We start from the raw sequence: 40595 nt of genomic DNA on the forward strand, positions 1-40595 counted from the left end.
GGTATCTATGTGGCCCCGGCATCTTTGTCAAACACTTTTTGAAAAAAAAGGGAATTGGGTCTCCTGAACCCTACACATCCCCGCACCCAAAAGCCTCCCGACAGAATCCATCCGACGGGAGGCTTGGTTCTCAACATCGCTAACGGCATTTACCCCGTGACCAGCTCTCTTTCCAGCCACTCTCTCACCTCCGGAGTGACGCCATATACTCCCTTATGGTTACTGATCTGGTGCATAAAAGACCTTTCCAGCCGCTCGGGAAGCTCAAAGGAAGCCAGCTCTTCGGCTCCGTCGGAATTGCGCTTGATCAGATAACCTCTGGGCTTGTCCTCCCAGGTGTTGATGACGAAATAATAAGAGACGTCTGCCTTGCTCCTGACACGGTTCTCATAACTCCCGCCGTATCCTGTATTTCCCCATTCGAGATACAAAGCCACGGCATCTTCAGGGGTCATGTTCCAATCAATATCAATATCCTTAAACCTTGCGAACTGTCCCATAGTAACCTCCTTTCATGAATGTTTGATTGTTTAATAATAACCATTACTGACAATGTCAACAAACAATATGCGTTTGTTCAAACAGGAGGGTCGTTGAAAAGTACCGTGGGCACACTGAAAAAAAGGGCGGGGAGTAGATCAAATGCGGATATTGGGACAGGGTGCTCCGCTAGACATGCGATGCCGCCGGTACACCTGGGCCGCATCGACAAAACGGTTGGCCCATTGGGGGTGACTGAAGGCGTGCATATGGGTATACCCGGCAAGGGTATTGTTGGAGAGGAGCATATCGTAATGGGTACACACCCCCTGACCACGTTCCAGATCAAGGCAGGGAACAAGACATTGGGAGTCGACCGCCTCGGAGCGTGAATAATGGAATTCGTGGCCAACCAGAGACGTTCCGACGGGATAAAAGGGATTTTGGGCTATAACTCGCCCCTGGACATAGCCTAGCCCCTGGGGCCTGGGGCAAAACCTCGTAGAGACGGGGAGGATCCCGGCCATGGGATACACCCCCCCCTGATACCCGAGATCACGGCACAGGTACATGAATCCCCCGCACTCGGCATATATGGGCAGACCGGAGCGTGATAGCTCAGCCACTCTTTTCAGCTTCACCGTATTGCCGGAGAGCCCGTTGGCAAAGGTTTCGGGAAAACCGCCCCCAAGATACAGGCCGTGCAAATCCGGCCAAGGGGTATCATCAAGCAAGGAAAGAGAGACAAGCTCTGCTCCCGAAGCCTCGAGAGCTTGGAGATTCTCCTGGTAGTAGAACCAAAGTGAGGCATCCCGGACATAGCCGATGGTCACGGATCCGGTATCCGCCACGGCAGGAGGGTACAAACGTTGGGAAGAAGCAGGGGCGGGATCTGCTGTATCAGCAACCGAAAAAAGAGCGGGCAGGTCGAGATGGTCGCTGACAAATGAGGAAAGACGTGCAAATGCGTGGTCGGCCTGGGTGAATTCCTGATCGGAAATAAGCCCCATGTGACGTTCGGGAATGGGGTTGTCCGCCATCTTGGGCAGGGCACCAAACACCTTTAGATCGGTGTACCGCTCAATGGACGACCGAACAATGGATTCGTGGCGGCTCCCGGCGATACGGTTGAGAATGACCCCCCTGAGGTCCAGCTCAGGCTCGAACACCCGACATCCCATGACAATGGCTGCCATGGTCCGCGTTGTCTTGGTGCAGTCAATAACAATGACTACCGGTGCCTTGAGTACCCTGGCCAATTCCGCAGTGGAACAAGAGCCATCAACGTCTTTGCCGTCAAAAAGCCCACGGTTCCCCTCGATGATGGCCAAGTCATGCCCCAGCATTCTGGCGTGGAACAGGTCCTGAACACGACTCGCCGGAAACAAAAAAGGATCCAGATTGGATACCGATGCCTTGGCGGCCAAAGCCAGCCAATGCGCATCGATATAATCCGGACCCTTCTTGAATGGGCGAACGCGTATTCCAGCATCTACTGCAGCACGACAGAGACCAAGCGAAACAATGGTCTTACCCGACCCGCCACTGAGTCCTGCAAGGACCAGCCTTGGGCAAGGGGTGGTGGATTCCATGCAAAATTTCTCGCGCTCTACCGACCCTTGCGCCGAATTAGATCGGACAAACAGGTCACAAATGCTAAGCTAATAATTATTCACCCTCGGAAGCATGCTGCTTGCCGGCACCTTTGAGACCGTACATGGTCGTGCTACCGCTGGACCAGTATTCAAGGATTTCATCACTGACCATCTTGTTGATAATCTTCTTGGCAGAACGGGGTTTTTCCTCGGGAAAAAGAGCTGCGAGATCCTTGAAATAGAATTTGCTCTTGTTCTTTGATTTCGACTGCATGAAATCAACAACTTTCTGTGCATTCTCGTCCATGAGACCCTCTCATTGTTTGCAAAACATGGGGCGGGAAATACCCGCCCCATTGATGGATACAGCTATTTCTTGAGGTTGGCGAAATCTTCGACACCGTGTGTCCACTTGAAGTTCGTGGTCTGACGCCAGGTATAGTAGGCGGGATCACGGAAATCATCGATGACATGCTCGGTAAAAGGAATATCGCAGACTTCAAAGAATTTTTCCCAACCAATCCGTTCGGCCCAGTCACCAAGACGCTCATACTTATTGGCGTTCTCGGCGTATGCGTCGACGATCTTGCGGATGGTCTTGGTCATTGTAGGCCAGCGGGGGGGCTCATTGGGAATGAAGGCAATAACGACCTTGGAGAACTTCGGTGCGGAGATACGGTTGGAGATCTTTCCACCAACCATGATGGCGATACCGTCACCTTCCTGGTCTGCCAGAGGCAGGGAGGGACACATGGTGTAACAGTTACCACAGAACATGCAACGTTCGTTTTTGATGGCAACGGTCTTGACGGTCTTCTTTTCGCCGGCTTCCGTCTCGATCTCAGCCTTGGAAGGACGGATGGCTGCAACAGGACAGGAAGCAACAGCCAGAGGAATCTCACACATGTTGTCGATGTACTCATGGTCAATCATCGGCGGCTTTCTGTGGATACCGAGGATAGCCAAGTCCGAACAATGAACAGCACCACACATATTCAAACAGCAGGCCATGGAAATACGCAGGATGGCGGGCAGTTTCATGTTGGTGAACTCATCGAAGAGTTCGTCCATGGTGGATTTCACGGTACCGGAAGCATCGGTAGCCGGGGTGTGACAATGGATCCATCCCTGGGTGTGCACGATATTGGTGATACAGGCACCGGTTCCACCGACGGGGAACTTGAAGTCACCACCGGGGCCTTTGCGGCTCAGGAGGTCATCCTTCAAAGGTGCGACCTTGTCCTTGCTGTCAACCATGAATTCGATGTTGTTACGGGTGGTGAAGCGCAGGTAACCATCGCAATGCTGGTCAGCAATTTCAATAATCTCACGGATGTGCTCGGTGCTCATCAAACGGCAGCCACCACAGCGGACGGTGTATACTTCATCGCCGCTCTCGGCCTTGTGCATGAGGACTCCGGGCTCCAGAATGTCATGGTATTCCCATTTGCCAAAATTATTCTTAATGACAGGAGGCAGGAACTCATTGAAATCACGAGGACCAATATCGGTGATCCTGTTTTCCATGGGTTTATCGGGATTATATCCGGATGAAATAAATGCCATTTTGTAACCCCCTTATCTTGCGTGATGTTTTCTGAACTCGTTGATGTCGCGTTCCCAGCCGCCTTCGACCTCTTCCTCTCTCCACAGGATGTAGGGATTGGAACGGGGTTCCTGGATGTGCTGGGGTACAGCCTTGATATTGGTCACTTCCAGAAGTCTCTGGAAGCCCTGGCGTTTGATCAATTCACCAAGCCGTTCGCGGTTCTTACCTTCTTCCATCCACCAGTCCCAGATATTTTCGATAACCTCCTGGATCTCATCGTAGTTGTCTTCTACCTTGATGAAGGGGATGAGCAGGGAACCCATCTGGGCACCGTCAAGAATGGGGGATTTAGCGCCGCAAAGCATAGAACAACCACGATCGTTACCAATCTTCAGAGCGCGGGGCATAACATTGATACAATGCATGCAGCGGGTACATTCCTTGTTGTCGATGACCAGCTTACCATCTTCAAGGCTCATGCACTGTGAGGGACACAGGTCGATGACTTCCTTCTGGATGTCGAATGGGCCCCAGTCGCGACCGGCAAAAGCACCGGCGTTAGGCTGGATTTCACCGCCAACGTATCCGGCGACGGCTTCCTGATCGATGCGGATTTCATCGCGCCAGGTACCGAGGAAAGAGAGGTCGGAACGAGCGATGGCGGCCACACAACCATTGGGACAACCGTCAAATTTAAACTTGAACTTATAGGGGAACGCGGGACGATGGAGTTCGTCCTGATATTCCTGGGTGAGATGGGTACACAGGGCCTGAGTGTCATAGCAGGCAAATTCACAACGGGACTGGCCAAGACAGGTGGCCGGAGTTCTCAGGTTGGAGCCTGATCCGCCGAGATCCTGATCGAACTTGTGGGTCAGTTCAAAAAAGATTTCTTCGAGCTGCTCGGTTGTTGTACCGATAAAGACGATATCACCGGTGGCACCGTGCATGTTGGTCAGACCACTACCACGGAAATCCCAAAGATCACAGAGGTCTTTGAGGTACTTGGTTGTGTAGTACTTACCGGAAGGCTGGTTGACACGCATGGTATGGAAATGGGCAACACCGGGGAAGTTTTCGGGCTGATCGCAATAACGACCGATAACGCCACCGCCGTATCCAAAAACACCGACAATGCCGCCATGTTTCCAATGAGTCGTTCCATCTACATAGGAGAGTTCGAGAACGCCCAGCAGGTCGTCGCAAACATCCACAGGGATCTGATACTCAAGGCTTCTTTCGTTTTTGTGCCTTGATTCTGCTGCCCGTTTGATATCGGACACAAAACTTGGCCATGGACCTGATTCAAGCTGGTCCAGCAATGGAGTCTCACGTTTAGCCATCGCATTTCCTCCTTTAGGGTTTACACCTGATTCAAAAAAACCGCATAACAAGCTTCACGTTTGTTAACCGGACAACATCCCTCAACTTCAATGGAAACAAGCTATTAAACTTTGTGATTTTTCTTACAAACCGAAGAGTTTGTCAACCTGAAAAATAGGGGTCCGCCTGATTCCGTCGCCAGTTCAATGGGTTGTTGTTGGATTCCCGTGGCAACGTACCACGCAACGTCTTCCGTTCACAACCCAAAACGCAAAAACTGTATCTCAATATTATTTGAGCGTCCAGGCACAATTTGATTTTTTTTACATAAATCCCTGTGCAGACCGGCACCCAACCCATCCTATTCCTTGGCCTCTTCAAGAAGCTGTTCAGGAACATCATACCCCGACTCAAGCGCTTTATCAAAGGCATCCCTGGCCTTCCCCTTGTCGCCGCGTTCAAGGTGGACCAAACCAATATTGTTCCAGGCCGGTCCAAAATGGGGCTCCTCCTGCACGACCTTGGAGCACTCTTCCAGGCAGCCCGTGGCATCACCCTGCATCAAATACGCGGCCCCAAGAGAGGTCCGGGCTTGCAAAAAGCCCGGATCAAAAGAGATGGCCCGACGCAATGCGCCAATAGCCTTGTCTATCTCCTGCCTCTGGAGATGTACAAAGCCGATATTTCCATGTGGGACCGCAAAACGGGGGCGCAGTTCTGTGGCCATTTTGTTATAACTCAAACAGCTATCCAGGTCCCCTCTGTACATGGCGATACCGCCCAGTTGGACGTAGGCCTCGGCAAGCTCGGGCTCTTCCTGAATAGCCAAACGGAGTTCCTTTTCTGCGGTCTCGAAATCGCGTTCACCCAGATAGGTCATGGCCAGATTGTAGTGCCCGGTACCGCTATCCGGGGTGGCCCTCATATCTTCTTTAAACTCTTCTACGATCTGCTGTTTGTCCTTTTCGCTCATGTTCGCTCCTCATGGTTCCTGACACAGCGTTTTTACTCATTTGTCTTCACGTCAACTCACCATCAAAGTCACGCCCCTGCTTGGTAAGCATGGCATTGTACCACAGCGAGAATTCATACATGGCCTTGATCTTTTCGTCATGTTTGGTGACCCCAAGGGCCATGGCCTCAATCCCTTCCTTGTAAGCGACCCCCACATCCATGGTCCTCTTGGACTTCATGAACTCGGATACGAGCTGTTGCGCGGTCATGCGTGCAGGTCCCATGCGTATATCGATGGGATCGTTGGGCTCGGCAAACGGATCCCATGCATCATACCCGATCCGCTCGATAAATTTACGCCGTCTCCGTCCCATGTGCTCGTACATGTGCCGCTTTTGCTCTTCCTGTTTTGGAGTTAGAATCTTTGTCATCGTTGTGTACCCATCCTGGACGTTTGGGGGGTCTGCAGTGGCATGGCCGGGCTCAGCTCCGGACCGACCACTGGGCCTTCTTGGCCTTCTTTATTTCCCGGTCAACGCCGAGATAATCCTCGTCATAAACAGTCAACACTGCCGAGGAAACGGGGACAAAGACTGCAGCCAGCTTGTCGTATTTGGAGTTAAATCCCTTGACTACAGCATTGCTCAACAGAACCAGGGAATCCTGGAGGCGCTCAACCTTGACCGTAGGATACGGGGTACCGGGGGTGAACCCTGAGAGACCGCATACATGGGCCTGGCCGCCGATTTCATGGGGCACGCCATAGAGTCGGCATGTAATCGGCCGATGTTCGTACATTTCGCACCGGTCATCATCGCCCAAAAACGGACACCTGATCTTTTCCTGACCGACCATTCTGAGCACGTCTTCTCGGGATTCGCCCTTTTCTTGCATCCTATAGGCCTTTTTCTTGGCCCGGGCCATCTTCCTGTCGGCCTTGTCCGCTCGAAGATAGACGCGGTTCTTGATGTCCTGGGGAAGCTGTTTGAAATGGTGATTGAGATACATCGCCTCGATGAGGGTCAGATCAAAAAGGGCATAGCAGCAGTCACAACATCCCTGTTTGCAGGTCACCTTATCGGGACAGGCCTGCACAATCTGGGCGAAGGCATTGTCGGCACCGGCGACGAGCTTTTTGTATTCATCGAAATACTTGGTAAAATCGAGAGACATGGGAACAACCTCATAACGCAAGGGTCCGCATTCTCGACCATAGTCGGTCGGAGCTAGCGGAGCCACTCGGGGTTTTCGTGATAAAATGTACCAGCGGTCGGACTACCGGAGGAGCGGACCGACCGAATTGCCGAAAAAAGGCTTAAATGTTTCGGGGAAAGAGTGCAAGGGAAGGAGGGGGAGAAAAAGAAGGCCCCCTAGGGAAGGGGGCCTGTGCGTCAATTACGCTTCTTCAACGGTGATGGCGTCGTGCTCGCAGACTTCGATACAGGATTCACATCCGAGACACTCTTCCTCGTTGACAGGAACGGATTTTTCATTCTGCAATTCGTACACTTCCACGGGGCAGACATCGACACATTCGCCGCAACCAACACACTTCTCGGCGTCGACAGTTACGTTATAAGACATAACATACCTCCAAAAAAGTTGATTAGGTAAGATCACTTACCGGAGTGGCGTATGACCTCTCTCCAAAAGTTAAATGAGGTCATAGACGCGAAGATTCCGGGACGCAAGTCTTTTTAACACCTTTTTTCGGGTTGATCCGCGTTTTGAAACGAGCGGAATCCTTGGGCAAAAAAATTCAGAAAAACAGGATATTGAAAAAAGAGCGCACAGTCTTGCCTCTTCCGGACTGTGCGCTCAGAGGTTGCGCTTACTCGCCGATCTCGATCTTAACCCCGACGGCTATCTTGGTCAGCAGGGTCAAGATAAAGAACCCGGCAGCATAGATCCCGAGCGAAACCCCGAGTTCGAGCTGGGTCGGAACATATTCGGTGATTTCCATAAGCGGGTTGGGTACAAAACCACCACCGATCATGCCGAGTCCCTTGTCGATCCAGGCCCCGATGAAAACGAGCAGACAGCCGGCAATGAGCATATTGTCGTTTTCCCGGTTACTTGGAACGATCAGGACAACAACTCCAAGAACACACATGGTCATGGACGTCCACATCCAGGGTACCAGCACCCCGTCACCAAAAAAGAGATAATGCCAGTGGTGCAGATGACCGGGGATGTTGCTGTAATTGACGGTGAAGACTTCACATAGGACCAGGAAGAGATTCACGGACATGGCATAGGCAATGGTCTTGCCGAGGGCCTTGAAGGACTCCTTGCCCGGATCGAACTTGGTGGTCGCTCGGACGATGTACAGCAGGATGATCAGGAAAGCGGGACCGGCAGCAAATGCCGATGCCAAAAACCGAGAAGCCAGAACGGCATCCATCCAGTATCCACGGCCGGGAAGGCCGCAGTACAAGAACGCGGTAACGGTGTGGATACTCACTGCCCAGGGGATGGACAAGTAGATGAAAAACTTGATCCACTTGGGTGGTGCTACTTCCTTGCGGTGGGCCTGCAGGGTGATCCACCCAACGAAAATATTGATGAACAGATAGCCGTTCAGGACGATCATATCCCAGAAAAGCATGGAGTTCGGTGTGGGATGGAGGATGATGTTCATCAGCCGCTGCGGAGAGCCGAGGTCGGCGATGATAAACATGAGACAGAGGCAAACCATGGCCACGGCGTTGAACTCACCAAAGATGAGTACCCGGCCGTACGTCTTATAATCGTGTAGATATTTGGGAATGACCATCATCACGGCCGATGCAGCGACACCGACCAGAAATGTGAACTGGGCAATATAAAATCCCCAAGACACGTCCCGACTCATCCCCGTTATGGTCAAACCATTGACAAGCTGCATGCCGTAGCACACAGCACCGACGGTCATAAGTGCCAGCAGGATAGCCAACCAGCCCCAATAAACCTTATTTCCTTTGAGAACTTTCTCGAGCATAGCTACCCACCTCTTATATTAAGTAGTAGACGCCTGGTTCTGTGCCAAGCTCGGGTTTTCTACGAATGGAATACCGCGAAGCAAGAACCTTGCGCACCTCGGACTCGGGATCTTCCAGGTCACCGAAAACCAACGCTCCTTCCGAGACCTCCACACAGTAGGGAAGCTTTCCTTCAGCCAATCTCTCGGTGCAGAACTCACATTTCTCGACAACCCCCTTGGTCCTGGTGGGGAATTCCGGAGTGACATCCTTGATGTGCGGCCTCGGGTCCATGAAGTTGAAACTCCGGGAACCATAGGGGCAGGCTGCCATGCAGTAGCGGCATCCAATACACCTATGGAAATCCATCATCACGATACCGTCTTCCCGCTGGAACGTGGCCTTGGTCGGACAAACCCGTACACACGGGGGATGGGCACAATGGTTACAAAGGGCCAGCGTCGTCCTCTCCGTTCCGCCGGGAACATACTCATGTGCCTGTTCCGGGAAGACATTGTGCATGCCTGCGGACCAGATCCATTTAACATCCTGTTTGGAATCGATGGTCGGGACATTGTGGTTCTTATGGCAGGCCTCGACACATTTCTTCTCGATGGCCGGAGTCAGCTTCTTGGTATCGATAACCATGGCCCAACGTCCTGCATGGAGGCCCTCACCATGCTCCGGGGCTCCATGCTTGGATGCCATAAACAATCCTTCAGCCCCGTGGGAACCATGGCCCCCAGCCAGAAGCCGGGAAGCCGGTCTGACACTCCACCCAAGGGCGGCCAACCCTGCGATCCCGAGGAATTTTCTTCGTGTACTCTTCATTACTTGGCCTCCTTAGGAGCTACGTGACAATCCCAGCAGTAAGGAGATACGTCCATGGTGTTATGGCAACGGTCACAAAACTTTTCCTTGCTCTCGTGGCACTTCATACACGTCTTAACCAAACTCTTGTGGTAATGCTTGCCATTGAGAGTACTCGTATACACGTGCATTCCCTCCCGGACGACATTGTCCCGCCAGTCGTTGAGCAACTGCATATGCTCGGCACGCATCCACTCCTTGGACTCGACACAATATTTGCTGTTCTTGGGAAGCTCGGGCTGGGGCTGCTTGTAGGCCGCCGATCCGGTATTGTACCAGAAGGGAAACGAAAAAAAGACTACAAAAACAGCCAGGCCGGCGATCACCGTACCTTTATCGTACATTATTCTTCCTCCTTACCAGGCAGAGGTTCGCCTCGCAGATCGGTCTCTCTCTCCTTCTCATTCGGGAAAACAAGAGCGTTGGCCACAAGTTCGTGGATGCCTGTCACCTCGACGCCGGGCACCCAGTAATCCATGAGATCCGGAAAAACCGCCCTGTCGATGGCGCAGATGCACCCCAGGGTATTCACGCCGTACTTGTCGTGGACAAATTTAACGGCATTGGCCCTGGGCAGCCCACCCATCATACGCAATTCGTCATCCTCACCGGCATTGAGACCGGAACCGCCACCGCAGCAGAAGGTCTGTTCACGGATGGTGTTCTCGGGCATCTCGTAAAAATGGTTACAGACGTTGTCGATGACATAGCGCGGCTCATCGAGCAGTCCCATACCCCGGGCGGGGTTGCAGGAATCATGATAGGTGAGTTTCACGTTGTCGTTTCTGGACTTGTCCAGATTCAACTTGCCGTGTTTGATGAGATCGGCGGTGAATTCACAAATATGGACCATCTTTGTGGATGTGGCGTATTCGAAAACAGTGCCGGTAATGGGATTGACCGGTGTTTCCATGTGTGATTTCTGGTACTCGGGCCCGTTCATGGTATCCATGTATTGGTTGATGACGCGCCACATATGACCGCACTCACCGCCGAGGATCCATTTGGCACCCAGCCGCTCAGCCTCCATGTACATCTTGGAATTGAGACGCTTCATGGTCTCATGGGAGGTGAAGAAACCGAAGTTTCCACCCTCCGAGGCATAGGTCGACCAGGTCACCTTCAGACCGTATTCCCTCTTGAGATACTCGAAGAGCATCAAGTATCCCATGCAGGTATAGGTGCCGGGATCTGCAAAATAGTCACCCGAGGGGGTGATGAACAGGATGTCCGCGCCTTTTTCATTAAACGAAGGCTCGGGAAGAATGCCGGTGACTTCCTCGATATCTTCACAGAAAAAGTCGAGCATGTCCCTCATGGCGTGGGGCTGGATACCGAGATGGTTACCGGTACGGTAGCAATTGGCAACCGGAGTGGCGATCCAGTCGATATTCAATCCGACCAGGTTCAGCAATTCACGCCCCATGATCGTGATTTCCGCGGTATCGATCCCGTAGGGACAGAACACGGAACACCTACGGCACTCACTGCATTGGAAAAAATAGTACCACCATTCCTTGAGCACCGAGAGCGTCAGCTTGCGGCCACCGGCGAACCGGCCCAAAATCTTCCCGGCCTTGGTGAACTCGCCACGGTATACGGAACGCAGCAGCTCCGCCCTGAGGACGGGCATATTCCGGGGATCGCCGGAGCCGATAAAGAAATGGCATTTGTCCGCACAGGCCCCACAGCGCACACACACATCCATGAAAACCTTGAAGGTCCGGAAACGGTCGAGACGCTCGCGCATCCCGTTGAGGATAATCTCCTGCCAGTTCTCCGGAAGCTTCCAGTCATCGTCGAGGGGATTCCAGCTCCTGGCGTTGGGCAGACCCACATACTCGACGCTCTTGGCGTTGGAGGCATAACAATACCTTCCGTCCTTGATCTCCAGGGGAAGGTCCATCCAGTCCCCCTTGGGGGGCATGTAATCGATCTTGTTGGCTAGTTCATTCGCTTTTGGAAGATTAGACATTCTCCGCTCCTTCCTGCTTGTCCACCGGCAGACCAGCCTCAACCATCTTCTCTCTGAACTCGTCCTCATACTCGGCGTAAGTGTGGACGGGAACAGGGTAGTTCCAGGGATTGATGTGTCTGACAGCTCTGTTGTTGGAGGCCATATTTCTTGTTGGGCTCATGAAAACACCGCCCATGTGCATCAGTTTGCTCAAGGGGAAATACACCAGCAGGGTACACACCAGGAAGAGGTGAACATAAAAAATGACGCCGATTCCCTCAGGAATGACCGGGTGCAACTGAACCAGATTCATGGTCAGCTCCTTGATGGCGACCACGTCGGTCTTGATGAAGTAGCGCATAGCTATTCCGGTGCCGCCGATGCTCAAAATCAGCAGCAGAGGAAAAAAGTCGGCCACCAGAGAGATGAAACGCATGTGAGGAACGACCAGTCGTCGGATGAGCAGGTAGACGATGGCCAGCATGAAGATGGCATCCGTGAGATAGAAGGTGGGGGCACCGAGCTGGAGCACACCGTCAACCGCATCGAACACAGAAACGAGACCCGGCACGGGTTCGGTAAAAAACCGCATATGCCTGATAACAATGATCAAAAAGGAGTAGTGGAACGCAAGGGCGCCCAACCACAACCATTTGCTCGAACTGAAGGCCAGCCTGGGACCGGATCTCAGGTCGATCTTCGTGTTCCGAAACAGTGAACGGAAACACAGAACCTCAAGAAGCATCCTACCGACCACTCCGGACGTCGTGGAAGGATTTTCGAGTTTTGAATGTTTAACCCATGGCAACGATTTCTGCTGACCACAAGTGGTCGGAATCCTGAAGGGCACCGGAGATTTCGCCCAATCCACGACTCGCATACAAAAACCGATGACGAACAACAAGAAGGCCGCGTACGGAATGACGGTCCCAAAAAGGGACTGCCACCCCATTGCTCCCGCTCCGAGTACGGAGACCACGACGAGAGCAAATACCAGAAACAGGGAATAAAGTGCTTTCATCTACCTCTACCTCGTTTAGATTTGCACCACAAAAAAAATAAACAGACCTCAGTCTGTGACCTCCTTAATAAGGTTGGACTTCTCCAAGAGTTTGTTGGTCCGGTTGTACAAGTGGTTTGCCTTGTGCTTCCAGATTTTTTCCCGGCAGGCCATGTACAAGTCAAAGGCGACACATGTCATGGTGTCGATGCGGGACTCAATGACCCCCCACTCACGGATCCCCTCGGGAGTCGCCAGATCCGCCCGAACCTCGTCCTTGAGAATCTTCTTGATGCTGAAAACGAAATCAACCGCAGCCGATGGCCTGAATCCCTGGACCGCACGGATCCTGACCACGCCGTCGACGAGTTGCTCCAGTCCTTCCTCATGACCATCCTGGAGCAGGTAGTCCAGCATGCCGTCAAGGCAGGTCCGGAATGTGGTCCCGACCGGATTGGCAAACTCATTGCCCGTTTCCTTGAAAAACTTGGCCCCCTGGGACTTATAGGATTCCAGGAAGGCATCCAGCCACGTGGCGACAATTTTTTTCTTCCGCCCGTACAATCCGTCTTGAAGACTCATGGTTTCTCTGTTCTCTAAAAGTTTCAGCTCATTGGCACGTCGGATGGGGACCTTGCAGTGCAGCCCCAAACGCATAGATGCAGGGTTCTTAAATCACAGGCAATTTGTCGTCAAGACAAATTGAGAAAAATTTAACAAGCATATACCCATTTTTACCCTTTTATTACAACATTTTAGACAGAATTTTTTCATATTGACAAGCCACCCGACCTAATTCCATACGAGCACCTGATCTATCGTTACGCCCCACCTGCCGAGGGTTTTTCGGTCTACAGCGGAAAAGCGATCCCCTGAAACCGGCCGAACAAATAGAACACGCCGACTCCGTGAGCTGCCCGGGTTTTTTTCCTATGCTTTTGGATGCGCATGTGCTAGTCGGTGCAGCTCTCGATTATACTGTAGTCCATGTAACATACCCAATAACCACCTACCGTATCATGCCTTCAATACCATTATATACCTCGCTACGATCTCTCCTCCTCGTCTTCCTCTTTCTCTGTTGCCTTCCCATAAACACCTTGGGTGCAACAAATACCGGTACGGATGTTGCCTGGAACCTCCAGGCCGATTCCGTCCAAACCCTGGGTGGGGGCGAAATAACAGAGGCAAGGGGCAATGTTTTCCTGTTTCAGGACGACAACTACCTTCAGGCCGATTACGCCAAGTACTACAAATCCACCCAGTGGCTCTACCTTGAGGGCAGCATAAAGGCCAAATGGGACGGTGATTTTCTGCGAGCCGACACGGCCGAATTCGATCTGAACAATCGTGTGGGCTGGCTGACCAACGGTCAGGTGTTCATCGAGGCCAACCATGTGTATGTCAAAGGGAAAAAAATCCACAAGACCGGGGACAACACCTACACCTTCGACCAGGCAACCGTGACCTCGTGCGACGGCACCCGGCCCGCATGGTCTCTAAAAACCAGTTCAGGCGAAGTCACAATAGAGGGGTATGCCCGCCTCTGGAACCCCAGACTCCAGGTCAAGGGCCGCCCGGTTCTCTATTCGCCCTACCTGGTTGTTCCCGTAAAAACCAAACGCCAGAGCGGCTTCCTCCTTCCGGATCTGGAAATAAGCAAGCAGCTCGGCACGCACATCAATCTGCCCTACTACCAGGTCATTGACGAAGAAACCGATCTGACCCTGTACGAAAATTTCATGAGCAAACGTGGTCTTATGCAGGGAGTTGAATTCCGTACCACCCCGGACCTGGACACCAAGACCCTGGTTCGCTTTGACTGGCTCAGGGATCATCAGGACTATAGAGACGGAGAGTACACCTCGAATGATTGGCAGCGCCCTCATGACGACCGGTACTGGCTGCGGGGCAAATTCGACGGCTATCTCTTCTCAACCCTGTGGCCGACCAAGATCGATCTGGATATCGTCTCCGACTACCAGTATCTCCGCGAGTTCAACGACGGATTGAGCGGCTTCGAACAGAGCAGGACCGATTTCACGGAAGAATTCGGCCGGGACATTGAGGACGATGACGATTCCCTGCGGGAAAACATCCTTTCGGTCCGTCGGAATTGGGCCAGCATGGGGGTGGAATTCCGTCTCGAATACACCCAGAACCTGGCCTATTTCAACGACAACTCGGATAAGGATCCGGCCCTGAACCCGACCCTTCAGCAGCTTCCGGAAATCAATTTCAACGTGTACAAACACCAGCTGGCTTCCACCATGTTCGAATGGGAAGCCACCTCCCAGTACACGTATTTCTGGCGGGAATACGGCACCAAGGGATCCAGGCTGGACGTCCATCCCAAAATCAGCCTGCCGCTGCGATCCGGATTCGGGACAGTCATCCCGAAAATCGGCTGGCGGGAAACCCTGTACGCGGTGGACCGGTTTGAAAACGTGCCGGACTCGGTGGACACGGGCGACAAATACCCCCTGCGGGGCATCCCGGACGCCTCTGTAGAGATGACGACCACCTTATTCAGGATATACGACTTCCAGCCCCTGCCGGCTCCGGACAAGGACAGCCTGGGCAGTTCCGCCTGGACCAAAATCAAACATACCCTTACTCCGGATATCGAATATGCCTGGATTCCGAATACCTTGAAGGACCAGCAGAAAAATCCCCGGTTCGACAGCGATGACACCATCTATCCCGAGAGCAACCTAACCTATTCGTTGACCAATCTCCTGACCCGCAAGCGGATGACAGTGATCAACGATCCGGCAACCCAGGGCAATTCAACGACTGCCCGGGCGGACTACCTGGATTTTTTCCGCATCAAACTAGAACAGAGTTATGACTTCCGTGAAGCCGAGCGGACCGAGGACGCGGATGTCTATCCCACCCGCCCCTTTTCCGACATCGAGGCGGAGCTGACCATCTACCCCAAAAAATATCTCAGTCTGACCTCCTCCTCCTGGTATTCTCCCTACCTCAACCGCATCACCGAGCACGAGCACACGGCCCGGGTCTTTCTCGACGACCTGGCCAGCGCGTATTGCGGGTTGGATTTCGTGGACCGGGAACAGGAATACAAATACAAGACAAACTACCTGGGTGCAGGCGACCGCTCCCGCATCCTGACCCTTGGCGGCGATGTGGCCCTGCCCAAGGATTGGTTCCTGGCCGTGGACTACAAGGCCGATCTCGAGGACGGTAAAGACCTCGATCGCAAAATGACCCTGACCTACAAACACCAATGCTTCACCTTTGAATGTTTCTTGTCCAAAACCGACACCGACGAAAAAATTGCCTTCATGATCACCCTGTACAATCTGGGATCCATGGGAGGATGACCATGCACCCGACAATCCGCGTTCTTCCCCCGGAACTCCAGAGCCAGATCGCGGCCGGGGAAGTTTTGGAGCGACCGGCCAGCGCCATCAAGGAACTTGTGGAGAACAGTCTAGACGCCGGTGCTAGCAACATAACCATTGAGATCGACGGGGGTGGGCAGGAACGGATCATGGTCCAGGACAATGGTCGGGGCATCCCGGAAGACGAAATCCCCTTGGCCCTTACCCGCCACGCGACGAGCAAGATATCCCGCATGGACGACCTGCAGTCCATATCCAGCTTCGGATTCAGGGGCGAAGCCCTGGCCAGCATCGCTTCGGTCTCCCATACCCTACTGACCTCCGTGGTTCCAGGAGCGGACCAGGGGACCCAGACCGAGGTCACCCATGGCCGGATTTTAGAAACCCGGCCGGCCGCCATGGGCCAGGGAACACGCATCGAGGTCAGGGATCTCTTCGCCAATGTTCCGGTCCGGCTCAAATTCCTCAAGAAAACCGTCACCGAGGCCAGAAGGTGCCAGGAGGTTGTGGCCCAGCTTGCACTGGCCCATCCGGACGTATCCTTCTCTCTGGCACACAATGGGCGGACTATCTACGCATTCCTCGCCGGGGAAAACCTGGTGGATCGACTCGACCGTATCTGGCCCCCCAGCCTTATGCACGGGCTTGCCGGCATCGATTACTCCCGGAAGGGGATGACCGTTCGGGGGGTCATTGGATCCCCCCAGCAGGCCCAAGGGCGTGGGGACCGGATCATCATCTACGTCAACGACCGCCCGGTTAAGGACAAGCTCTTGCTACGGGCCCTGAGGCAGGGCTACAAAGGGACATTGCTGTCCAAGGAATATCCGCAGGCGGTCCTCTTCCTGTCCATCCCGGCAAAAGAGGTGGACATCAATGTACACCCCGCCAAGACCGAGGTACGGTTCCTGGACGAACGGACGGTCTTCTCCATTGTCCAAGGGGCGGTACAACAGGGGCTCGAAGTGTTCCGAGAGCTCCAGGGACCGGGAAACAGCCCCTCTGCCGCCAGTCCCCAAGAGACCCACCTCGGTCTGCCCAATCAGGAGGACATGCAGCCCGCCGGTTCCAGGCCGGGGCCAAAGGACAGCGAACTGCCCAAATTTTCATCCATCCATGAAGCCCAGCGACTCTTCGGATCCCGGGAAAATACCCAGGCCCAGCCAGAGAGGGACCCCTCTCCCCGGATCGAAGCGGATCCGGCGCCGGTCCACAACGGCACTCCATCTCCGTCCAACGACCACCAAACTCGGCCATGCGTCCCCCCCCCGGCTCCCCCGGCGCACGGATGGACCTATTTGGGACAATTCAACCGGACCTATCTCATCCTAAACGCCAATGACGATACCCTGATCCTCATGGACCAACACGCGGCCCATGAACGGATCTTGTACCAGGCGTTCTCATCGGCCGGCAACCGAGGTGAACACCAGCGGCTGGCCATTCCTCTGGAGATGTCCCTGCATTCGGCTGAAATAGAGGTACTTGACAGATTATGGGGGGACCTCGGCAGACTCGGCTTCACTCTGGAACGTTCCGCCCCCCGGACCCTGCTCATCAGGTCCATCCCCGTGAATCTGGAGACAAGTGGGGCCACGGCCTATCTGAGAACGGTTCTTGGGGAGCAATCCAAAGATATGGACGCCCTGTGGACGACCCTTGCGTGTAAGAGTGCCATCAAGGCCGGGCATGTGCTCACCTATGACGAGGCCATGCATCTCATTGAAACATGGTCGCAATGTTCCAACAACCGTTACTGTCCCCACGGCAGACCGATCCTTGTCCAGTGGACCGTTTCCCAACTCGAAAAACTATTCAAAAGAAAACCTTGAAGCAGCAGACAGGCGAACGTAGGAGTGTCCGTTCCGACTCCTCCCGGTACCGGAACCCCGTTCTGTGGGGCGGTGGAGCGAACCCATCCGGACCTGTCCGTACCCCAGGAGAATCCCCATGAATATTCTACTTGTAGGATCAGGTGGCAGAGAACATGCCTTGGCGTGGAAAATCAATCAAAGCCAGCTGTTGACAAAATTATATATAGCCCCCGGAAACGGCGGGACCGCCTTGGAAGGGGAAAACGTGGCCATTGGAGCGGACGACATCCCCGCTTTGGTCAGCTTTGCCCAGGAAAAATCCATCGATCTGGTGGTTGCCGGTCCGGAACTTCCCCTGGTCCTGGGACTCAAAAACGCGCTCGAGGAGAAAAACATCCCCTGCTTCGGTCCCGGTGCCTATGGAGCGCAACTCGAAGGATCCAAAGGATTTGCCAAGTCCGTGATGGAGGAAGCCGAGGTGCCCACGGCCGATTTCGCGGTATTTGACGACCCCTCCATGGCCAGAGAATATTTGGCAAGGCAGACCATGCCCGTGGTCATCAAGGCGGACGGGCTCGCTGCCGGTAAGGGCGTTGTCATTGTCGACAATGTGCAGGAAGGACTGGACACCCTTGAAGAGATGATGGGGGCCAAGATATTCGGTAGTGCCGGGAGTCGTGTGGTCATCGAAGAGGCATTGCAGGGCGAGGAGGCTTCCTTTCTGGCCTTTTGTGACGGCCGCACGGTCGTTCCCCTGCCCTCGTCACAGGACCACAAACGGATCGGCGAGGGGGACACCGGTCCAAACACCGGAGGCATGGGCGCGTACAGCCCGGCTCCCATTCTGCCCCGCAAGGACTATCAGGCAACCAGTGATCTGGTCCTCAAGCCGATCATTCAGCACCTCGACGCCATGGACCACTCTTTCAAGGGGGTCCTTTACGCGGGACTCATGTACACGGACAAGGGGCCCTATGTTCTGGAATACAACGTCCGGTTCGGGGATCCCGAATGCCAGCCCCTTTTGGCCCGTTTGGACACGGACATCGTCGAGATCATGCTCGCCTGTATCGAGGGCCGACTGGACAAGATGCGCATCTCCGTCAAACCGGAACACAGCCTGTGCGTTGTCCTTGCGGCCGACGGCTACCCGGGCAGTTATGGCAAAGGGATGGAGATCACCGGGATTGAGGATGCCGAAACCATCCCAGGGGTCAAGGTTTTCCAGGCCGGAACCCGACTCGAAAACGGCAGGACCCTGTGCAACGGCGGACGGGTTCTCGGCGTGACAGCCCTGGGCCGGGATCTCGAAGAAGCCCAGGCCAGGGCCTACCGGGCCGTGGACAAAATCAACTTTGACGGCAAATGCTATCGCGGGGATATCGGCGACAAGGGATTGTCCCGGGAATAAAAAAATCCCTTGCAAAAGATCCATACCGGATGGATCACCATCCAAGGAGAAACCATGCCCAAAGTAGCCATTTTCATGGGAAGCATCTCGGATGAGGACAAGGTCCGTCCCTGCGCGGACATTCTGGAAAAACTCGGTATCGACCACCTCCTGACCGTGACTTCGGCCCACAGGACTCCGGACCGGACAGCACGCCTGGTCAAAGAACTGGAGAACCAAGGGTGTCAGGTGTTTATCTGTGCCGCAGGACTGGCCGCCCACCTGGCCGGGGCCGTGGCCGCCAAGACGAGCAAACCCGTTCTGGGAATACCCATCACCGGTTCTCCCCTCGGGGGCTGGGACGCCCTGCTGGCGACCGTCCAAATGCCCCCGGGATTCCCCGTGGGTACCCTGGCCCTGGACAAGGTCGGAGCGAAAAACGCGGCCTGGCTGGCCGCCCAGATCATTGGCCTGAGCGACCCGGAGGTGGCCCAAAAAATCGAACAGGAGCGCGAGGCCATGCGCGGAGACGTTGAAAAAGCGGCCCAAAGCCTGCAATGACGACAAAAAATCCCCCCTGGACAATGTGTCCAGGGGGGATTTTTCTTTTTTCCAGGCATGATAGGACCGATTGCTCAAAGCATCCGTTCTATATCCCTGGTCTGTCGCTATTTCTCATATCCCTGCAGAAACTCCAGGAATTCGTTTTCCGGAGTCATGATCAGCCGGGTATTCTTGGACAACCCCCTCTTGTACGCCTCCAGACTCTTGACGAACTTATAGAATTCCGGATCCTGCCCAAGTGAGGCGGCATATATCTCGGTGGCCCGGGCATCGCCCTCACCCTTGAGAACTTCGGCCTTCTTCTCTGCCTGGGCGAGCATGATGGTCCGTTCCTTGTCCGCTCCGGTGCTGATCTTCACTCCCTGCTCGCGCCCCTCGGAACGGTACTGCTTGGCCTGGCGCTCACGCTCGGCCCGCATGCGTCCAAAAATGGCCTTCTGGTTTTCCGGGGGAAGATCGGTCCGTTTGATGCGTACGTCGAGGACCAGGATACCATAGTCCTTGAGCAGGGAGTTGGCCTTGTCAGTGACCTGGGTCATAATCTCGGCCCGGTCGCTGGAAACTATTTCCGTCAGGGTGAACCGGCCAAGAGAGACCCTGAGCTCTGCATAGATGATGTCATCGAGCCGGGAACGACCGCCCTCGATATTGTGCACGGTCCGGTAGAAGAGCAGGGGATCGCTGATCCGCCACCTGGAATAGTTGTCCACAACGAGATTCTTCTTGTCCTTGGTCAGAATCTCCGCAGGCGGGGCATCGTATTCCAGGATACGGTGATCGAAAAAAATCACGTTCTGGACAAAGGGCATCTTGAAATGCAGCCCGGGTCCGTTCTCGTCGCCTACGGGTTTACCGAGTTGGAGGACAATGGCTCTTTGGGTCTGATCGACGATATAAACCGACTGGAACAAACCAAGGAGCAAGGCCACGGCAATAATCACGAATATCATTGGTAGTTTTCTTTCAGCCATGGTCTACTTACCTCCCTTGTTCCCACGTGTAACGTTCTTCGTACCCAGCATTCTGCCCGCCTGGGACTGTTCCCCTATCCTGTCCAGTGGGAGATATGGAACGGCCCGACCCATGGCCTCGCTGGAAATGATCATCTTCTGGACGTTGGGCTGGGACAGAATGGTCTGCATGGTTTCCAGGTACATCCGTTTCTTGGTGATGTCCTTGGCCTTGTCGTACTCACGCAGAACAGCCAGGAACCTGGAACTGTCACCCTCGGCCTTGTTTATCACGGACTCCTTGTAGGCCTCTGCCTTGTTCACGATGGAGGCCACTTCACCACGGGTCTTGGGGATCAGGTCATTGCGATAGGCCTCGGACTCGTTGATGAACCGGCTCTTGTCCTCCTTGGCGCTGGCCACATCCTTGAAGGCGTCGATAACCTGCTTGGGCGGATGAACATCCTGGAGCTGAACGGCTACGATACTGATCCCACTGGTATAGTGGTTCAGTATGGACTGCAGGAGACGCTTGGTCTCGTTCTGGATGGCGAACTTGCCCGTGGTCAGGGCGTTGTCGATTTTATTGTGTCCGATGACCTTGCGCATGGCCGCTTCGGCGGCATCCTTGACCGTTTTTTGGGGCTGACTGATGTTGAACAGAAAATTCTGGGCGTTCTTGATCTGGTATTGGACGATGAATTGCACACTGACAATGTTCTCGTCACCGGTAAGCATAAGGGCTTCTTCGGGGAAGACCCTATTCTGCCCAACGTTATACCCCCGCGTTGCGCCGGACCTGAAACCGACTTCGATACGGCGCACCTGCGAGACCTTGGGCGTCTGCACGGTTTCAAAAGGTATGGGCAGATGAAAATGGGGGCCGGCCTGAGTGGTCCTGTTGTAGGCACCAAACCGTTGGACAACCCCGACCTCGTCCGGTTCGACAATATAGACCCCGCTTGCCATCCAAAGGACAACGATGACGAGGATGACCAACTTTCCACCCGGCAACTTCATCTGCCGGATCTGCTTGATCTTATCATCCAGATTTCCCAGATCCGGTGCTTTCCCGGGCTGGTGCCTCTGCTTCTGCTCTTGCAATTTTTCCCAATCCCAACTCATAGATTTCTCCGAATAAAAAGGTGTGTGTCCCGGAAAAGACCCCTCCGTGGCCACCGGACTCTGGAACAGGGGCAACGCACATGCCCCCTCCACGTTCCCGCCCAATGGGTAGCAGGACCCATTTCCTTCCTGTCAGGCAACGTTCACAAAATATGCATCAAATGGAGAGCTGACAACCCCTTCAGCCCATTTGTTTTTTTGACTTTTACCTCTGGGACGTCTACTCCTTCCCAGAATTGCTCACGGCAACCATGGGTCAACGACAATCGCCCACACAAATGTGGACACGGGAAAGCAGTGGGGTACGGATCGTGCATTCGTACAACCGATCCCTACCGCAGCCCCCCCCTCCTGCGGGGTTCTGCTCCATCGGACCAACCTTTCCAAAATAACATACAGGATACCCTAATGAAACCGATCAATCAATCAATTTTCAGAGCCTACGATATTCGGGGCATCGTAGACACCGATTTCGATGAGGAATGGGTGCAAACCCTGGGCCGCGCCTGTGGGACCTTCTTCAGGAACAAGGGGCACAAAAGAGCGGTTGTCGCCCACGACTGCCGACATTCCTCACCAGGGTACCAATCCGGCATGGTCCAGGGACTCATGGAATCCGGGATCCATGTGACCTTTATCAATATGGTGGCCACCCCCCTTTTCTATTATGCGGTCAAAAAAATGGGGCTCCATGCCGGAGTGATGATCACCGCCAGCCATAACCCAAAGGAATTCAACGGATTCAAGGTCTGGGAGGGGGAAAGCACTGTGCATACCGACGACATCCAGACCATTTATTCCATCATGGCCTCTGGTGACTTTGTCCAGGGCGAGGGAATGGCCACGGAAGTGGACATCGTCCCGGCCTATCTTGAAGAACTTTCCTCACAGACAAAACTCGAGCGGCCCGTCAAGGTCGTTGTCGACGGGGGTAACGGGAGCGCCGGACTGGTCTGCGTCCAGCTTCTGGAACAGATCGGGGCTACGGTCATTCCTCTGTACTGCGAACCGGACGGCACCTTTCCCAACCACCACCCCGACCCGACCGTTCCGGACAATGTTCGGGATCTCAAAGCAGCGGTCCTCGAGCATGGGGCCGAACTCGGGGTCGGGTTGGACGGAGACGGCGACCGCATCGGGGTGGTCGATGAAAAGGGGGACATCCTCTACGGGGACAAACTCCTGGCCATCTATGCCCGGGAGGTCTTGGAAGACCATCCCGGGGCCACGGTAATCGGTGAGGTCAAATGTTCCCACTTACTCTACGAGGACATAGCCGCCCATGGGGGGAGCCCTTTGATGTGGAAGACCGGGCACTCCCTGATCAAGGCCAAGATGCAGGAGACGCAGGCACTTCTGGCCGGCGAAATGAGTGGACACATGTTTTTTGCCGACCGGTTCTACGGATTTGACGATGCACTCTATGCGGCCCAGCGGCTGGTCGAAATCCTGGCGGGAAAAAAACAGGCCCCATTGAGCGGGTTTCTCTCATCCTGGCCCGTCACCCACAACACCCCGGAAATCCGTATGGAGTGCCCAGAAGGGATCAAATTCAATATTGTCCGCAAGGCACAGGAATACTTCAGTAACGGATTCGAGATGAATGACGTGGACGGTGTGCGGCTGACATTTAAGGATGGATGGGCCCTACTCCGGGCGTCCAATACGCAACCGGTCCTGGTTCTGCGTTTCGAGGCGGAATCCGAGAAACGGCTGGAGGAAATCAGGGAAACCATCGAACATCCCCTGCAGGATTGGATCAGGGAATTTTCCAAGAAGTGAGGCCAATACCCCGTGTTTATCCCCAAGATTTCAAACCGCCCCGAGGATACGCCGATACGTCGATTTTTGCGTTTCATGGGACTTATCGGGGTGTTTGTCCTTGTCGGAGTCCTCTACTGGCATTATTATGAAGACTCTTTTGACAAAATCCAGGCCAAACAATCAATCTGGGACCAGACCAAGACACTGACCACAGACCAGAAACAGGCCATCCAGTCCTTTGGAAGAATGCTCAAGTCCCGCTACGGAGTGGATCTTAAGCTCAAAATCACCAAAGAATCCGTGATCGTGCCGACGCTCAATCCCAGGACCCTGTTCATCGGCATCTGTCCTGAAAGAAAGGAGGTCACGGTCATATTTCCCCCGCTCGTGCGATCGGCCCTGGGAAATCGGTTCGAGGACTTTCTGGCCCAGGAACATTTCACCTCCTATTGGAAGAAGGGCAACTGGCCCCAGGGACTGGGTTCGGCTCTGACCCTTCTCGGAGAGAGACTCGAACGGTTGGACAAGAATGGATAAAGCAAATGAACTCCCCCACGTAAATGCGTATACGGATGGCTCAGCCCTTGGAAACCCCGGCCCCGGGGGGTGGGGTACTGTTCTCAAGCACGCGAAAAAAAACAAGGAACTTTCCGGCGGATTTTCCCGGACAACCAATAACCGGATGGAACTCCTCGCAGCCATCAAGGCTCTCGAAACACTGACCCAAAAGGCGAACGTGGACCTGTACACAGATTCCAAATACCTCTGTGATGCGGTGAACAAACACTGGATCAGGGGATGGGTGAAAAACGGCTGGAAAACATCCGCCAAGAAACCGGTCAAGAACCAGGATCTATGGACCCGCCTCATTCCACTACTGGACAAACACGAGGTCCACTTCCATTGGGTCAAGGGACACAGCGGCCATCCTGAAAACGAGCGGTGCGATGCCCTGGCCAAAGAAGCGGCGTCAGGATCGGATCTGGCGGTTGATAAGGGGTATGAGGGGTAAGGACCAAGGATATACGCTAGAGGATATAGGATGTACTTACACACAATCTCGTAGGGGCGATTCATAAAGCGCCCGTTTTTGCAGCCCCTCGGGAGGGGCTGCAAAAACATTCTTTGGCATCCTGCATGGATAACGGTTATTTTTGCGACGGGGCGTATCACCCATTCCGGAAAATTCCAGGCATCGAGGTTGCTTCCCGCCTTTCGTCAGCTATTGAACAAACACCAATTGTACACAAAGTGGATGACAACCGGGGCCAGAATATTCCTATATCGTTCCCAGGCCCAACCGAAGATCAGGGAGGGGATGAACACGGCTGCGGCCCACAGGGGCGGATGATGGACGAAATGGACGCCCGTAAACACAGCTGATGTCAGAATGTTGGCCCAGGTTATTCCCGGGATCACAACCTGCCTGCCCCAGGCAAAGCCCCTTAACCATCCCTGGAAGCCGTACCTGAACACACATTCCTCGAAAGCCGCCTTGCCCAGCAGAACCGACCATCCCATGGCAACCCGCTGTTCGGGCAGCAACCAGGCCAGCATGCCCGCAGCAGCTACCAGGTAAAACAGGGAATCCCGTGTAAAAAACCATCCCCCGGCAAAAGGGTTCAGTCCTTCAGGGGATGCGTGGGACATCTTTTTCAAACCTGCGATCCTTCTGAGGTAAGCCCGAATGGCACAGTTCGCCTCCACACAACGAGAAAGATCAGCCAAGCAACTTGACCATGGGCTTCCCCAATGATCCGCTCAAACTCACCTTGTAGGTGGTTCCCGGGCGCATAACCAGAGAAGCCGCAGGAAATTGTTCCGCCACGGCACCATCGGGAGTGAGTGAAACGATCAGTTTCAGCCCGCTGCGTGCAAGAGGATGGCGGAGGAGAATATTCCCCGAGACCGTTCCCCTCATGCCCTTGCACGAAAACGCGCAGCTAACGATTTCTACCCGTCCCTTTTCCATGCGGACCACCACATCACCCTCACCATTGGCGACCGTGATCTTCCCGGACAGGGGCGTCTCCAGGCCAAACGCGACCCTGTCCACCCCAACCGTGGCATTGCCCGTACCCCGGGCGATCCGGCCCAAGGAGCCGCGAAACACGATCCCACCGGACGTTTCCCCGGAAGCACCTTCCAAAATTCCCATACAGCCCAGCACTCCCTGCAGCCCGACACCGTCGAAGGACAGACGACCATCGAATGTATCGGGCCGGTTCATGGGGGAAAGACGCCCCTCTCCATCCAGCGTCCCGCCAAAAACCCGTCCTTGCCAGGATGCATCCCAGGCCTTGCGCACAAACGACAAAGGCGAGATCCGGCATCCGAGTTCCTCGATCCCCACGGTCGGAAGACCGGGAACCCTCAAACATATAAGATCGACATCCTGCACCTCGAGCCCCAGAGGCAACAGCGGTTCGGCCTGCCCCACCCGTACCCGGACCGGGGGTGACTCCATCTTTGCCAACCGGGCATTGACATAGGCGGTGTACGGAAAACCGAGCCATAGACAGATAAGGGCAATAAGCACGGCGAACGAGATGTAGCCGAATATCCGTTTCATCCAGCCAACGATCATTGCCTGCCTCCAAGGCCCGCAATTGAACGATCGTCACGGGGAACGAACGAAAATTTCTTCCAAACCGGGTATATCATCTTTGAATATCCTTGTGGATTCACGACAAGGCCGACAGCACCAGATCCACGTCCAGCAGATTCCGGTTGCGCTGCTTGGACCGGATGGTCAACCGTTTCACCCGGACCTGCTCGGGTGCCGTTTCAATGTGGAAAAGATAGGGCACCAGGATCTCCAGATCCACGCCCGTGAGCCGCATCTCCACCAATTCTTCGGTGCGTTCCTCGGAAAGGGTCTTCTGGGCCGGTCGCATGAACACGATGTGCTTGCGCAGCCCGTCCTTGGCGGCCAGGGATTCCACAAACGAAAACAGGGTGAATTTTTCGGGACGCTTGAGTGCGGCCTTGCCCATGCGCTCCAAGGTCTTGTTCTGGCGCTCATACTGATCCCCAAGAACCATGAGTTCCTGAAGATACTCCCTGGACCGCTCGATCTTGACCCCGGCCCGGGCCCTCTTGGCCTGCAGGGGCACGATCCCCCACTGATACACGGCCATTCCCCCCACAACGATGAGAGCCACGGCCAGCAATATTTTTCTGGTTTTCGGATTCAGATTTTCGAGCATGATTGTCTCGTAGTCATAAAAAAATGTGGGTGCGCAGAACACAGCGTGCAGTCAAAAAACCGCATCGCGAGTCATAAGGGAAAATGAACCCGTTTCCCGTCTCCAATCTCCCGTCTCAAGTCTCCCGTCTCCCGTCTCCCTATATCATACATTCCTTTCCTGCGCACTGCGTACTGTACACTGCGCACTCCTACCCCCTGTCCAGCTCAAGGGTGAATTGCACCGTCCCATCCTTGGCCACACTTTTGGCACCCTTGATGACCGCTTGCGTAAAAAGCGGCGAAGATTGCAAACGTTGTTTCATGCGTTCTACGGTGGCAAAGCCGTCGGCCGATCCGGACATACGGACCTTTTTCCCATCGAGGGTGAGCATATCCAGGGTGACGTCGAAGGAGGTGTTCACCAGGGTACTGACGGCCTGCAGAATCTCGGTGGCCGAGCCACGGGGACCTTCATCATCGATGTCGCCCGCCTGAAAAACAGCCAGCCTGTCCTTGAGAATACTCACATACTGGGAGGGCCGCATGCCCTTGCGGACATCGGGCAAAATCTCCGCGACCTGAGTGCCTATCTGTCTGTTAAACATGTCCAGTTGTTCGTTCCTGTGCCGCAGATCACTCACGAGCGTGAACAGATAGACCCCGAGCAACAAAAAAACGCACACAGCCAGATGCACGATACGCTTACGGCGGTCCCTAAAAGTGGTCTGCGGAGCGAATGCACCGGTGCGGAAATTGAATCCCATATCCTGGGATCTGGCGCGCAGGGCAAGGCCGGCCGCATTGTGCATGAGCGAGCATTGCGGACCAGCGTTCTGGACCCCCCTGAAAAATTCCTTTTTGAGATCCACCAAGGTCTGTAGGGGAATATGCAGAGCGAGTTCCAGTGCCGGCCCAAGGGGCTGGACCAGACTTCCCCCTCCACACAGAACGATCTGCTCGGGCTTGGCACCACGGGCTTGCGGGGCCGTGCCCGCCCATCTCATCAGGACCTGGTTGACCATCGCCCCGATCTTTTCGGCCCATTTGGCACTATCATCTTCCGTCAATCCCGGTTCCATAGTGCCGGATGGATCCCCCCCGCGGCCATTGTCCCCATCTGTCAAAAAAGATCCAATGCCCGTGGCCATGAATCTGTGTTCCACGATGGTGCCCTGACTGACCAGAAACACCTCTGTCCCGGACCACCCGGCATCAACGACAACCAACGGATCGGGCACCGGGCCGGACTCTTCCTCGAGAAGGGCGAGCAGGCCGTGTCGGGAAAGATCGATCACCTCGATATTCAGCCCCACTCCTCGGAAGGCCTGAACCATGGAGGCAAGTTCCTCCCGGCTCATGGAACCGGTCAGAACCTTCTGGTCCCCTGTCCCGGTTTTGCCCTGTTTGGTGAACACGGAGACCAGATCCCCTACGGGCAGGGGGAGCATACCTTCAAGCTCGAAATCAAGAACCTGGGAAATTTTGGAGGAGCTGGTGAACGGAAAGGTGAGATGGCGGACAAAGACCTGCCGCGACGAGACACCCAGGACAATCCTGTCGCTTTCAAGCCCATTTTCAGCCACGGCCTGTGCGATAGTCCGGGCCGGCAGCTCATGGGTGCTGCGCTGCTCCAAACCGTTTTCTCCGGACGCTGCATTGCCGGTCGGTTCTGGTTCTGCCATGGAATCTCTGGGAATAATCGCGGTTCCCTTGACCACAGCCCCCTGCATGGACCGTTCGATCCGGACCAGTTTGATCAGGGAAGAGCCCACGTCAATACCGAGAATTGTTTCTGCCATATCCTTCACGCCCTTATGGTGTCGATTTCAGGGAAAAACACCCTTCATGCTGCGCTTGCACTCGTTGCCGTCAGCCCGACGCAGGACGGGATCTTGATGGCCGGGGACGTGTCCAAACCGTCAACGCAACGCCCCAATCAGAAAGATCCCGGATCAAGTCCGGGATGACGCCAGATTCCGACGTTCGCACTGCGCACTGCCTACTTCGCACTGCCTACTGCCTACTGCCTACTGCGCACTTGCTCATACCCTTCAAAACTTCACCCGATCCACCCGGACATTCTCGGGAATGGATTTCGCGGTATCCGGGTTCTCTTCCCGTTGAAGAGTCGCCATCCCCGTCTTGCTTATGGCACCGACCGTGCCCGTTGCCCGCACAGTAAACCAGGAACTTGTGGTCACTGCACCCGAAAAGGTGACAAAAGAGGAACCTTCCACGGCCAGCTCCCTGTACCAGTCCGATCGGGCCAGCTGGTCCTTGTTCCAGGCATCCCGTCGATACTCGTCCATGGCTTGGGCCAGAGGCAGGGCAACGTCTTTCTCCACATCCCGGGCAATGGCCTGGAGCACCAGGGGATGCGCGGTATTTATGTTCACCCCTCCGGTATATGCAACTGAAAGCAAATCCTTGAGCCCGGGAATCTCGGCCCCGTTGCCTTCATACAAAAAATCGACCAGATCTGCTGAAATCCCGAGTCGCTCGAGCACCAGACGAATCTCGTTCACATCAGTCAGGGGAGCATTGCGGCAGTCTTCCAATTCCTCCACATCCACAAGCTGCCCGTCCTGGAATTCCACGGGGATGGCGGTCTGCGTATCCCTGTCCATCCAGTCTTTAAGCCCCCAGACCACATATCTGGCAGCCTCCAGGGATTCTTCCTCGCCGATACCTGCCTCTCGAAGCATGGTCGAAACGATCCCCCCAAGGGTTTTGGCAACATCCTCTCCGCCGGTTCCAGCCTCAACAAGACGATTGACGGGATACTTGCCCTGCTCATCGATGATCTCAAGGCCAATTTCTCCGCTCAGGATCTCGGGAATCACGAAATCCCGGGTACGGGGAAACACGGCCCAGTCCTCGAGCAGGGTATCCACAATCTGCTCTTCTTCCTTGTCGGCGAGCAGGTCCTGATACAGCATGGCCTGGGCCAGGCGAATGCCGGAGATGGCCAACCGTTCGGCCTGAATCCCGTTACGAAACATGGTCGCCCCGGCCGTGGCCACCTGCATGGTTCGCATCCCATGGATCACGACAACGGCAAGCACGGAAAGAATGATCAGGGTCAACAAAAGCACTGTACCCTGTTGGGTGCCGGATGATGACTTTTTCATGACCCACCCGCCTCGGAGACCAGGGGACGAACCGTGATCTCGTAAGCAGTCGGAAACCCGTCCTGATCCACGGTCAGGGTCCAGCTGACCAGTCTGGGAACCACAAGCTGTTTCTCCTGTTTGCGGGCGGCTCCATCCCACGCATCGACCACTTCCCCATCCTCGGCCAGGTAGTGCGGCCCCCCCTCTTCACCCCAGACGAGTCCGTCGGCCAGTTCGATCTCCTGCACCTCCATTTCCGGATACAATCCGGCAAAGGGAAGCTCCCGGCGGAGCAGGATAAAGTTGCCCGATTCCCCGGCCTCATCTTCAGGCACGAGCACATAGGCAACCAGATTGATCCTCTGCAATCCCTCATCAGCCTCGAATCCCAGCGAGGACCGTGTGGGGAAGGACATGACCACGGTCCCGTCCTCATCGTCGGGCGGCATGGCCATCTCGATTCCGGTGAACAGGGGCAGATCGTCTGCAGTCCCATTGTCCTCGGTTCCGGTGATCGCTGCCGTGGCGTTATTCTCCAGAGTAGCGTTTTCCTCGTCGCGGTAGGCCCGTAGATCCGCAACGGTCATCGGGGCATAGGATCTGATATCGTTGGAGATCCGGGACACCACCATGCGCATCATCTGGTCCGTGCGGGATGAAGACTCTATCTCCTGGGCCACATCCAAACAGGATGCATAGACGCCGAAAAGCACGCTCATGACCGTGGCCGTGATGGTCAGGGCGACCAGGATTTCAAGCAAAGTGAACCCTGGCTGCTCGCCCCCTTGCGCGCGCCCCATCTCAACGCCCCTTTTGGAAGAAAAGTTCTTCGAGCACCAGCACCCGCGTCTGGTCAGAAGCAAGCCGGATGGTCAATATCCCCTTTTCCATGGTTTCCACATCCGTGGCCAGAATCTCGAATTCCCAGGCATACCGGTCGTGCGGAGGATCGAACGTCCCCTGCCACTCGCTCCACTCATCCAGGCCCACGGCCCCGACTTCCTCCATGAGATTCTGCCCGAGCATGCCGACATCGGTCATCTCCCGGGAGGCGATAAGGGCATCCTGATTTTCACCGCTCCCCTTGAGAACCGCCAAAAGCCCCACCGAAAGAATGATCAGGGCGACCAGAACTTCCATGAGGGTAAGGGCCGTTTGCGGGGAGCCGGGGGAGTGGGGAGTGGACATAGTGGACGCAGTGGACGATCCTTGATCGCGTGAAGTGGGGAGTGGGGGTTGCTTACCCCTTGTACCTTAAATCTTAAACCTTGGACCTTAACCCTGCCCCTTACCCATTAAAACCGTCTTCAAGCCCTTTGTCGCCTGAAACGACCACGGGACGTGGGTTGAAAGACTTCAGATAAATGGTCTGAATGCGCCCATCCTCGGCCAGGCAGTGGATCAGGGCGGGTTCGGCCAGGCCGTTGGGCAGGAAGGCCAGGGCTGCCATTTCTCCTTCGATGACTCCACCGGTCCGAAACAGGACTACGTCCCGAAAACGGGTTCCCTCGTCGGGCCGAAGGACGATGGTTCTTTCTTCCCTATCCAGGGCGGTTTCTTCGTCGGGCTCCATGGTCTGAGACGTATCGATGACCAGCAACCAGGGTTCCCGGTCGAGCATGGCCTGACTTCTGGCCTGGTCGACCCCGCTCAGCACCCGGTTCACGGTGGTGCGCAGGGAATCGCCGGCAAAGATCTTGTCCATGCCGGGCAAAACCAGTCCCAGGGTCAGCCCGATAATGAACAGGACCATGGTCAGTTCGATGAGGGTGAAACCCCTATTCGAGATCCCAACTCCTGATATCCGCGTTGACATCTTCTCCACCTTCCTCACCATCGGCGCCATAGGATATGATCTCCACATCCTCGTACTCACCGGGTGATATATACACATACTCGTTGCCCCACGGGTCCTTGGGAACCTTGGTGATGTAGCCCTTGTCCGGATAATTGTTGGGAACCTTACCCACGGTGGGTTTTTCCACCAGGGCAGCCAGCCCCTGTTCGGTGGACGGATAATCCCCGGCATCGAGCTTGTACTTTTTGACCGCGGTGAGCAGGCTCTCGATCTGCATCTTGGCCTTGACCATTCGGGCCTTGTCCGGCTCATCCATGAGCCTGGGAACGATAAGCCCGGCCAGAATACCGAGAATGACAATGACCACCATGATCTCGATGAGGGTGAACCCGTATCGTGAACGTGATCTTCCCTCGCGTTGATACTGCGTATTCATATGCATGACTCCCTGGTACCAGCAAACAATGTATATAGTATCGTTGATTCCGCTTTGCGCTCCACCATTCCAATCTCCCGTAGGGGCAGGCACGGGGGCCCGCCCCTACGGGTACGTTATGTACGATCTTGTACACAGTATCCTATATCATATATCCCAAATCATCTCCCCCCATGAACACGGTTCTCGAACATCCTTCCGCCCATGGAAAGGCGTATGCTGTCCTTCAAGATAACCTCGACCGTATACCCATCGCCCACGGATGCACCCTGCTTGACAATACGCTCGTTGACAACGGCCAGTCTGAACCGGGGGATGGGGTCCCAGACGATAGCGTCGACAACGATCCCCGGGGCCGGGGACAACACAAAATCCCCGGTTGCGGATTCCTGTCCGGTCGACTCGTTTGCTGCCGGCTGAGATTTTTCAGGCTGTACCGCCGGAGCCGTCTCTGCCTGTTTCTTAGCGGCAGCAGTTTTTTTGGCTCTCCTTTTGTGAACCGGCTTGATCTGAGCGCCCTGCTCTGGTTGAAAAGCGGTCGTCGCATCAGGGGTATCCGGGGGTATCTCGGCAGGGGATTCGGATTTCTCATGTGCATCGGCCGCCCCAGATCCTGCCTCTCTGGTCGCCAAAAGTTCTAGGATCTTTTCCAGTTTCTCTTCCACCTTGGTACGGGTTCCATTGCCCTGATTGCCGGCGGATTCCGACAAGGCAATGGTTGCGGTCTCGACAACGGTCGAAGCATTTGAGCCCGAAGCATTGGTCGGCAGCGGTTTCCGGGGGGGAACTGTCCCGTCTATCGATGTCTTATTCGCCGCCCCAACTATTCCAATCGGCTCGTTTTTTTCTCTGGTCTCGAGTACAACCGGTTCATCAACAACGACGGTAGGGTTGGCCGGATTCTTCCGGGGTACGGCGAATTCAGGGATATCGACCACACCGGGCGGATGGTCATGACCCAGGGTGCCTGCCCCCACGACAAGCCCGAACGTTAAAACCGTTCCCACGAGCACAGGCCCCCATAGTTTTGCCCCCGCATTGTTCGTATCCGGAAAAAGAATCGGAACGAAGACCGGATTTTTACACAGCAGAGTCACATCCCTGGAAAGGACCTTGTCGACCCGCCTCTCGTACATCCTTTCCAGAAGACGTTCGCAAACAAGGTTGATCAACCGCGGGTTCCCCCGGGTCACCTTCCAAATTTTAGATACCGCCCCGGGAGTAAACAATTCCTTGCCCGATCCGCCCGCCTGATCCAAACGGAAACGGATGTAGTCGGCAAGATCGTCCCTGCCCAGATCAGCAACCACGATCCGATTTCCCAGACGCTGGTTGAGAGAAGAAAATCGTGGTTGACGCAGGGTTTCCTGAAATTCGTTCTGACCGGCAAGGACCATCTGCAGAAGATGTCTGCCGTGATGCTGGATATTGGTCACGATGAGCAAAAACTCCAGCACATCCGGACTCAACAGATGGGCCTCGTCCAGAAAGAGGACGACCACCTTGCCCTGCCGATCCTGTTCCCGCAAAAATCCCGTCAGAACACGAACGATATCCCCGGAACCGGTAACATCCCCGCAAAGGCCGAACTCCAACAGAATCTGCCGCCCGAACTCCTGAACATCCAAAAAGGGATTGCCCAGATACCCGATGAAAAATTCTTCCCGATACCGGGTCTGGACATACCGGCACACAGTGGTCTTGCCCTGCCCGATCTCACCCATCACAAGAATGAGCCCGGCCCGTTCCCGAATGGCATGCACCACCCGATCAACGGCCCGGAGATGCAATCCGGAAGCAAAAAAATAGTCCGGATCAGGAGCGGTTCTGAAGGGACTCTGTTTGAGTCCGAAATAGGAAATATACATGGACGGCTGTAACTACAGTTTTAAGTGTTAAGTGTTAAGGGTAAGTAACCACTGCGCATAACTATCTATAGCAACACGACCCAAAACCCGTAGGGGGCGATTGATAAATCGCCCGTTTTTGCAGCCCCCCGGGAGGGGCTGCAAAAACAATCTTTGGCATCCGGGAGGGTTAACAGTCATTGTTGCGACGACCTTATTAAGGGGTACATTCCCCCCAAAAAAAGAAGGTGCTCTCAGAAGTCGCGGAAGACACAAGACTCGACAGCCGTCATCCCGGACTTGATCCGGGATCTCTATGGGTTTGGCTATACCTCCGACCTTTTGGATGCCTTCATGTCGTTTACGATCCCTGCCTACGCCGGGATGACGCCAATAGGCGACAGTTCACCTCCAGAAGCGACACACTGCTGCAATAACCACTGCAACCCCGACACCCCCACGCCTTGCCTTACCCCTTAACCCTTAAACCTTCCGCCTTCCCCCTAACCACCTAAAACGTAAAACCGCCCCTACCCTATCGTATCAGATGACTCATCTCAAAAATCGGCAACAGCACCGCCAGCACCACAAACCCCACAACCACCCCGAGCCCGAGGATCATGACCGGTTCGAGCAGGGACGTGGCCACGCCCAGGCGGGTTGAGACCTCCATTTCCGAGGTCTCGGCAACTTTGAAAAGCATGGCGTCCAGATGCCCGCTCTGCTCACCGGCAGCGATCATCTGGATGACGGTTTCCGGAAAAATTCCCTTGCGCGACAGGGGTGCAGCAATGCTCTCCCCCTCGCTGATCTCCTTACGGCTCGCATCGATGGCGGCGGCCATGACATCGTTGTCCACCACGTTGCGGACCACGTTCATGGCCGTGAGCAGAGAGACATCGTTCTTGAGCAGGGTGGCAAAAGTCCTTGCGAACCTGGAGATGGCCGCATGGTGCAGGATGGGTCCGACCACCGGAACCTTGAGCACAAAGGCGTGGAACCGGGCCCTGCCTCTGGAGGTCCGCACATACAACCGGAGCAGCAGCGTGATGATCAGAACGCCCCCAAACAGAACCGGCCAGTACTGCTGCAAAAAGGAACTGATGGCCATGAGAATGATTGTGGGCCGGGGCAGAAGCTGGCCGTAGTCGAGAAATATCTGGGTCACCTTGGGGATAACATAGGTCAGCAGGAAAAACACCACGGCAAGACCGGTGACGAGCATGAGCACGGGATAGGCCAGGCTGGTCTGGATCTTCCTGGTCAGGGCAAGTTTTCGTTCCTCGAAATCCGCCAGCTGTTCCATGACCAGTTCAAGGGTCCCGGATGTCTCGCCGGCCCTGACCAGAGCGGAAAACGTCGGGGGAAAGACCGAGCCGTGCTCCTCCAGGGCGTCGGCCAGACTGCTCCCTTCGTTCACCCGTTCCTTGATCTGGGTCAACACCAGGCGCAAGGGCCCGGGCTTCATCTGTTTGACCACCCCGTTGATGGAGGTGACCAGGGGAAGACCCGCCCCCAGAAGCGTGGACATCTGCCTGATGGCCGAAGCGAGCTGAACCCTTGAGATCCGGGACAGGGAGAACCGCGAGCCCCGGGAACCTCCGCCCCCTTTGCGCCGCGCACTCTTCACCTGCTTGATGACGGAAGGATACAATCCCTGACCACGCAATTTCTGCCCGGCCAGCCGCACGCTGTCCGCGTCAACGATCCCCTTGAGGGCCCGCCCCTTGCCGTCGATGGCCTTGTATTCGAAAACCGCCATAAGAACCCAAGATTAAAAATCCAATAACAAGCAAAGAATTCCGAGAAGGTAATAATCGCTCGAATATATGGCCATCCCGTAGGGGCGATTCACGGATCGCCCTTGTGGCAACTGGAAAGATTGATGCCGATGCACGTATTGGCCGGCGTTTGCGGACACGGGTCGTTCCCCACAATTGTTTTCCCTCGCCTCCCGGGGCTCGGTCAAACGGGCGGGTCCATATATGAATCGCCCCTACAACAAAACGCAATCCATTTGGTAACTATTCAGCACCATAACTCGGCATGAGGCAGTGGCTTTTCCTGGGAACGCCGAGCGTCTGCTCGGCCTTTCGGACACTGCCTAGTGGTATATCGTCATCGTTGATCCGACGGTACCATTCTCCCTGTTTTCTGCCGGTTTGTACACGCATTGCCGAGCAGACGCTCGGCGTTCCCGGAAGGGACAAAACAGGATCGGGCTATTGGTGGCTGAATAGTTACTCCATTTGAACATTCTCGGTGCATAACATCCTGCATCCTCTATCTTGCATCCTCTATCCCGTCTCTGTCCTGCAAACTGCGCCCTGCCTCCTGCGCACTGCGCACTCCCTAAACCTGCGTCACCCGCAATATCTCGCTCACCGTGGTCTCCCCTCTGGCCACCAATTCCATCCCGCTCTGACGCAAACTGCTCATCCCCCTGGCCACGGCGGCCGAGCGGATCTGGTTGGCGTCCGAGGTCTGCAGGATCAGTGAGGCGAGCTCCTCGTCCAGGTGCAGAAATTCATAAATACCTGTCCGGCCTTTGTACCCTGTTTCCAGGCACTTGGGACATCCCCCGGCCTTGTAGAGCGTCGTACCGTCAGGCATTTTCCCCAGCCCCCACTCTTCCAGCTGTTCCCGTGTAGGCTCGTAGGGTCTGCGACACTCGGGACAGACCTTGCGCACCAGCCGCTGGGCAATGATGGCCCGGACCGAAGAGGAGACCAGAAAGGGTTCGATGCCCATGTCGATGAGCCGGGTCACGGCCGAGGCCGCGTCATTGGTGTGCAGGGTGGAAAAGACCAGATGCCCGGTCAATGCCGCCTGGATGGCGATCTCCGCGGTTTCCAGATCACGGATCTCCCCGACCAGGATAACGTCCGGATCCTGCCTGACCATGGCCCGGAGTCCCCGTGCAAAAGTCAGGTCGATTTTGGAGGCAACCTGCATCTGGCCGATCCCGTCGAGCTGGTATTCGATGGGGTCCTCAATGGTCAGGATGTTCTTGTCCGGGGAATTGATATGGTTCAGGGCTGCGTACAGGGTGGTCGTTTTCCCGCTTCCCGTGGGGCCGGTGACCAGAACGATCCCGTGGGACAGGGTGATCAGCCGGTACATCTCCTGAAGCAACCGGTCCGGGAGACCGATCTCCTCCAGGGTCAGCAGCCGGATCCCCTTTTCCAAAAGACGCATGACCACCCGCTCGCCAAACGCCGTGGGAATGGTGGACACACGCAGATCCACCTGCCGGTCCCCGATGCGGATCTCGATACGCCCGTCCTGGGGGAGTCGTTTCTCCGCGATGTTCAGCTTGGCCATGATCTTGATACGGGAAACCACGGCCGAATGGAGCTTACGGGACAGAGACATTTTGTTGTAGAGCACCCCGTCGAGCCGGAAGCGGACATGGAGTTCGTGGTGGTAGGGCTCGATATGGATATCGCTGGCCCGGCCCTTCACGGCCTGAGCCAGGATATGGTTGACCAGCTTGATGATGGGCGCCTCGCTGGTCTCGTCCAGCAGATCCGCGCCCACCTCTTCCTCCAGACCGGTGAGCAGATCCTCGCCTTCGCCCTGGTCCAGATCCTGGATGATCTCGCTGGCCCCGTTATCCTCGGCCTGTCCGTAGACCCGGTTGATGGCCGAAAGGATCTCCCGTGCCGGAGCCAATGCTGCGGTCACGGCCAGGGGAGCGAACATGACATGCAGATCGCCCAGCACCTCATCGCTGTTCAGGGGGTCGTGGATCACGACCAGCACCTCGTGCTCGGTTTGCGCATAGGGCAGGACCAGATGTTTTTTGGCGTATTGGATGGGCAATGTGCTCACCAGATCGTAATCCAGTTCCCTGGAACCAAGATCATCCAGAATGTCCATCCCCAAAACCTCGGACCAGAAAACGAGCAATTCCCGCTCGGAAAGTTTCTTCTGCTCCACCAGAATACGTCCCACATCCCCGCCCTTGTCCTCCAGAATGGCATGGGCCTCGGCCACATCCTCGGGCGTGATCCGTCCCTTGCGGACAAAATATTCTTCGGGCGTCACGGCCACCATTATCTGACCACCATGGGACCGGCCACGTAGAGCGGCTTGTCAATGGGTTCGATCCGCCCCTGAGAGTTGTAACGCACGGATTCGATGAGCTTCATCTTGTCCAGAAAGACCTTCTGAGAATCCTCCGGACTGTTGACCACATGGGGAGTGAGAAAGACGAACATATTCTTCTTGCCCAATTTCTGGGAATCCGTCTTGAAAAGCCATCCCAACAGGGGAATATCGCCCAATCCCGGAATTTTGTTTGTCGTATCCGTGACACTGTCCTCGATCAACCCGGCAATGACAACGGTTTGTCCGTCGACCACCTCGACCGTTGTCTCGGCCTGCCGCTTGCGCGTTATCGGTGTCTTAACCAGGGCGGCAGTAGTCGCTGAGTCATCAACCCTACTCACTTCCTGAAAAATTTTCATTTTTACCGAGCCACGATCATTGATCTGGGGAGTCACTTTGAGGGTGACACCGACATCCTTGTACTCATAATTGGAATAATCTGTTCCAGCATCATTCTGACTCTGGCTGGTCTGGTAAGGGCGGTTCTCGGCAATAACCACTTTGGCCTCTTCGTTCTCCAGGGTCATGAGCTGGGGCGTGGAAATGATATTCACATCATTGTTGGTTTGCGAGGCCTGAACAAACGCCCCCAAACTGAAGTAATCCTTCCCATCGTACGAAAACGGCAAGGAAAGCACGCCAAAGGAAACCCCGGTTCCCCCCAGTTTTTTTGTCGCCGAGTCAACATCCGTCACCAGGCCTTCAGCATTGCCCGTTCCAAACATGAGGGTTTCGTCGCCCGAGGCCCCAAGCTTGCCGCCACCCTGCCACGAGACACCAAAATCAAAGGAGTCATCGGCAGTGACCTCCATAATGGCCGCCTCGACATACACCTGTTTTCTCGGCTGATCCAAGCCTTTGAGTACCTTGTGCAACGCCTCGAATTCATCCGGCTCAGCCGAAATGACCAAACTATTGGTTGGTTTGTCGGCCACGATCTTGACATCCGTGGAAATAATGGGATCCTTACCCTTTTGCCCGCCCTTGCCGGCCAGACCGGTAAGAACCTTGGAAAGTTCCTCGGCATCGGCATTGTCCAGATGCACGACACGGATAGTATCTTCTCCGACCGGAGTGGGATGATCCAAATTGTCCAGCAGCCGGATAACCTGGGCCATTTCCTTGGCTTGTGCCAAGACAACGATAGCATTGAGCCGTTTGTCAGCAACAACCTTAACGGTTGCAGGGGGTTTGCCGCCTTTTTTTACAGGCTGCACGATCTTGGCCACATAGCCGGACACATCCGCGGCATCGGCATGTTCGAGCCGGATAACATTAATGGTTGCATCCTCCATGGGCACATCCAGCTCGCCCACGATCCGGAGCAATCGCTGGATATTGGAAAAATAGTCGGTCAGGATGAGTGTGTCCGAGGGGTCGTAGGCAATGAGGACCCCCTCTTTGGAAACCATGGGCATCATGATCTTGCGCAAATCATTGGCCGGGGCATGCTGGAGGGGAATGATCTGGGTGACAAAGGTATCGTCCGGTCGATTCGTCCGTGTCGGCTTGAGACGTGTCTCGATATTCTTCTGCCGGGCCGAAACCGAGGGCACGACCTTGGTCACATCGCCCGAAGGTACAGCCGTCAGACCATTAACCTCGAGGACCGACTCGAAAACCTTGTAGGCCTCGTCCACATTGATCTGGGAAGGAGAAAGCACGGTGACCTTGCCCCTGACCTTGTCGTCGACCACAAAATTCTTCCCGGTTATCTCGCTGATGAACTTGATGAAAATATTGATGTCCACCTGATCGAAATCCATGGTGATATATTTGGATTCCTTGGAAGGCTGGGCTCCCACCGTAGTAGAGACGACCGCGATGACAACAAACAGCCCCAACAGAAGACAACCGGTTCGCTTACCCGAAAAATGCATTTGCTATCTCGCTTTATATACTTGATTGAAACCCACTGCCACTGATCATTCCAGACGCAGGGCAATATCCCGCTGTCGGCCGAATCGCTTGATATTCACGGAAACCCGCCCGCCCCGCTCCAATTCGTCATACAAGGCCGTGGCCTGATTCAGATTGGTGAGGGGGGCGCCATTGACCCCGAGGATGATATCATTACTCCGGGGAGTCCCAGCTTGGAAAAACCGCTGTTTTTAGCCAAGCTCCTGAGCTTGTATCCATTGATCCCACCGGATCTGTACCGTTCGAACCTGGCTGAACTGAGCAGGGAAGGAATATCCTTGAGGGTCCTTTGTACATCATCCCGGTCGAGAGTGACCACCTGAACCGGCGTTCTGTTAATGGACCGACCGGAACGCTGATTCTTTGCAGCTCCCTTGCCGTTTTTCGGGGTCTCCATCTTCAGGACCTCGTCCCGCTTGCCCGTATTCAGAACGACTGCATACCGAAGAATCTTCTTGATAGTGGCACCCTTGACGCTCTCACCTTCCCGGTACATCCGCTCGTTGCGCCCGTTG

General features: G+C 55.1%; 39 protein-coding genes. 7 read left to right on the forward strand and 32 right to left on the reverse strand.

Annotated elements, in window-relative coordinates:
* Window positions 1–149: 149 nt before the first annotated feature.
* The 15 genes from ACY692_RS07540 to ACY692_RS07610 all read right to left on the reverse strand — a co-directional run bounded on the left by ACY692_RS07540 (window position 150) and on the right by ACY692_RS07610 (window position 13270).
* Window positions 150–500, reverse strand: coding sequence for a DVU0772 family protein (locus tag ACY692_RS07540; protein WP_462324740.1), 351 nt, complete (start codon window positions 498–500; stop codon window positions 150–152).
* A gap of 138 nt (window positions 501–638) precedes the next feature.
* Complete coding sequence (locus ACY692_RS07545) at window positions 639–2072, reverse strand: cobyrinate a,c-diamide synthase (protein ID WP_462324741.1); 1434 nt, start codon at window positions 2070–2072, stop codon at window positions 639–641.
* A 76-nt stretch (window positions 2073–2148) separates the two neighbouring features.
* Window positions 2149–2382 (reverse strand): dissimilatory sulfite reductase D family protein, encoded by a 234-nt coding sequence (locus ACY692_RS07550; protein WP_462324742.1) that lies wholly within the window; start codon window positions 2380–2382, stop codon window positions 2149–2151.
* 62 nt (window positions 2383–2444) lie between these two features.
* A complete protein-coding gene (gene dsrB / locus ACY692_RS07555; RefSeq protein WP_462324743.1) occupies window positions 2445–3641 on the reverse strand; it encodes a dissimilatory-type sulfite reductase subunit beta in 1197 nt (398 codons plus the stop codon).
* Window positions 3642–3653: 12 nt separating this feature from the next.
* Window positions 3654–4967 (reverse strand): dissimilatory-type sulfite reductase subunit alpha, encoded by a 1314-nt coding sequence (gene dsrA, locus ACY692_RS07560; RefSeq protein ID WP_462324744.1) that lies wholly within the window; start codon window positions 4965–4967, stop codon window positions 3654–3656.
* A 341-nt stretch (window positions 4968–5308) separates the two neighbouring features.
* Entirely contained in the window at window positions 5309–5920 is a 612-nt protein-coding gene (locus tag ACY692_RS07565) for a tetratricopeptide repeat protein (RefSeq protein WP_462324745.1), read from the reverse strand.
* Window positions 5921–5966: 46 nt separating this feature from the next.
* Window positions 5967–6332, reverse strand: coding sequence for a hypothetical protein (locus ACY692_RS07570; RefSeq protein ID WP_462324746.1), 366 nt, complete (start codon window positions 6330–6332; stop codon window positions 5967–5969).
* Window positions 6333–6384: 52 nt separating this feature from the next.
* Window positions 6385–7074: a YkgJ family cysteine cluster protein gene (locus tag ACY692_RS07575; protein WP_462324747.1), complete on the reverse strand. Its 690-nt coding sequence runs from the start codon at window positions 7072–7074 to the stop codon at window positions 6385–6387.
* Window positions 7075–7296: 222 nt separating this feature from the next.
* The gene (locus tag ACY692_RS07580; protein ID WP_462324748.1) at window positions 7297–7485 is read right to left on the reverse strand and encodes a ferredoxin; all 189 of its coding nucleotides are present in this window, start codon (window positions 7483–7485) and stop codon (window positions 7297–7299) included.
* Between the two features lie 247 nt (window positions 7486–7732).
* Window positions 7733–8881 (reverse strand): sulfate reduction electron transfer complex DsrMKJOP subunit DsrP, encoded by a 1149-nt coding sequence (gene dsrP, locus ACY692_RS07585; protein WP_462324749.1) that lies wholly within the window; start codon window positions 8879–8881, stop codon window positions 7733–7735.
* A gap of 13 nt (window positions 8882–8894) precedes the next feature.
* Window positions 8895–9692, reverse strand: coding sequence for a sulfate reduction electron transfer complex DsrMKJOP subunit DsrO (dsrO, locus tag ACY692_RS07590; RefSeq protein ID WP_462324750.1), 798 nt, complete (start codon window positions 9690–9692; stop codon window positions 8895–8897).
* Complete coding sequence (dsrJ, locus tag ACY692_RS07595) at window positions 9692–10075, reverse strand: sulfate reduction electron transfer complex DsrMKJOP subunit DsrJ (RefSeq protein WP_462324751.1); 384 nt, start codon at window positions 10073–10075, stop codon at window positions 9692–9694. Before dsrJ ends, dsrO begins: the two co-directional genes overlap by 1 nt.
* Window positions 10075–11706, reverse strand: a complete 1632-nt coding sequence (dsrK, locus tag ACY692_RS07600) for a sulfate reduction electron transfer complex DsrMKJOP subunit DsrK (RefSeq protein ID WP_462324752.1) — start codon at window positions 11704–11706, stop codon at window positions 10075–10077. The genes dsrJ and dsrK overlap by 1 nt, the downstream gene beginning before the upstream one ends.
* Window positions 11699–12709, reverse strand: coding sequence for a sulfate reduction electron transfer complex DsrMKJOP subunit DsrM (dsrM, locus tag ACY692_RS07605; protein ID WP_462324753.1), 1011 nt, complete (start codon window positions 12707–12709; stop codon window positions 11699–11701). Before dsrM ends, dsrK begins: the two co-directional genes overlap by 8 nt.
* 48 nt (window positions 12710–12757) lie before the next feature.
* On the reverse strand, window positions 12758–13270 hold the full coding sequence (locus ACY692_RS07610) for an RsbRD N-terminal domain-containing protein (protein ID WP_462324754.1): 513 nt from the start codon (window positions 13268–13270) through the stop codon (window positions 12758–12760).
* Between the two features lie 518 nt (window positions 13271–13788).
* Here ACY692_RS07610 and ACY692_RS07615 point away from each other — a divergent pair.
* The 4 genes from ACY692_RS07615 (at window position 13789) to purE (ending at window position 19821) form a co-directional block, all read left to right on the forward strand.
* A complete protein-coding gene (locus ACY692_RS07615) occupies window positions 13789–16035 on the forward strand; it encodes an LPS-assembly protein LptD (protein ID WP_462324755.1) in 2247 nt (748 codons plus the stop codon).
* 2 nt (window positions 16036–16037) lie between these two features.
* Window positions 16038–17888, forward strand: a complete 1851-nt coding sequence (mutL, locus tag ACY692_RS07620) for a DNA mismatch repair endonuclease MutL (RefSeq protein ID WP_462324756.1) — start codon at window positions 16038–16040, stop codon at window positions 17886–17888.
* 118 nt (window positions 17889–18006) lie between these two features.
* The gene (gene purD, locus ACY692_RS07625; RefSeq protein ID WP_462324757.1) at window positions 18007–19281 is read left to right on the forward strand and encodes a phosphoribosylamine--glycine ligase; all 1275 of its coding nucleotides are present in this window, start codon (window positions 18007–18009) and stop codon (window positions 19279–19281) included.
* A 54-nt stretch (window positions 19282–19335) separates the two neighbouring features.
* The gene (gene purE / locus ACY692_RS07630; RefSeq protein WP_462324758.1) at window positions 19336–19821 is read left to right on the forward strand and encodes a 5-(carboxyamino)imidazole ribonucleotide mutase; all 486 of its coding nucleotides are present in this window, start codon (window positions 19336–19338) and stop codon (window positions 19819–19821) included.
* A 107-nt stretch (window positions 19822–19928) separates the two neighbouring features.
* Here the strand turns inward: purE and hflC are convergent, their stop codons facing one another.
* Both hflC and hflK read right to left on the reverse strand, forming a co-directional pair.
* Window positions 19929–20774, reverse strand: a complete 846-nt coding sequence (gene hflC / locus ACY692_RS07635; protein WP_462324759.1) for a protease modulator HflC — start codon at window positions 20772–20774, stop codon at window positions 19929–19931.
* 24 nt (window positions 20775–20798) lie between these two features.
* A complete protein-coding gene (gene hflK / locus ACY692_RS07640) occupies window positions 20799–21899 on the reverse strand; it encodes an FtsH protease activity modulator HflK (RefSeq protein ID WP_462324760.1) in 1101 nt (366 codons plus the stop codon).
* Between the two features lie 408 nt (window positions 21900–22307).
* Here hflK and ACY692_RS07645 point away from each other — a divergent pair, with 408 nt between their 5' ends.
* The 3 genes from ACY692_RS07645 to rnhA all read left to right on the forward strand — a co-directional run bounded on the left by ACY692_RS07645 (window position 22308) and on the right by rnhA (window position 24675).
* Complete coding sequence (locus tag ACY692_RS07645) at window positions 22308–23681, forward strand: phosphomannomutase/phosphoglucomutase (protein ID WP_462324761.1); 1374 nt, start codon at window positions 22308–22310, stop codon at window positions 23679–23681.
* A 75-nt stretch (window positions 23682–23756) separates the two neighbouring features.
* Window positions 23757–24200 (forward strand): hypothetical protein, encoded by a 444-nt coding sequence (locus ACY692_RS07650; protein ID WP_462324762.1) that lies wholly within the window; start codon window positions 23757–23759, stop codon window positions 24198–24200.
* On the forward strand, window positions 24193–24675 hold the full coding sequence (gene rnhA, locus ACY692_RS07655) for a ribonuclease HI (RefSeq protein ID WP_462324763.1): 483 nt from the start codon (window positions 24193–24195) through the stop codon (window positions 24673–24675). Before ACY692_RS07650 ends, rnhA begins: the two co-directional genes overlap by 8 nt.
* Window positions 24676–24881: 206 nt before the next feature.
* On the opposite strand, the gene mrtJ is transcribed toward rnhA, so the two are convergent.
* From mrtJ to ACY692_RS07730, 15 genes are all read right to left on the reverse strand, one after another.
* The gene (mrtJ, locus tag ACY692_RS07660; RefSeq protein WP_462324764.1) at window positions 24882–25313 is read right to left on the reverse strand and encodes a JDVT-CTERM system glutamic-type intramembrane protease MrtJ; all 432 of its coding nucleotides are present in this window, start codon (window positions 25311–25313) and stop codon (window positions 24882–24884) included.
* Between the two features lie 70 nt (window positions 25314–25383).
* Window positions 25384–26250, reverse strand: coding sequence for a type II secretion system protein GspN (gspN, locus tag ACY692_RS07665; RefSeq protein ID WP_462324765.1), 867 nt, complete (start codon window positions 26248–26250; stop codon window positions 25384–25386).
* Between the two features lie 97 nt (window positions 26251–26347).
* Entirely contained in the window at window positions 26348–26872 is a 525-nt protein-coding gene (locus ACY692_RS07670) for a hypothetical protein (protein WP_462324766.1), read from the reverse strand.
* A gap of 190 nt (window positions 26873–27062) precedes the next feature.
* Window positions 27063–28652, reverse strand: coding sequence for a PilN domain-containing protein (locus tag ACY692_RS07675; protein ID WP_462324767.1), 1590 nt, complete (start codon window positions 28650–28652; stop codon window positions 27063–27065).
* A 252-nt stretch (window positions 28653–28904) separates the two neighbouring features.
* Entirely contained in the window at window positions 28905–29984 is a 1080-nt protein-coding gene (locus ACY692_RS07680; protein ID WP_462324768.1) for a type II secretion system minor pseudopilin, read from the reverse strand.
* Complete coding sequence (locus tag ACY692_RS07685; RefSeq protein ID WP_462324769.1) at window positions 29981–30766, reverse strand: PulJ/GspJ family protein; 786 nt, start codon at window positions 30764–30766, stop codon at window positions 29981–29983. The genes ACY692_RS07680 and ACY692_RS07685 overlap by 4 nt, the downstream gene beginning before the upstream one ends.
* Before the next feature lies 1 nt (window position 30767).
* On the reverse strand, window positions 30768–31154 hold the full coding sequence (locus ACY692_RS07690) for a type IV pilus modification PilV family protein (protein ID WP_462324770.1): 387 nt from the start codon (window positions 31152–31154) through the stop codon (window positions 30768–30770).
* Between the two features lie 100 nt (window positions 31155–31254).
* The gene (locus ACY692_RS07695) at window positions 31255–31782 is read right to left on the reverse strand and encodes a prepilin-type N-terminal cleavage/methylation domain-containing protein (RefSeq protein WP_462324771.1); all 528 of its coding nucleotides are present in this window, start codon (window positions 31780–31782) and stop codon (window positions 31255–31257) included.
* Entirely contained in the window at window positions 31745–32206 is a 462-nt protein-coding gene (gene gspG / locus ACY692_RS07700; RefSeq protein WP_462324772.1) for a type II secretion system major pseudopilin GspG, read from the reverse strand. Before gspG ends, ACY692_RS07695 begins: the two co-directional genes overlap by 38 nt.
* Window positions 32207–32361: 155 nt before the next feature.
* Entirely contained in the window at window positions 32362–34068 is a 1707-nt protein-coding gene (locus tag ACY692_RS07705) for an ExeA family protein (protein ID WP_462324773.1), read from the reverse strand.
* A 514-nt stretch (window positions 34069–34582) separates the two neighbouring features.
* Window positions 34583–35809, reverse strand: a complete 1227-nt coding sequence (gspF, locus tag ACY692_RS07710) for a type II secretion system inner membrane protein GspF (RefSeq protein WP_462324774.1) — start codon at window positions 35807–35809, stop codon at window positions 34583–34585.
* A gap of 262 nt (window positions 35810–36071) precedes the next feature.
* On the reverse strand, window positions 36072–36221 hold the full coding sequence (locus tag ACY692_RS07715) for a hypothetical protein (RefSeq protein WP_462324775.1): 150 nt from the start codon (window positions 36219–36221) through the stop codon (window positions 36072–36074).
* Between the two features lie 178 nt (window positions 36222–36399).
* Window positions 36400–38106, reverse strand: a complete 1707-nt coding sequence (gene gspE / locus ACY692_RS07720; protein WP_462324776.1) for a type II secretion system ATPase GspE — start codon at window positions 38104–38106, stop codon at window positions 36400–36402.
* On the reverse strand, window positions 38106–40040 hold the full coding sequence (gene gspD / locus ACY692_RS07725) for a type II secretion system secretin GspD (RefSeq protein ID WP_462324777.1): 1935 nt from the start codon (window positions 40038–40040) through the stop codon (window positions 38106–38108). The genes gspE and gspD overlap by 1 nt, the downstream gene beginning before the upstream one ends.
* Window positions 40041–40189: 149 nt before the next feature.
* Window positions 40190–40595: hypothetical protein (locus ACY692_RS07730; protein ID WP_462324778.1), on the reverse strand; the 406-nt coding region annotated here is incomplete at its 5' end.

The organism is Desulfoplanes sp., assembly GCF_054921335.1.

Bases quoted from the DNA above. Each gene is read 5' to 3' on its own strand.
- rnhA (WP_462324763.1), top strand. From the start codon at position 24,193: ATGGATAAAGCAAATGAACTCCCCCACGTAAATGCGTATACGGATGGC.
- mrtJ (WP_462324764.1), bottom strand. From the start codon at position 25,313: ATGTCCCACGCATCCCCTGAAGGACTGAACCCTTTTGCCGGGGGATGG.
- ACY692_RS07540 (WP_462324740.1), bottom strand. From the start codon at position 500: ATGGGACAGTTCGCAAGGTTTAAGGATATTGATATTGATTGGAACATG.
- dsrK (WP_462324752.1), bottom strand. From the start codon at position 11,706: ATGTCTAATCTTCCAAAAGCGAATGAACTAGCCAACAAGATCGATTAC.
- ACY692_RS07680 (WP_462324768.1), bottom strand. From the start codon at position 29,984: ATGAAAAAGTCATCATCCGGCACCCAACAGGGTACAGTGCTTTTGTTG.
- ACY692_RS07650 (WP_462324762.1), top strand. From the start codon at position 23,757: ATGGGACTTATCGGGGTGTTTGTCCTTGTCGGAGTCCTCTACTGGCAT.
- dsrB (WP_462324743.1), bottom strand. From the start codon at position 3,641: ATGGCATTTATTTCATCCGGATATAATCCCGATAAACCCATGGAAAAC.
- ACY692_RS07575 (WP_462324747.1), bottom strand. From the start codon at position 7,074: ATGTCTCTCGATTTTACCAAGTATTTCGATGAATACAAAAAGCTCGTC.
- ACY692_RS07570 (WP_462324746.1), bottom strand. From the start codon at position 6,332: ATGACAAAGATTCTAACTCCAAAACAGGAAGAGCAAAAGCGGCACATG.
- ACY692_RS07550 (WP_462324742.1), bottom strand. From the start codon at position 2,382: ATGGACGAGAATGCACAGAAAGTTGTTGATTTCATGCAGTCGAAATCA.
- gspG (WP_462324772.1), bottom strand. From the start codon at position 32,206: ATGCATATGAATACGCAGTATCAACGCGAGGGAAGATCACGTTCACGA.
- ACY692_RS07645 (WP_462324761.1), top strand. From the start codon at position 22,308: ATGAAACCGATCAATCAATCAATTTTCAGAGCCTACGATATTCGGGGC.
- ACY692_RS07715 (WP_462324775.1), bottom strand. From the start codon at position 36,221: ATGCGTGTACAAACCGGCAGAAAACAGGGAGAATGGTACCGTCGGATC.
- dsrA (WP_462324744.1), bottom strand. From the start codon at position 4,967: ATGGCTAAACGTGAGACTCCATTGCTGGACCAGCTTGAATCAGGTCCA.
- purD (WP_462324757.1), top strand. From the start codon at position 18,007: ATGAATATTCTACTTGTAGGATCAGGTGGCAGAGAACATGCCTTGGCG.
- ACY692_RS07565 (WP_462324745.1), bottom strand. From the start codon at position 5,920: ATGAGCGAAAAGGACAAACAGCAGATCGTAGAAGAGTTTAAAGAAGAT.
- ACY692_RS07690 (WP_462324770.1), bottom strand. From the start codon at position 31,154: ATGTCCACTCCCCACTCCCCCGGCTCCCCGCAAACGGCCCTTACCCTC.
- gspD (WP_462324777.1), bottom strand. From the start codon at position 40,040: ATGCATTTTTCGGGTAAGCGAACCGGTTGTCTTCTGTTGGGGCTGTTT.
- ACY692_RS07675 (WP_462324767.1), bottom strand. From the start codon at position 28,652: ATGGCAGAAACAATTCTCGGTATTGACGTGGGCTCTTCCCTGATCAAA.
- ACY692_RS07685 (WP_462324769.1), bottom strand. From the start codon at position 30,766: ATGGGGCGCGCGCAAGGGGGCGAGCAGCCAGGGTTCACTTTGCTTGAA.
- dsrM (WP_462324753.1), bottom strand. From the start codon at position 12,709: ATGAAAGCACTTTATTCCCTGTTTCTGGTATTTGCTCTCGTCGTGGTC.
- purE (WP_462324758.1), top strand. From the start codon at position 19,336: ATGCCCAAAGTAGCCATTTTCATGGGAAGCATCTCGGATGAGGACAAG.
- ACY692_RS07705 (WP_462324773.1), bottom strand. From the start codon at position 34,068: ATGTATATTTCCTATTTCGGACTCAAACAGAGTCCCTTCAGAACCGCT.
- gspE (WP_462324776.1), bottom strand. From the start codon at position 38,106: ATGGTGGCCGTGACGCCCGAAGAATATTTTGTCCGCAAGGGACGGATC.
- mutL (WP_462324756.1), top strand. From the start codon at position 16,038: ATGCACCCGACAATCCGCGTTCTTCCCCCGGAACTCCAGAGCCAGATC.
- ACY692_RS07610 (WP_462324754.1), bottom strand. From the start codon at position 13,270: ATGAGTCTTCAAGACGGATTGTACGGGCGGAAGAAAAAAATTGTCGCC.
- dsrO (WP_462324750.1), bottom strand. From the start codon at position 9,692: ATGAAGAGTACACGAAGAAAATTCCTCGGGATCGCAGGGTTGGCCGCC.
- hflC (WP_462324759.1), bottom strand. From the start codon at position 20,774: ATGATATTCGTGATTATTGCCGTGGCCTTGCTCCTTGGTTTGTTCCAG.
- gspN (WP_462324765.1), bottom strand. From the start codon at position 26,250: ATGATCGTTGGCTGGATGAAACGGATATTCGGCTACATCTCGTTCGCC.
- ACY692_RS07670 (WP_462324766.1), bottom strand. From the start codon at position 26,872: ATGCTCGAAAATCTGAATCCGAAAACCAGAAAAATATTGCTGGCCGTG.
- ACY692_RS07545 (WP_462324741.1), bottom strand. From the start codon at position 2,072: ATGGAATCCACCACCCCTTGCCCAAGGCTGGTCCTTGCAGGACTCAGT.
- ACY692_RS07695 (WP_462324771.1), bottom strand. From the start codon at position 31,782: ATGTCAACGCGGATATCAGGAGTTGGGATCTCGAATAGGGGTTTCACC.
- hflK (WP_462324760.1), bottom strand. From the start codon at position 21,899: ATGAGTTGGGATTGGGAAAAATTGCAAGAGCAGAAGCAGAGGCACCAG.
- dsrP (WP_462324749.1), bottom strand. From the start codon at position 8,881: ATGCTCGAGAAAGTTCTCAAAGGAAATAAGGTTTATTGGGGCTGGTTG.
- dsrJ (WP_462324751.1), bottom strand. From the start codon at position 10,075: ATGTACGATAAAGGTACGGTGATCGCCGGCCTGGCTGTTTTTGTAGTC.
- gspF (WP_462324774.1), bottom strand. From the start codon at position 35,809: ATGGCGGTTTTCGAATACAAGGCCATCGACGGCAAGGGGCGGGCCCTC.
- ACY692_RS07580 (WP_462324748.1), bottom strand. From the start codon at position 7,485: ATGTCTTATAACGTAACTGTCGACGCCGAGAAGTGTGTTGGTTGCGGC.